This is a genomic window from Pseudomonas congelans (genome assembly GCF_900103225.1).
Taxonomy (GTDB): Bacteria; Pseudomonadota; Gammaproteobacteria; order Pseudomonadales; family Pseudomonadaceae; genus Aquipseudomonas; species Aquipseudomonas congelans.
The window spans coordinates 294,411-350,771 of sequence record NZ_FNJH01000005.1 but is presented as its reverse complement, the minus strand read 5'-3'; the positions used below and the strand labels follow the sequence as shown (position 1 = coordinate 350,771).

At 58.2% G+C, this 56,361-nt stretch carries 55 protein-coding genes, 2 tRNA genes, 1 other RNA gene and 2 pseudogenes (2 of these 60 running past the window's edge); 41 read left to right on the top strand and 19 right to left on the bottom strand.

The window, feature by feature from the left end; genetic code table 11:
• The 5 genes from BLR20_RS18955 to BLR20_RS18940 all read left to right on the top strand — a co-directional run.
• On the top strand, nt 1-215 hold the 3' portion of the coding sequence (locus tag BLR20_RS18955) for a hypothetical protein (protein WP_054992759.1). 49 nt of this gene lie to the left of the window's left edge; only the last 215 of its 264 coding nucleotides appear in the window; its start codon lies off the left edge, out of view; its stop codon occupies nt 213-215.
• A 244-nt stretch (nt 216-459) separates the two neighbouring features.
• Complete coding sequence (locus tag BLR20_RS18950; RefSeq protein ID WP_074594937.1) at nt 460-873, top strand: hypothetical protein; 414 nt, start codon at nt 460-462, stop codon at nt 871-873.
• Nucleotides 874-962: 89 nt separating this feature from the next.
• Nucleotides 963-1,283, top strand: a complete 321-nt coding sequence (locus tag BLR20_RS27330; RefSeq protein ID WP_143010006.1) for a hypothetical protein — start codon at nt 963-965, stop codon at nt 1,281-1,283.
• 238 nt (nt 1,284-1,521) lie between these two features.
• Entirely contained in the window at nt 1,522-1,893 is a 372-nt protein-coding gene (locus tag BLR20_RS18945) for a DUF3450 domain-containing protein (RefSeq protein ID WP_054992757.1), read from the top strand.
• On the top strand, nt 1,893-2,186 hold the full coding sequence (locus tag BLR20_RS18940) for a hypothetical protein (RefSeq protein WP_054992756.1): 294 nt from the start codon (nt 1,893-1,895) through the stop codon (nt 2,184-2,186). The genes BLR20_RS18945 and BLR20_RS18940 overlap by 1 nt, the downstream gene beginning before the upstream one ends.
• A 138-nt stretch (nt 2,187-2,324) precedes the next feature.
• Here the strand turns inward: BLR20_RS18940 and BLR20_RS18935 are convergent, their stop codons facing one another.
• Entirely contained in the window at nt 2,325-2,660 is a 336-nt protein-coding gene (locus BLR20_RS18935) for a hypothetical protein (RefSeq protein WP_054992755.1), read from the bottom strand.
• A gap of 217 nt (nt 2,661-2,877) precedes the next feature.
• On the opposite strand from BLR20_RS18935, the pseudogene BLR20_RS18930 reads away from it, so the two are divergent.
• A pseudogene (locus BLR20_RS18930) lies at nt 2,878-3,384 on the top strand (HK97 family phage prohead protease); the annotation flags it as partial.
• Nucleotides 3,381-4,420: pseudogene (locus BLR20_RS18925) on the top strand (SGNH/GDSL hydrolase family protein). The pseudogenes BLR20_RS18930 and BLR20_RS18925, both read left to right, overlap by 4 nt.
• Nucleotides 4,421-4,479: 59 nt before the next feature.
• Here BLR20_RS18925 and BLR20_RS18915 read toward each other — a convergent pair.
• The 6 genes from BLR20_RS18915 to smpB form a co-directional block, all read right to left on the bottom strand.
• On the bottom strand, nt 4,480-4,941 hold the full coding sequence (locus BLR20_RS18915) for a hypothetical protein (RefSeq protein ID WP_032615124.1): 462 nt from the start codon (nt 4,939-4,941) through the stop codon (nt 4,480-4,482).
• On the bottom strand, nt 4,919-5,308 hold the full coding sequence (locus BLR20_RS18910; RefSeq protein WP_032615126.1) for a polymorphic toxin type 44 domain-containing protein: 390 nt from the start codon (nt 5,306-5,308) through the stop codon (nt 4,919-4,921). The genes BLR20_RS18915 and BLR20_RS18910 overlap by 23 nt, the downstream gene beginning before the upstream one ends.
• Before the next feature lie 29 nt (nt 5,309-5,337).
• On the bottom strand, nt 5,338-5,838 hold the full coding sequence (locus BLR20_RS18905) for an Hcp family type VI secretion system effector (RefSeq protein ID WP_003364181.1): 501 nt from the start codon (nt 5,836-5,838) through the stop codon (nt 5,338-5,340).
• 262 nt (nt 5,839-6,100) lie between these two features.
• Nucleotides 6,101-6,492, bottom strand: a transfer-messenger RNA (tmRNA) gene (ssrA, locus tag BLR20_RS18900).
• Nucleotides 6,493-6,602: 110 nt separating this feature from the next.
• Nucleotides 6,603-6,887 (bottom strand): hypothetical protein, encoded by a 285-nt coding sequence (locus tag BLR20_RS18895; RefSeq protein WP_010427721.1) that lies wholly within the window; start codon nt 6,885-6,887, stop codon nt 6,603-6,605.
• A gap of 308 nt (nt 6,888-7,195) precedes the next feature.
• Entirely contained in the window at nt 7,196-7,678 is a 483-nt protein-coding gene (smpB, locus tag BLR20_RS18890; RefSeq protein WP_003313649.1) for an SsrA-binding protein SmpB, read from the bottom strand.
• A 113-nt stretch (nt 7,679-7,791) separates the two neighbouring features.
• Here smpB and BLR20_RS18885 point away from each other — a divergent pair, with 113 nt between their 5' ends.
• From BLR20_RS18885 to BLR20_RS18875, 3 genes are read left to right on the top strand one after another with little or no spacing between them, the layout of a single operon-like run.
• A complete protein-coding gene (locus BLR20_RS18885) occupies nt 7,792-9,195 on the top strand; it encodes a sodium-dependent transporter (protein WP_054992786.1) in 1,404 nt (467 codons plus the stop codon).
• Between the two features lie 7 nt (nt 9,196-9,202).
• Nucleotides 9,203-9,637 (top strand): type II toxin-antitoxin system RatA family toxin, encoded by a 435-nt coding sequence (locus tag BLR20_RS18880; RefSeq protein ID WP_003400153.1) that lies wholly within the window; start codon nt 9,203-9,205, stop codon nt 9,635-9,637.
• Complete coding sequence (locus BLR20_RS18875) at nt 9,630-9,944, top strand: RnfH family protein (protein ID WP_054992754.1); 315 nt, start codon at nt 9,630-9,632, stop codon at nt 9,942-9,944. Before BLR20_RS18880 ends, BLR20_RS18875 begins: the two co-directional genes overlap by 8 nt.
• A 74-nt stretch (nt 9,945-10,018) precedes the next feature.
• On the opposite strand, the gene BLR20_RS18870 is transcribed toward BLR20_RS18875, so the two are convergent.
• Nucleotides 10,019-10,540: an outer membrane protein assembly factor BamE gene (locus BLR20_RS18870; protein ID WP_010427727.1), complete on the bottom strand. Its 522-nt coding sequence runs from the start codon at nt 10,538-10,540 to the stop codon at nt 10,019-10,021.
• Nucleotides 10,541-10,638: 98 nt separating this feature from the next.
• On the opposite strand from BLR20_RS18870, the gene fur reads away from it, so the two are divergent.
• The gene (gene fur, locus BLR20_RS18865) at nt 10,639-11,046 is read left to right on the top strand and encodes a ferric iron uptake transcriptional regulator (RefSeq protein WP_003313643.1); all 408 of its coding nucleotides are present in this window, start codon (nt 10,639-10,641) and stop codon (nt 11,044-11,046) included.
• Nucleotides 11,047-11,090: 44 nt separating this feature from the next.
• Here fur and recN read toward each other — a convergent pair whose 3' ends face one another.
• The gene (recN, locus tag BLR20_RS18860; protein ID WP_003340554.1) at nt 11,091-12,764 is read right to left on the bottom strand and encodes a DNA repair protein RecN; all 1,674 of its coding nucleotides are present in this window, start codon (nt 12,762-12,764) and stop codon (nt 11,091-11,093) included.
• Between the two features lie 270 nt (nt 12,765-13,034).
• On the opposite strand from recN, the gene grpE reads away from it, so the two are divergent.
• From grpE to greA, 7 genes are all read left to right on the top strand, one after another.
• The gene (gene grpE, locus BLR20_RS18855) at nt 13,035-13,598 is read left to right on the top strand and encodes a nucleotide exchange factor GrpE (RefSeq protein WP_010427732.1); all 564 of its coding nucleotides are present in this window, start codon (nt 13,035-13,037) and stop codon (nt 13,596-13,598) included.
• A 112-nt stretch (nt 13,599-13,710) separates the two neighbouring features.
• Nucleotides 13,711-15,627, top strand: a complete 1,917-nt coding sequence (gene dnaK / locus BLR20_RS18850) for a molecular chaperone DnaK (protein WP_054992580.1) — start codon at nt 13,711-13,713, stop codon at nt 15,625-15,627.
• A 327-nt stretch (nt 15,628-15,954) separates the two neighbouring features.
• Entirely contained in the window at nt 15,955-17,097 is a 1,143-nt protein-coding gene (dnaJ, locus tag BLR20_RS18845) for a molecular chaperone DnaJ (RefSeq protein WP_003395180.1), read from the top strand.
• A gap of 21 nt (nt 17,098-17,118) precedes the next feature.
• A complete protein-coding gene (gene dapB / locus BLR20_RS18840) occupies nt 17,119-17,922 on the top strand; it encodes a 4-hydroxy-tetrahydrodipicolinate reductase (RefSeq protein WP_010427735.1) in 804 nt (267 codons plus the stop codon).
• Between the two features lie 215 nt (nt 17,923-18,137).
• Nucleotides 18,138-19,274, top strand: a complete 1,137-nt coding sequence (carA, locus tag BLR20_RS18835; protein WP_032615134.1) for a glutamine-hydrolyzing carbamoyl-phosphate synthase small subunit — start codon at nt 18,138-18,140, stop codon at nt 19,272-19,274.
• A gap of 136 nt (nt 19,275-19,410) precedes the next feature.
• Nucleotides 19,411-22,632, top strand: a complete 3,222-nt coding sequence (gene carB, locus BLR20_RS18830; protein WP_010427738.1) for a carbamoyl-phosphate synthase large subunit — start codon at nt 19,411-19,413, stop codon at nt 22,630-22,632.
• Nucleotides 22,629-23,105: a transcription elongation factor GreA gene (gene greA, locus BLR20_RS18825; RefSeq protein ID WP_010427740.1), complete on the top strand. Its 477-nt coding sequence runs from the start codon at nt 22,629-22,631 to the stop codon at nt 23,103-23,105. The genes carB and greA overlap by 4 nt, the downstream gene beginning before the upstream one ends.
• 79 nt (nt 23,106-23,184) lie before the next feature.
• Here greA and BLR20_RS18820 read toward each other — a convergent pair whose 3' ends face one another.
• On the bottom strand, nt 23,185-23,496 hold the full coding sequence (locus tag BLR20_RS18820) for a YhbY family RNA-binding protein (protein WP_003340569.1): 312 nt from the start codon (nt 23,494-23,496) through the stop codon (nt 23,185-23,187).
• A 103-nt stretch (nt 23,497-23,599) separates the two neighbouring features.
• Between BLR20_RS18820 and rlmE the strand changes: the two genes are divergently transcribed.
• The 16 genes from rlmE (at nt 23,600) to BLR20_RS18735 (ending at nt 39,612) form a co-directional block, all read left to right on the top strand.
• Entirely contained in the window at nt 23,600-24,250 is a 651-nt protein-coding gene (gene rlmE, locus BLR20_RS18815) for a 23S rRNA (uridine(2552)-2'-O)-methyltransferase RlmE (protein WP_003313635.1), read from the top strand.
• Nucleotides 24,251-24,443: 193 nt separating this feature from the next.
• Nucleotides 24,444-26,348: an ATP-dependent zinc metalloprotease FtsH gene (gene ftsH / locus BLR20_RS18810; RefSeq protein ID WP_003313633.1), complete on the top strand. Its 1,905-nt coding sequence runs from the start codon at nt 24,444-24,446 to the stop codon at nt 26,346-26,348.
• An 8-nt stretch (nt 26,349-26,356) separates the two neighbouring features.
• Nucleotides 26,357-27,208: a dihydropteroate synthase gene (folP, locus tag BLR20_RS18805; RefSeq protein WP_054992579.1), complete on the top strand. Its 852-nt coding sequence runs from the start codon at nt 26,357-26,359 to the stop codon at nt 27,206-27,208.
• Between the two features lie 16 nt (nt 27,209-27,224).
• Nucleotides 27,225-28,568: a phosphoglucosamine mutase gene (gene glmM, locus BLR20_RS18800; RefSeq protein WP_024683451.1), complete on the top strand. Its 1,344-nt coding sequence runs from the start codon at nt 27,225-27,227 to the stop codon at nt 28,566-28,568.
• 66 nt (nt 28,569-28,634) lie between these two features.
• A complete protein-coding gene (gene tpiA, locus BLR20_RS18795; protein ID WP_054992578.1) occupies nt 28,635-29,390 on the top strand; it encodes a triose-phosphate isomerase in 756 nt (251 codons plus the stop codon).
• 4 nt (nt 29,391-29,394) lie between these two features.
• Complete coding sequence (gene secG, locus BLR20_RS18790; RefSeq protein ID WP_003313628.1) at nt 29,395-29,775, top strand: preprotein translocase subunit SecG; 381 nt, start codon at nt 29,395-29,397, stop codon at nt 29,773-29,775.
• A gap of 46 nt (nt 29,776-29,821) precedes the next feature.
• Nucleotides 29,822-29,907 (top strand) — tRNA-Leu (locus BLR20_RS18785).
• A 95-nt stretch (nt 29,908-30,002) separates the two neighbouring features.
• Nucleotides 30,003-30,079, top strand: a tRNA-Met gene (locus BLR20_RS18780).
• 130 nt (nt 30,080-30,209) lie between these two features.
• The gene (gene rimP, locus BLR20_RS18775; RefSeq protein ID WP_002555126.1) at nt 30,210-30,668 is read left to right on the top strand and encodes a ribosome maturation factor RimP; all 459 of its coding nucleotides are present in this window, start codon (nt 30,210-30,212) and stop codon (nt 30,666-30,668) included.
• A gap of 59 nt (nt 30,669-30,727) precedes the next feature.
• Nucleotides 30,728-32,209, top strand: coding sequence for a transcription termination factor NusA (nusA, locus tag BLR20_RS18770; protein ID WP_003340582.1), 1,482 nt, complete (start codon nt 30,728-30,730; stop codon nt 32,207-32,209).
• 27 nt (nt 32,210-32,236) lie between these two features.
• The gene (infB, locus tag BLR20_RS18765; RefSeq protein WP_010427755.1) at nt 32,237-34,762 is read left to right on the top strand and encodes a translation initiation factor IF-2; all 2,526 of its coding nucleotides are present in this window, start codon (nt 32,237-32,239) and stop codon (nt 34,760-34,762) included.
• A gap of 159 nt (nt 34,763-34,921) precedes the next feature.
• Nucleotides 34,922-35,338, top strand: a complete 417-nt coding sequence (gene rbfA, locus BLR20_RS18760) for a 30S ribosome-binding factor RbfA (protein WP_010427757.1) — start codon at nt 34,922-34,924, stop codon at nt 35,336-35,338.
• Nucleotides 35,339-35,341: 3 nt separating this feature from the next.
• Nucleotides 35,342-36,259: a tRNA pseudouridine(55) synthase TruB gene (gene truB / locus BLR20_RS18755; RefSeq protein ID WP_003400189.1), complete on the top strand. Its 918-nt coding sequence runs from the start codon at nt 35,342-35,344 to the stop codon at nt 36,257-36,259.
• A 159-nt stretch (nt 36,260-36,418) separates the two neighbouring features.
• Entirely contained in the window at nt 36,419-36,688 is a 270-nt protein-coding gene (gene rpsO, locus BLR20_RS18750; RefSeq protein ID WP_002555121.1) for a 30S ribosomal protein S15, read from the top strand.
• A gap of 175 nt (nt 36,689-36,863) precedes the next feature.
• On the top strand, nt 36,864-38,969 hold the full coding sequence (gene pnp / locus BLR20_RS18740; protein ID WP_010427759.1) for a polyribonucleotide nucleotidyltransferase: 2,106 nt from the start codon (nt 36,864-36,866) through the stop codon (nt 38,967-38,969).
• A gap of 289 nt (nt 38,970-39,258) precedes the next feature.
• Nucleotides 39,259-39,612: a BON domain-containing protein gene (locus BLR20_RS18735; RefSeq protein WP_002555119.1), complete on the top strand. Its 354-nt coding sequence runs from the start codon at nt 39,259-39,261 to the stop codon at nt 39,610-39,612.
• A gap of 147 nt (nt 39,613-39,759) precedes the next feature.
• On the opposite strand, the gene BLR20_RS18730 is transcribed toward BLR20_RS18735, so the two are convergent.
• The 3 genes from BLR20_RS18730 to BLR20_RS18720 all read right to left on the bottom strand — a co-directional run bounded on the left by BLR20_RS18730 (nt 39,760) and on the right by BLR20_RS18720 (nt 44,219).
• On the bottom strand, nt 39,760-40,089 hold the full coding sequence (locus BLR20_RS18730; RefSeq protein ID WP_032615272.1) for a DUF2845 domain-containing protein: 330 nt from the start codon (nt 40,087-40,089) through the stop codon (nt 39,760-39,762).
• Nucleotides 40,090-40,094: 5 nt separating this feature from the next.
• Entirely contained in the window at nt 40,095-43,079 is a 2,985-nt protein-coding gene (locus tag BLR20_RS18725; RefSeq protein WP_054992577.1) for a DUF748 domain-containing protein, read from the bottom strand.
• Nucleotides 43,080-43,202: 123 nt separating this feature from the next.
• Nucleotides 43,203-44,219: a class I SAM-dependent rRNA methyltransferase gene (locus tag BLR20_RS18720; RefSeq protein ID WP_032615143.1), complete on the bottom strand. Its 1,017-nt coding sequence runs from the start codon at nt 44,217-44,219 to the stop codon at nt 43,203-43,205.
• Between the two features lie 157 nt (nt 44,220-44,376).
• On the opposite strand from BLR20_RS18720, the gene BLR20_RS18715 reads away from it, so the two are divergent.
• Both BLR20_RS18715 and BLR20_RS18710 read left to right on the top strand, forming a co-directional pair.
• Nucleotides 44,377-45,960, top strand: coding sequence for an alkaline phosphatase D family protein (locus tag BLR20_RS18715; protein WP_054992581.1), 1,584 nt, complete (start codon nt 44,377-44,379; stop codon nt 45,958-45,960).
• A gap of 107 nt (nt 45,961-46,067) precedes the next feature.
• Complete coding sequence (locus BLR20_RS18710) at nt 46,068-47,009, top strand: AEC family transporter (RefSeq protein ID WP_010427768.1); 942 nt, start codon at nt 46,068-46,070, stop codon at nt 47,007-47,009.
• On the opposite strand, the gene BLR20_RS18705 is transcribed toward BLR20_RS18710, so the two are convergent.
• From BLR20_RS18705 to gatC, 6 genes are all read right to left on the bottom strand, one after another.
• The gene (locus tag BLR20_RS18705) at nt 47,006-47,389 is read right to left on the bottom strand and encodes a carboxymuconolactone decarboxylase family protein (protein WP_003340604.1); all 384 of its coding nucleotides are present in this window, start codon (nt 47,387-47,389) and stop codon (nt 47,006-47,008) included. The two genes, BLR20_RS18710 and BLR20_RS18705, sit on opposite strands and share 4 nt — an antisense overlap.
• 33 nt (nt 47,390-47,422) lie before the next feature.
• A complete protein-coding gene (locus tag BLR20_RS18700) occupies nt 47,423-48,454 on the bottom strand; it encodes a calcium/sodium antiporter (RefSeq protein ID WP_032615145.1) in 1,032 nt (343 codons plus the stop codon).
• 78 nt (nt 48,455-48,532) lie between these two features.
• Entirely contained in the window at nt 48,533-48,901 is a 369-nt protein-coding gene (locus BLR20_RS18695; protein ID WP_002555111.1) for a septal ring lytic transglycosylase RlpA family protein, read from the bottom strand.
• Nucleotides 48,902-49,284: 383 nt separating this feature from the next.
• The gene (gene gatB, locus BLR20_RS18685; RefSeq protein ID WP_032615147.1) at nt 49,285-50,730 is read right to left on the bottom strand and encodes an Asp-tRNA(Asn)/Glu-tRNA(Gln) amidotransferase subunit GatB; all 1,446 of its coding nucleotides are present in this window, start codon (nt 50,728-50,730) and stop codon (nt 49,285-49,287) included.
• A 10-nt stretch (nt 50,731-50,740) separates the two neighbouring features.
• A complete protein-coding gene (gene gatA / locus BLR20_RS18680; RefSeq protein WP_003395221.1) occupies nt 50,741-52,192 on the bottom strand; it encodes an Asp-tRNA(Asn)/Glu-tRNA(Gln) amidotransferase subunit GatA in 1,452 nt (483 codons plus the stop codon).
• Between the two features lie 14 nt (nt 52,193-52,206).
• Entirely contained in the window at nt 52,207-52,494 is a 288-nt protein-coding gene (gene gatC / locus BLR20_RS18675) for an Asp-tRNA(Asn)/Glu-tRNA(Gln) amidotransferase subunit GatC (protein WP_002555109.1), read from the bottom strand.
• Between the two features lie 205 nt (nt 52,495-52,699).
• On the opposite strand from gatC, the gene mreB reads away from it, so the two are divergent.
• The 5 genes from mreB to rng form a co-directional block, all read left to right on the top strand.
• Entirely contained in the window at nt 52,700-53,737 is a 1,038-nt protein-coding gene (gene mreB / locus BLR20_RS18670; protein ID WP_002555108.1) for a rod shape-determining protein MreB, read from the top strand.
• Between the two features lie 231 nt (nt 53,738-53,968).
• Complete coding sequence (gene mreC / locus BLR20_RS18665; protein ID WP_032615149.1) at nt 53,969-55,036, top strand: rod shape-determining protein MreC; 1,068 nt, start codon at nt 53,969-53,971, stop codon at nt 55,034-55,036.
• Nucleotides 55,029-55,520, top strand: coding sequence for a rod shape-determining protein MreD (gene mreD, locus BLR20_RS18660; RefSeq protein ID WP_003364106.1), 492 nt, complete (start codon nt 55,029-55,031; stop codon nt 55,518-55,520). Before mreC ends, mreD begins: the two co-directional genes overlap by 8 nt.
• Before the next feature lie 67 nt (nt 55,521-55,587).
• The gene (locus BLR20_RS18655) at nt 55,588-56,190 is read left to right on the top strand and encodes a Maf family protein (RefSeq protein ID WP_054992576.1); all 603 of its coding nucleotides are present in this window, start codon (nt 55,588-55,590) and stop codon (nt 56,188-56,190) included.
• A protein-coding gene (gene rng, locus BLR20_RS18650; protein ID WP_054992575.1) for a ribonuclease G crosses the window boundary here: on the top strand, nt 56,187-56,361 show its 5' end (the start). The gene runs 1,283 nt beyond the window's last position; 175 of the gene's 1,458 nt are visible here — the first part of the coding sequence; it begins with the start codon at nt 56,187-56,189; its stop codon lies off the right edge, out of view. Before BLR20_RS18655 ends, rng begins: the two co-directional genes overlap by 4 nt.

Here is a 56,361-nt window from a genome sequence, read left to right as displayed (position 1 = left end):
CCGCGCTACGCCGCCATCTGGTGCCTCGGCTCCAAGATGTGGAGCTTGAAGCCCTGACCAGCCCTGCGTTGGACAGGTTGCTGATGTGGCCGCTGCAGGAGCGGTACGAGTTGTCTTTCGTGCGCTCGGTGTACGGCGTGCTGGCCGTAGCTTTCCGTCAGGCAACCCGGTTGGCGCTGCTGGGCTCCAATCCGATGGAGGCTCGGTATTCATAAGTGCCTGGAGGCGATGCAAGAGGGAGCAGTGGTCCATGTAACGGAGATTTTGGACCGCGAACAGCTGCTGGGTGATGGCGCTTGACAATCATGGGCAAATGGTTGAGATTGCCACCAATCATATTATCTCTGCGCGTTAACGAGATCGAAAGAAAAGCCCGGCCACTGAGTCGGGCTTTTTCTTATTTGTGGGGTATACCGGCAGCTGCTCCGGATTAACTTTTTGACAGGGATGATGGTTAATATGAGAACTGATCTCGGTGAGCTTATTTTGAAGTTTGCTAATGCTGCTGAAGAGGAAAGGGTGTACCCGCACACTACTGAGCCATCGGATAAATATCCGAGTTTCGCCATAAGGGTTCAGCTTTCTAATGCTGCTTCATATGACGACCTTCACGAAATCATGGAAAAACACGGATTCCACAGAGCCATTCGAGATCGTAATGGGACGCTGAAGGATCTTCCAACCGCAATGTACAGCTATATTGCGAAGACGGAGTACCTGTCCTGTGAGACGGTCTGCGATAAAGCCAAGGATGCTGTTAACGAACACCTTGATTCCACCAATCAAAAAGACGCTGGGGTTGAGCTTTTCGTTTCAAACTTGACCGGCGCGTGGTTCGTTCTGAATGAAGCCAAGGAAGAAGGCAACGACTGACATATAGATCACCCCAAGCCCAGCCTTACCGCTGGGTTTTTTGTTCATATGGTAAGATTCTTCGTAAATTCTCATAAGGTGGAGCCTCGATGCCAAATTATTCAATCCTTGATCCTGCGCCTGATGCTGTAGGTGAAAAAAAGATATGGCCGATTCTTAGAAATGGTTATGCGACAGGTCGTTCTGGCAAGTCCAAGCCTGATGCCATTTCTATTGCCGCAAGCATGGAGCTTGAGGAACTGGAGCACTATTTGCTTGGGAAAGAGAAAGAATCGCGACGGACATACAACCAATCAGTGTCACGTCTTCAGCCCTACATTGATTCACTTCGGAAGCAGCAAATTAATAAAGTGTTGCAGCCTCGCCCCACTCGAATGTCTGAAGAGCTGGATGAATCTCTCAAAAAGTAGAGAGTGCTCCTAGAACCCCTTTTTGCGGGAAAACTCCTATAACAATTAACTAGACGCCTGGCTTACGCCGGGCTTTTTTGTGTCGCCAAGGAAAGCCGCTACCCAAGTGGAAGCTTTCCTGGATGTACCAGTTACCGCAATCCCTCGGAACCTCTGATCATCAAGTTCAGCGAGGGCCTTATTCGGCACCATGCTCCTTTGACCGTTTCCCTACGGTCTTTTTTATTCAGAGGTAACGATGGACCCAACCGACCTTGGCCCAGGCACAGCTACCTGGCTGGACGGTACGGGCACAATCCTGCTGGGTGGCTTCCTGTGGTTGAGGAAATTCCTCTCCCAGGATGCGACCGACCGCGCCATGGACAACGCCGATATCGGCACCGTCCGCAGGCTGAACGAACTGCTCGACTCGGAGCGCATTGCGCGCAAAGAAGCCGAAGCCCGAGCCGACCAGTGCGCCAAAGAACGTAACGAGCTGGCCGCTGCTGTTGGCCGTATGGAGGGGAAGATTGAAGGCCTGACCGGCCAGGTTGCCCAGCTCACTGACAAGGTGACCAGCCAAAGCGCTGAGATAGCCCTTCTGCGTTCACAGCTTGGAGGTATCAACTGATGGAAAGATGCGTAAGAGACTTCATCGCCCGGCGGTGGTGGCGTCGCCTCGAAGTGTGGGTGATTGCCTCGCTGCTGGTAACTGGCTCGTTCGCGCTGGGCTTCGGTGCTTCGCAGTGGTCGCTTGCCAGTTGGTATAGCGCCCAGGTCGCCGAAGTGCGCCGGGGTTACGACGAGGCCACGGTGCAGCGCGACATGCGCTTGAACAAGCTGGCCAAGTCTGCGTCCGAAGCAGCTGTGAAGGTTGAGGGTGCTGCGGTGAAGGCAGAGGCCGCAGCGGGTACGGCGACATAAGCCGCCAAGACTGCTGGTACCGCCACCGACAAGGTCACCGAGGTGCTTGAGCGGCAGACGCAGTAAACGTCCCACGATTTGGTCAAAGCCACTGTTTGTAGCGCCAGATGAAAATGACATTGAAGGCTGATTTTTTTCTCAGGAGACGCCACCTGCCTCTCGCGGCGGCTTAGCGCAAGCGGCGGTTATCATGGCTATGCACATCGCGCCGTACACTGTCAGATTGATGAAATGCAGGATGAGCATTACAACTTCCTGCCGGGTTATTGGACCTTCACCAACCCAAAATATGATGATGCATACGGCCGATAAGATAGCTACTGACATGATGACTAGCCCCAACATGACTCTTCCCGCTGAGCCAAGCAGACGCGTAAGTAATTTTTTGGCTTGGTCTTTAGCTTCAGGCGTAGAGTTCAGGTAGGTCATGTAAGCGCCAAAGCAGGCTACCAAAAAACTGAATACGGCCATCATATTGATTCCTTTCGGTGTACCAAGGGTTAGTGACAATGGCGTGTCTCCATCAAAACCTGCCATTCGCCAGGGCTAAACGCATTATCACGTCATACGACGCGAAAAATCGAAGGGTTTCCTATGTATTCCCGACCACAAGCCATTCCCGATGATCCTCCTTGAGTACGCCCTTGATCACGCAGGAGCACTTACGTTTGCCCGGTCGATCACTGATTAGGCAGCGCCGGGAGGGCGCTTGAAGCTGGCGCTGTTTCACGACCTGACTCGCTTGGTTGGGTCTGCCGAGTTCACCCAGGACGCCCACTGCCTGTTCCTGAAAGGCAGGATCAACCTTGCCGTCAGCTATGCCCGTGATGCCTACGAGCTGATGAAGGAGGGCACGCTGGACAGCATGTCCATTGGCTTCAACACGCTGCTGTCGAGTTACGAAGAGCGTGCAGGCCGGCAGATTCGCATCATCAAGGAGGCTGAGCTTTGGGAAGCCTCAATCGTACCGTTCGGCATGAATCCCGAGGCGACCATTACCGACGTGAAGTCGGATATAAGACTTTTTGAAAAGGCCCTGCGTGAACGCATGGGCCTTTCGCAAAAGGAGGCGGCTGCGGTCGCCTCGCTCGGCTATACCGCCGTCCACCGTGATGGTGGTGCAGCGGACACGGTGATCGTGGATGAGCTGAAAGCAATCTCCCAACTGTTCAATACCCAATTGGGAGTTCAGCCATGACCGCTGACGTAAAAGAAATTCGCGAATCCCTCGAAAAGCAGCTCAAAGAGGGCTTCGGTAGCCTGCAAGTGAAGTACGACGCCGTTCCTGGCGAGTTGGAAAAAGGCAACGCTGTGGCTGGAGATCTGAAAAAGCAGATCGACAATCAGAAAGGCGAGCTGGAGCGCATCATCGAGCAGGTGCAAATTCTCGAAGAGAATGGCATCAAACTGCGCGGCCAAGCGCTGGCCGATGCGATCGCCTACAAAGACTGGGTGTTGAGCTAGGTCAGCCAGTTCGTGCCGGTCGTGAACATCTGGGACGGCTTCACCGAGGCAATGACCGTTGAAGGCCTGCACCCGAATCTCCTGGGTGCCGAGTTCATCAGTTCGCGGGTGGTGCCGATCATCACCGCCAACTTCGAATTTCCCGGCATTCCGCTGCCCACGGACGCTGGCGACGTTTACTCGGCCATCCGCCCGTTCGGTTGCCTCAATGCCAACCCTCTGCTGGCTGGCGCTGGCGGCGCGCTACCGGCTGGCGTGAACGCTGTGGTCGGGGCTGTACTGGCGGACGGCTACAAGGCCGTTGGCTCTGGCCTGACCGGTATCACCACGCGCTGGTTCAAGGAGCCTGCCGCCTATGGCGAGGCGCAGTGCATCGAGCTGCGTGGCAACATGGCGGCGGCGGGCGGCTACATCTACATGCAACCCACGGCCAACGTGGTACAGACCAAGCTGGCGGCCGGCGACGTTATCGAAATGGTGTCGGCGGTAGAAATCATGGGTTCGTCGCGCGGCATCCTGGCTTGGGAGGCTGAGTTGACTATCACCAAGACGGTCAGCGGTGCTTCGTCCACGTTTTACTATCGGTCGATGGACAAGTACCAAAAGCCGTTCACCATGCCGGCCAGCTTTTCTGGGGAGCTGGAAACGCAGCGCGGCACGATTGACCTGACTGAAACCGTGATCACTTCGCGCATGGCCTATACTTGGCCGCTGGGGTGCCACAGAGCTCGATAGTCAAGGTCGCGCAGTTCGGAATGCGAAAGATTTAATGGACTAGGCCAGGCGCGACTTATCAATATAACCAGCTCTTCAGGTAGTACTTTATCCATCAGTTCCTTGGTGTGGTATCTTCTTGCGTTAGCGTAATCCTATAGCTTCTAAGGTCGTCGCCTTCACTGACATACTCCTTGCTAAAGTAACGGTAGACAGCGCCCTTTACCGTAATTCCTACGCCATTGGGTGTGTCATGGATTGCGACGTTTTCTAAAGAGCTATCCGTGATCAGAAATTCGCTTTCCTTATTAAGTTTATGCAGTACTTCTGAATCATCGCCTTCAAGCGGTTTGCTGATAAAAAAGCGTAGTGTGTCCACGTCAGTAGCCATGGCGCCGTAACGTGTAATATACAGCCAATCACCCTGAGGAAGCGCCCGCTTCAACACTACTTCATCCGCGTCACTACCGAAATCAAAAAGATCGCCAAGAAATGCCTTCGCTATTAAAAAGACTACAAGTATCCAAAACGAATTCTTGTAAGTAAATCTAAAGTTAGTATCCTTTGGATTTTGCATACAAGATCCCCATTTTTATCCATTTCTGATCTTTGGGGTCATCCCCGTATGGAGGCAGCCAGAACCAATGGCCCCACTTATGCTTTCGTGTTTTGGCTTCTCCTTGTGCGAACCCAGCGGCTCTCAGTAGAAGCTGCTCAGTTAATTGGCCGGCTGTCCCCACAGCGCCGTAATGAAAATTGCCGAAGTCCTCCCACTCAGGATGTTTCTGCTTGTAGTCCCACGGGCCCTTGTTACGGACTTTGTAGTAAAACCAACTCATGAAAGCACCCGTGCTAGGATCTTTTTTCCACTGATCGTTCGCGAGCTTCATGTGGACGTCTACATTGACTCCGGGAGGAATGACTGCTGGTATTTCGTAATTCATCGCCTGTCCCTGCGAAATCTAATGGGTGGTTATGAAAATATCTTGTTGCTGATAGCATCCCAGCCGCCAGCAATTTGTCCAGCGCTTTGCCCTGTTTTTCGACTTTGCTTGGAGTAAATAAGTTGAATTCTTCCATAGTTCAGAGCGATAAGTTCGCTTGGGAAGCTGTTGTCTTGGTCGCCATTGCCCGTTAATGAAAAAGAACTGATAATAACTTCTTCAAGTTTTATCTCCAGGTATTTGACTTTTGGATCGCCTGCACGGAAAAGATGCACAGATACCTGCTTGAAGTGCTTACCACTGCAGCAAGCCTCATGAAGCTTTGGGGTAGCATTATCAACAGCCTTACGAACGAGCATGTCGCTCATGTAAGCCCTGCCCGAGGTTGCGCCGCCGGCTGACGTGGAGGTGGCTGAGGCCGTCTGACTAGCCGAAAGGTCGAAGTCTTGCAGCTCGATCCAGTTTTCATAGCCTTCTGAGAGAGTCTCGCCGGGAATTCCTTCGATCTGCAGATATGCTTCTAATGACATTTTCAATTCCTTTTAATACGATCCTGAGCTTTTGATAATACATGGAAGCATTTTTGATGTGAATCGCTCAGTCGGTGGGGCAGGACGCGCATTGTGCAGAGAGGCTGGACAAAAAATTGTCAGTAGAAAACCAGGCCCGCCGCCAGCCCTTGTGGGCAGTCAAGGCTGTCATAAAGCTGGCATTACTGAGCCAATACGGCCCAAAAAGGCACAAAAAAAGCACTTGCGATAAACGCTAAGTGCTTGATTTGTAACGCTTGTTTGGTGGAGCCGGGGGGATTTGAACCCCCGTCCGCCAGTACTCCGCTGTCGGTACTACATGCTTAGCCGTGTCTATTAAGTTAACCCTCAGCGACCCGACGGGCAGGGTGCTTTGGGCGAGTTGTGTAAGTTTTAGTCGCTTCGTCCACAACGTACTAGGCGACGATCCTGTTCTATATGACAATCATTTCGGGTTTACAGGCATCCCCTGATGATTGCTGGAGCCGAAGCTACCAGAAGGAAGGCTAGCACCGCTTACGCGGCGAGAGCGTATTCCCCGTAGGTTTCGTCATTGGCAACTATAGAAAGTTGCAACAGTGGATTTACGAGTTCTGTTACCAACTCGGCATGCACCTAAAGTTTCATCACCGGCGTCGAATCCAAATCGGCCCCGAGACTGCTTTCGCAATCGCTGGGGCGGAGTGTACGCCAATTGGCGTGGCACGTCGACCCGTCTGCTGCAATCGAGCAGGCCAGCCAGGGTGGCTGGCCTGCTGGAAGGTTTACTTGGTGCCTTCGCTGCCCGAACCGGTGTTTTTCAGGGCAGTGATGGTCTTGGTGGTGATCTCGACGCATTTTTTCTCGTCGTTCTGCGCCTGGGCCGCTTTGGCGTTCTTCACAGTCTTCTCGAGCATGGTCTTGTTTTCTGGGCTCAAGTTGGTGCTGGACGAAGTGTTAGCGTTTTCGATGGTCTTGATGTTCGCTGCGCACAGATCATCGGCGGCAAAAACCGGCGAAGCCAACAGGGCGGCGCTGAGGAACAATCCAGTGAGGGCGGTACGCTTCATGTGTCTCTCCTTGTAACCTGTGGACTCGGTATGGCCGGTGTTTGAGGCCGTCGCCCGAGGGGTTTGAAAGCCCGTTTAACAGTTGGGCCTAAAGGATTGACTGTGGTGTAACGCAGGCGTTCTATTTTATTTTCGGAATACTGCGAAATAGCCATATTGCGCATTCAAGCACCAAAATGAGGCGATCTTCGCTTTGAGGTATCGAACGGGTTGAGGCGGGGGAGTGGAGAGGTGTGTGCGGGTAAAGGGGTCGATATGAAGTGCCAAATGTCCGGGTCAGGACATCTGGCACACGCCAGCGCCGGGAACTAGTCTTCCTTGCCCTTGGAGCGCACGGCACGCTGCAGTTCACGGTCCGAATCGCGTTCGCGTTCGGTGTGACGCTTGTCGTATTCCTTCTTGCCTTTACCCAGCGCAATTTCGCACTTGACCAGGTGCTCCTTCCAGTAAACGGAAAGGGCGACGCAGGCATAGCCTTTCTGCTGAACCGAGCTGGTGAGCTTTTCGAGCTCGCGCTTGTTCAACAGCAGTTTGCGGGTGCGTGTCGGGTCAGCGATGACGTGTGTGCTGGCAGTCTTGAGAGGCGTGATGTGGCAACCCATCAGCCAGGCCTCGCCATCCTTGAGCAGCACATAACTGTCGACCAGCTGTACCTTGGTGGCACGCAGGCTTTTTACTTCCCAGCCAGACAGGACCAAACCGGCCTCGAACTTGTGTTCGATGAAGTAATCGTGACGCGCTTTCTTATTTTGCGCGATGGTCCCTGTAGGGTGTTTCTTGAGCTTAGCCATAGGGGGCGCATTATAGGCAGTTGCATCAATGTCGGCTACGGGAAAGCGCGTGCTTGAGCACAAAGGTTGAATCCCGGACAATGCGCGATCTTTTTTGGCTGGGCGTTTCGATAATGTCGACGGACAAGGTTTCGGTCCACGGTAGCTGGGCAAGTCGCTGGGTGTTCATCCTGGCTGCTACCGGCTCTGCTGTGGGGCTGGGCAGTATCTGGAAATTTCCGTACATGGTCGGTGCCTATGGCGGCGGTGCATTTGTACTGGTTTTTCTGGCGTGCATCGCGCTGATCGGTATTCCGGTCATGATCGCCGAGACGCTGATTGGCCGTCGTTCCCGGCTCAGTCCTGCGAATGCGCTCAAGACGCTGGCGCAGGAAGCCGGGCATTCGCCGCGCTGGTCCTGGGGTGCGTTTGCCGGGATGATCACGGCGCTGCTGATTCTCTCCTTTTATAGTGTGGTGGGCGGCTGGTCGCTGGATTACATCATCGACATGGGGCGCGGCGACTTTCAAGGTGTGTCGCCGGATCAGGTCGGTGCGTATTTCGGTGCGGTGATTGCCGACCCATGGCGTCTGACTCTGTGGCACACCATTTTCATGCTGCTGTCGGCGGTGGTGATCGGCAAGGGTGTCGAGGCCGGGCTGGAGAAAAGCCTGCGCATCATGATGCCGATGCTGTTCCTGCTGATGCTCGCGCTGTTGGGCTATAGCCTGACCACCGGGCATTTCATGGAAGGCGTGCATTTCATGTTCGACTTCAATCCCGAGAAAGTGCTGGATGGCTTGCTGCCCGCGATGGGCCATGCGTTCTTCTCTCTGAGCGTCGGTGTGGGCTCGATCATGGTCTATGGCGCGTACATGACCAAAGGTGCGTCGATCAGCAGCACCGTCGTCGGCATCGCGTTGCTCGATACCTTCGTTTCGCTGTTGGCCGGCCTTGCGCTGTTCCCGATCGTGTTCGCTGCAGGCCTGAACCCCAGCGAGGGGCCGGGGCTGATGTTCGTCACGCTGCCGTATGCGTTCGGCAACGTCGCGTTCGGCCAATTGATGGGCATCGTGTTCTTCGTGCTGGTGGCCGTTGCGGCCTGGAGTTCGGCGATTTCGTTGCTGGAGCCGATGGTTGCTTATCTGGTCGAGCGCACCCGTATTCGCCGCGCCTGGGTGACGTTCTGGCTGGCCTTTACCTGCTGGTTTGTGGGCCTGGGCACGGTGTTCTCGTTCAATATCTGGCAAAAAGCCAAGTTTTTCGTGAACGATGGAGGCGCATTCCACCTCTATCAATGGGGCGCATCGACTGGCCTGGACTTCTTCGGAGTCATTGATTTCTTCACTTCGCGGATCATGTTGCCGCTGGGTGGGTTGTGTTTTGTAGTATTCGCTGGTTGGGTGATGGGCCGTGAGACGGTGCGCGACGAATTGTCGATTCGCAGTCCGCTGCTCTTCAACCTGACGTACTTTTTGATGCGCTACGTGGCGCCGCTCGGCATTCTTGTGGTGTTTGCCGCTCAGCTCTGGAAATGACGCTCACATGACTACGCATATACAACGCTCTGCTTTACTGCCGTACCCGGCCGGGTTCCTTTATGATCTGGTCAATGATGTGGCTCGTTATCCCGAGTTCCTGCCGTGGTGTTCATCCGCTACCGTGGTTGAAGCCAGTGAGGCGCAGATGCGCGCCAGCCTGGAGATCGCCAAGGGCGGTCTGAGCCAGAAGTTCATGACGCGCAACACGCTGGTTCCCGGCGAGTCGATCGTGATGGACCTGGTCGAAGGGCCGTTCGAACAGTTTCACGGTGTATGGACGTTCAAGCCGCTGGGCGAGAAAGCCTGCAAGATCAGTCTGGATCTGTCCTTCGATTATGCCGGCACCATCGTTCGCGCCACGCTGGGGCCTTTGTTCAATCAGGCGGCCAACACGCTGGTGGACGCGTTCTGCCAGCGAGCGAAAGAGCTGCATGGCTGACGCATTGATTCAGATAGAGGTGGTCTACGCCTCTGTACAGCGCCAGGTGTTGAAGACGGTCGATGTCCCGTTAGGGTCTTCGGTACGTCAGGCGCTGGCGCTTAGCGCCATGGACAAGGAATTTCCTGAGCTTGACCTGGGCCAGTGCGCTGTCGGTATCTTCGGCAAGGTGGTGGCTGATCCTGCTGTGCGGGTGCTGGAAGCGGGTGAGCGGATAGAAATCTATCGTCCGCTGGTGGCCGATCCCATGGAGATCAGGCGTCTGCGTGCCGCGAAGGCGCGTGAGAAAAGAACGCCTATCGGCTGAATCGGGCTGAACGCAGGCTGAATGGAAGACACAAAAAAGCCCGGCATGCCGGGCTTTTTGTTGGGCGCTTTGGACTACCGGGAGTTGGTGTCCAGCGGCTCCTGGGTCGGGACTGGTACGGTCTCGACGCTGTCCACGTCCTTCTGGATTGTATCCAGCAACGAACCTGGCTTGGCCGGTTCTTCAGGCTGCTGCACTGGCTGGTTCTCTGCCGGGACAGTGGTGTCGCTGCCCTTCCCGAGAATGGCTTCATCGCGGCTGACGCCGGGCATGAAGTCGCCAGACAGGCTTACGAGCTGGTCATTGCCGTTGAATATAAGGCTGACACGCTCCTGCTGGCGTTCACCGCCACCTGGCTGCAGGCTGTACAGGTAATCCCACCGATCGGCGTGGAAAGTGTCGGTCAGCAGGGGGTTGCCCATGATAAACCGTACTTGCCGCCGGGTCATTCCGGGGCGTAACTGGTCTATCATGTCCTGCGTGACGACATTACCCTGCTGGATGTCGATTTTGTAAACCCCGGGGAATGAACAACCGGCGAGTGCGAGCAGTCCCACGAAGGTGAAACTGGTTAGCAAGAGCTTGGTGTTTTGCATCGGTGGGCGACTTCCACTATCTTGGCTGGGACAACGTAAACTCCGATCATACCTGCATTAAGAGAAGCTGCGAAGCAGCGTCTGCGAGAAAGCTGACCATGGTTGAAAATAACGAACTACGTAAAGTAGGACTCAAGGTAACCTTACCGCGGGTCAAAATACTGCAAATGCTCGATTCTGCAGAGCAACGCCACATGAGTGCCGAGGATGTCTACAAGGCTCTTATGGAGGCCAGCGAGGACGTCGGTCTGGCCACGGTTTACCGTGTTCTGACTCAGTTCGAGTCCGCTGGACTGGTGGTGCGCCACAATTTCGACGGCGGTCATGCTGTGTTCGAGCTGGCTGATGGCGGCCACCACGACCACATGGTCAACGTGGAATCGGGTGAGGTGATCGAATTCTTCGACGAAGAAATCGAGAAGCTTCAGAAAGCCATCGTCGAAAGACACGGCTTTGACCTGGTGGACCACAATCTGGTGCTCTACGTCCGCAACAAGAAGGCGTAATCAGCAACAGGGGCGACCGCGGTCGCCTTTGTGCTTTCTATGGCTCAGCTTTTAGCCGTAACGACCATCTTCTTGGCGTGTGCCAGAGATTCCTTGGTCAAGTCGATGCCGCCCAGCATGCGGGCGACTTCTTCTATACGTTCAGTCTTGCTGAGCTTGGACACGGCTGTGCGCGTGGCGTCGTTGTCCCGCACCTTGTGCACGAACAGGTGCTGATGACCCTGCGCTGCGACCTGCGGCAGGTGAGTGACGGTCATGACCTGACCGCGCTCGCCCAGGCGACGCAGCAGCTGTCCCACGATCTCGGCGGTCGGTCCGCCAATCCCCACATCCACTTCATCGAATACCAGCGTCGGTACCCGCGAGGTTTGTGCGGTGATAACCTGGATCGCCAGGCTGATGCGCGACAGCTCGCCACCCGACGCGACTTTCGCCAGCGCTTTCAGCGGTTGGCCGGGGTTGGCGCTGACCAGTAGCTCTACCTGCTCCAGGCCGTGAGGCGAGGGTTCTACGCTGGCGTTGGCTTTGAGGTCGATCTGGAAACGGCCGCCGGGCATGCCCAGACGATGAATTTCCTGTTCTACAGCGCTGGCCAGTTTCGTCGCCGAATTGTGGCGCAGGTCGCTCAGCTCGCGGGCTTTATCCTGATAATGCCGGGCGAATGCCTGCACTTCATGCTCAAGCCGTTCGATGGATTCGTCGTTGGCATTCAGCGTTTCTATTTCATCCAGCAGCTTTTGTTGCAGCGTCGCCACTTCGCCTGGCTGGATGCGGTGTTTGCGCGCCAGTGTATAAATGGCGTCGAGACGTTCTTCAAGCTGTTGCAGTCTGGCCGGATCGGCATCGAAGTGATCCAGAAAACGGTTCAGTTCGCCTACCGCTTCTTCTACCTGTATCTGCGCGCTGGACAGCAGCCCTGTGGCCTCGCTCAGGGCGGACGGCGAATGGTCGACGCTGCCAAGACGATGCAGGCTGGCGGTCAGGGCGTTGAGCACGTTGCCCGAATCGCTTTCGCTGCACTGCTCGACCACTTGTCGGCAAATGCTCAGCAGGCTTTCGGCGTTGGTCAGGTCCTTGTGTTCCTGTTCGAGCTGTTCAAGCTCGTTTTCACCCAGGCTCAGGCTTTCCAGTTCTTCGAGCTGATAGCTCAGCAACTGATGCCGTGCGCGTTGCTCGTCACCCGAGTTGGAGAGGCGCTCGAGCTCCTGCCGCGTCTGCCGCCAGCGTTGTGCGGCGAGATGGACCTGGCGGGCCAGATCGGTCGCACCTGCGTATTCGTCGAGCAGGCGCCGATGCGTATCGGTCTTGAGCAGCGACTGGTGCTCATGCTGGCTGTGAATATCGATGAGCAGTTCGCCCAGCGCCTTCAGGTCGCCCTGAGGACAGGGCGAGCCATTGATATAGGAGCGTGACCGACCTTCGGCCGTGATGACCCGGCGCAGGATGCAGGGGCCGTCGTTGTCCAGGTCGCGCTCTTTGAGCCAGGTCTGTGCCTCGGGAATGTCGCCCAGGTCGAACGTGGCCAGGATGTCGGCCTTGTCGGCACCCGGCCTGACCACGCCGCTGTCGGCACGGTCACCCAGGGTCAGGCCCAGGGCGTCGAGCATGATCGACTTGCCAGCGCCGGTTTCGCCGGTGATGACGCTCATGCCTCGATCCAGTTCAAGGTCAAGGTGTTCGACAATGGCGTAGTTGTGTACGGAAAGGTGCACCAGCATTGAGCGGCTCCCGGGCTGTTTGTCTGGTTATTTATACAGTGTTTTATTTGTGGCTGACAATGCCCTTGCTTAGCTCGATTTGATCGGTCCGCAGTGGTTTTTAGTCGCTCTTGTGTCAATTCGCCATTTTCTGTCGCGCCTGAATCCGGATTATTTGTCAGGGAATGCGTATCTCGATCGCACGAAACCCTTGAAGCCGGAAAATCCGATCCCATATAGGTGGGCAGAAGCGCGAATCGGGATCGCGGACGTTTTTAGAGGAGAAGATGTATGGCTGACGAACAGAATCTGGATGCGCAGGCTCAGGATCAGGCTGCCGATGCGGGCGCGGGTGATGAACTGACAACCCGCGTGCAGGTGCTCGAAGAGCAACTGGCTGCTGCGCAGGACCAATCCCTTCGCGTGGCTGCGGATCTGCAGAATGTCCGCCGCCGTGCCGAACAGGATGTTGAAAAGGCGCACAAGTTTGCGCTGGAAAAATTTGCCGGTGATCTGTTGCCGATCATTGACAGTCTGGAGCGAGGCCTTGATCTGTCCAGTCCGGACGATGAAAGCATTCGCCCGATGCGTGAAGGCATCGAGCTGACCTTGAAGATGTTCCAGGACACCCTCAAGCGTTATCAGCTGGAGGCCATCGATCCGCACGGCCAACCGTTCAGTGCCGACCAGCACCAGGCGATGGCCATGCAGGAAAGTGCCGACGTTGAGCCCAACACGGTGCTCAAGGTATTTCAGAAGGGTTATCAGCTTAATGGTCGCCTGTTGCGCCCGGCCATGGTCGTGGTCAGCAAGGCACCATCGCCTGCAACGCCGTCAATCAACGAGCAGGCTTGAAATCAGCTGTAAGGCCCCCATTTAAAGGTCAAGCGTTTAAAGAGCTACCGCACGGTGTCAACGCACTGGCGGCAACCAAATCCAAGTTTTGCAAGTTTCGGGAGAGTCAAAGATGGGCAGAATTATCGGTATCGACCTGGGGACTACCAACTCCTGCGTCTCCATTCTGGAAAACGGTAACGTCAAGGTTATCGAGAACGCCGAAGGTACTCGTACTACGCCTTCGATCATCGCTTATGCAAATGATGGCGAGATCCTGGTCGGTCAGTCCGCCAAGCGTCAGGCGGTCACCAATCCGCATAACACTCTGTACGCGGTAAAGCGTCTGATCGGTCGCAAGTTCGAAGAGGATGTCGTTCAGAAAGACATCCAGATGGTCCCTTACAAGATCGTCAAGGCTGACAACGGTGATGCCTGGGTTGAAGTGAATGGCCAGAAAATGGCGCCTCCTCAGATTTCCGCTGAAATCCTGAAGAAAATGAAAAAGACCGCCGAAGACTACCTCGGTGAAGCGGTTACCGAAGCGGTCATCACCGTTCCGGCCTACTTCAACGACAGTCAGCGTCAGGCAACCAAGGATGCTGGCCGTATCGCCGGTCTGGACGTCAAGCGCATCATCAACGAACCAACCGCAGCCGCGCTGGCTTACGGTATGGACAAGGCCAAGGGCGACCACACTGTCATCGTTTATGACCTGGGTGGCGGTACCTTCGACGTCTCGGTTATCGAGATCGCTGAAGTCGATGGCGAGCACCAGTTCGAAGTGTTGGCAACCAACGGCGATACGTTCCTGGGTGGTGAAGACTTCGACATTCGTCTGATCGACTACTTCGTCGACGAATTCAAGAAAGAAAGCGGCATGAACCTCAAGGGTGATCCGCTGGCCATGCAGCGCCTGAAAGAAGCTGCCGAAAAAGCCAAGATCGAGCTGTCTTCCAGCACCCAGACCGAAGTCAACCTGCCGTACATCACTGCAGATGCAACCGGTCCGAAGCACCTGGTAGTGAAGATCTCTCGCTCCAAGCTGGAATCGCTGGTTGAAGACCTGGTTCAGCGCACCATCGCTCCATGCGAAATGGCACTGAAAGATGCTGGCATCGACAGAAGCAAGATCAACGACGTGATTCTGGTCGGTGGTCAGACGCGTATGCCGCTGGTGCAGAAGCTGGTGACCGAGTTCTTCGGCAAAGAAGCACGTAAAGACGTCAACCCTGACGAAGCCGTTGCCATGGGTGCTGCCATTCAGGGCGCAGTATTGGCCGGTGATGTCAAAGACGTTCTGCTGCTGGACGTCAGCCCGCTGACCCTGGGTATCGAAACCATGGGCGGCGTGATGACTGCGCTGATCGAGAAAAACACCACGATTCCTACCAAGAAATCCCAGGTGTTCTCGACTGCCGATGACAACCAGAGCGCGGTAACCATCCACGTCCTGCAGGGTGAGCGTAAGCAAGCCGGTCAGAACAAGTCCTTGGGCAAGTTCGACCTGGCCGAGATTCCACCTGCTCCACGTGGCGTGCCACAGATCGAAGTGACCTTCGACATCGACGCAAACGGCATCCTGCACGTTGGCGCGAAAGACAAGGCCACCGGCAAGCAGCAGTCCATCGTGATCAAGGCCAACTCCGGCCTGTCCGAGGAAGAAATTCAGCAGATGGTTCGTGACGCTGAAGTCAACTCCGAAGAAGATCGCAAGTTCGAAGAGCTGGCCTCTGCCCGTAACCAGGGTGATGCGCTGGTCCACTCGACTCGCAAGATGATCGCTGACGCGGGTGACAAGGTCACTGCTGAAGAGAAGACTGCGGTAGAAGCTGCACTGGTTGCTCTGGAAGCCGCTATCAAGGGCGACGACAAGGCTGCCATTGAAGCCAAGGTCGAAGAGCTGTCGAAGGTTTCCGCGCCAATCGCTCAGAAGATGTACGCCGAGCAGGCTGAAAACCCGGACGCTGCGGCCAAGCCAGCTGAAGAAACTGCCAAGGCTGACGATGTTGTCGACGCCGAGTTTGAAGAAGTAAAAGACCACAAGTAAGCGCAGGCTCACTTGAAAGCCGGTTGACCTCTTTCGAGCGCTGACTGGTAGGATGTCGCCGCGCGGGAGCTTGCTCCCGCGTTGGCGTGTCTGGAACAAGCAAAAATTTCGGCGTGCGGAGTTACTCCGCAAGCCACGTGGCAAGATCGCGACGCTCCTGCGTGGCGAATCATTCTGCCGCTTTCTCGGCCGGATACATCTGGCTGCTGAACGAAGACCAGGATCGTTGAATCGACGTGAGTTGGGTCCGGGCCTGTATGGGGCTCAACGAGTTTGGTGTGGCTCAGGAGAGCCTTCGCCGAACGTCCTCAAGAGTGCGGAAGAATTATGGCAAAGCGTGATTATTACGAAGTGTTGGGAGTGGAGCGAGGCTCCAGCGAGGCGGACCTGAAGAAGGCTTATCGCCGTCTGGCGATGAAGCATCACCCTGACCGCAACCCTGATGACAAAGCATCGGAAGAGCTGTTCAAAGAGGCCAACGAAGCCTACGAAGTGCTTTCCGACGCCAGCAAGCGCGCGGCCTACGATCAGTATGGCCATGCCGGTGTCGACCCGAGCATGGGTGGCGGCGGTGGTTTTGGTGGCGGTGCCGGTGGCGCCAACTTCTCCGATATCTTCGGCGATGTGTTCAGCGACTTCTTTGGCGGCGGCCGTGCCGGTGGTGGCGGTGGTCGTGGCGGCGCTCAGCGTGGCAGCGACCTGCGCTATACGCTGGAGCTGAATCTGGAGGAGGCGGTTCGCGGTACTAACGTGAATATCCGCGTTCCGACGCTGGTCAACTGTAAACCGTGCGACGGCAGTGGTGCCAAGAAAGGTTCTTCGCCTGTCACATGCCCTACGTGCGGTGGCATTGGTCAGGTGCGCATGCAGCAGGGGTTCTTCTCTGTGCAGCAAACCTGCCCGCGCTGCCACGGCCACGGCAAGATCATTTCCGACCCATGCGACTCCTGTCATGGCGAAGGTCGCGTCGAAGAGTCCAAGACGCTTTCCGTCAAAGTGCCGCCAGGTGTCGATACCGGTGACCGCATTCGTCTGTCTGGCGAAGGCGAGGCGGGTACCCAGGGTGGCCCGACCGGCGACCTGTATGTCGTGATCAATGTGCGCGAACACGCGATTTTCCAGCGTGACGGCAAGCACCTGTTCTGCGAAGTGCCTATCAGCTTTACCGATGCAGCGCTGGGCGGCGAGCTTGAAGTGCCTACGCTCGATGGTCGCGTCAAACTGAAAATCCCCGAAGGTACCCAGACCGGCAAGCAGTTCCGCCTGCGTGGCAAGGGTGTCGCTCCGGTGCGTGGCGGTGGTGCCGGTGACTTGATGTGCCGTGTTGCAGTCGAAACCCCGGTCAACCTGAGCAAGCGCCAGCGCGAGCTGCTTGAAGAGTTCCGCACCTCGCTTGAAAACGACGAGTCCCACTCTCCGAAAGCCAGTGGCTGGTTTGAGGGTGTAAAGCGTTTCTTCGGCGATCTGTAAGGCTATCAACGGGAGCAGGGCATGCGACGTATTGCTGTAGTAGGCGCCGCCGGGCGCATGGGCAAGACCTTGATCGAGGCGGTTCAGCAGGCGCCGGGCGCCGGCTTGACCGCCGCAGTCGACCGTCCTGACAGCACGCTGGTGGGCGCTGATGCGGGCGAGCTGGCTGCGCTGGGCCGTATCGGTGTGCCGCTGTCGGGTGATCTGGCAAAGGTGGCGGACGAGTTCGATGTTCTGATCGACTTTACCCATCCTTCGGTGACGCTGAAAAACCTCGCGTTCTGTCGCAAGGCAGGCAAGGCGATGATTATCGGTACCACCGGCTTCAGCGCGGAAGAGAAGCAGCGTCTGGAAGAGGCAGGCAAAGACATTCCCATCGTGTTTGCTGCCAATTTCAGCGTCGGCGTGAATCTGTGTCTGAAGCTGCTCGACACCGCTGCGCGCGTTCTGGGTGATGAGGTAGACATCGAAATCACCGAGGCGCACCACCGGCACAAGGTTGATGCGCCGTCCGGCACCGCCTTGCGCATGGGTGAAGTGGTTGCCAATGCGCTGGGTCGCGATCTGGAAAAAGTCGCGGTCTACGGTCGTGAAGGTCAGACCGGTGCGCGTGATCGTCAGACCATCGGGTTTGCGACCATTCGTGCCGGCGACGTGGTGGGTGATCACACCGTGCTGTTCGCCGCGGACGGTGAGCGGGTCGAAATCACGCACAAGGCGTCCAGTCGCATGACCTTCGCCAAGGGTGCAGTCCGGGCCGCAATGTGGCTCGAAGGCAAGGCACCAGGGCTTTACGACATGCAGGATGTGTTGGGTCTGCATTGATTCATGCAGGACCATTCGTGGTCCTGTCGCATTTCCCCGCATTTCAGGCTCATTGGTGGTAGACCAAAAAGGGCCTTTTCTGTAAGCTACAGCTTTAGTGTGTCCACTAAAAGCGCGCAGATGATTCCATAAGAAAGCGGGGTGACGTAACTACGTCATTCCGCTTTTTTGCAGCCTGCGATCGCCCTTTCAGGTTTTATTTACGGGAGGTCTTCTTGACTAAGCCAGCCATACTCGCCCTTGCTGATGGCAGCATTTTTCGCGGCGAAGCCATTGGAGCCGACGGTCAGACCGTTGGTGAGGTGGTGTTCAACACCGCAATGACAGGCTATCAGGAAATTCTTACCGATCCTTCCTACGCCCAGCAGATCGTTACCCTGACTTACCCGCATATCGGCAACACCGGCACTACCCCTGAAGACGCAGAGTCGGATCGCGTCTGGTCCGCCGGCCTGGTCATTCGCGACCTGCCTTTGGTAGCCAGCAACTGGCGTAACAAGCTGTCCCTCGGTGATTACCTGAAAGCCAACAACGTCGTTGCCATCGCTGGCATCGACACACGTCGCCTGACCCGCATCCTGCGTGAGAAAGGCGCCCAGAACGGTTGCATCCTGGCTGGCGATAACATCAGCGAAGAGGCGGCCATCGCCGCTGCCCGCAGCTTCCCGGGCCTCAAGGGCATGGACCTGGCCAAGGAAGTCTGCACCAAGGACACGTACGAGTGGCGTTCCAGCGTCTGGGATCTGAAAACCGACAGCCATCCTGAAATCGCCGCCTCCGAGCTGCCTTATCACGTGGTCGCCTACGATTACGGCGTCAAGGTCAACATCCTGCGCATGCTGGTCGAGCGCGGTTGCCGCGTGACCGTGGTGCCGGCACAAATGCCCGCCAGTGAAGTGCTCGCCTACAAGCCGGACGGCGTTTTCCTGTCCAACGGCCCAGGTGATCCGGAGCCGTGCGATTACGCCATCAAGGCGATCAGGGAAGTGCTGGAAACCGACATTCCGGTGTTCGGCATCTGCCTCGGCCACCAGTTGCTGGCGCTGGCCGCGGGTGCCAAGACCGTGAAGATGGGCCACGGCCACCACGGTGCCAACCACCCGGTCCAGGATCTGGACACCGGTGTGGTCATGATCACCAGCCAGAACCACGGTTTTGCGGTGGATGAGGCAACCCTGCCGAGCAACGTTCGCGCCATTCACAAGTCGCTGTTCGACGGCACCCTGCAGGGTATCGAACTGACCGACAAGAGCGCATTCAGCTTCCAGGGTCACCCTGAAGCGAGCCCGGGCCCGAACGACGTCGCGCCTTTGTTCGATCGCTTTATCGAAGCCATGGCCAAGCGCCGCTGACCGGTTGCCTTGAGACTGTAATACGCAGGTGCCCAGGGCGGCCCCGGACTCAGTGTCCGGTCGCTGCCGCCCAGGCCACCTCAGACAAATGTTCAAGACGGCTTGCCGACTGACCTGCGGATTTGAGTGACAACCCATGCCAAAACGTACAGATATTAAAAGCATCCTGATTCTCGGCGCCGGCCCCATCGTGATCGGCCAGGCCTGTGAATTCGACTACTCCGGCGCCCAGGCCTGCAAGGCTCTGCGTGAGGAGGGTTACCGCGTCATCCTGGTGAACTCCAACCCGGCCACCATCATGACCGACCCGGCCATGGCGGACGCCACCTACATCGAGCCGATCAAGTGGCAGACCGTTGCCAAGATCATCGAAAAGGAACGTCCGGACGCACTGCTGCCAACCATGGGCGGCCAGACGGCTTTGAACTGCGCGCTGGATCTGGAGCGCGAAGGCGTTCTGGAGAAGTTCGGTGTCGAAATGATCGGCGCTAACGCTGACACCATCGACAAGGCTGAAGACCGTTCGCGCTTCGACAAGGCGATGAAGTCCATCGGCCTGGCGTGCCCGCGCTCCGGCATCGCGCACAGCATGGAAGAAGCCAACGCGGTTCTTGAAAAGCTTGGCTTCCCTTGCATCATCCGTCCGTCGTTCACGATGGGTGGCACCGGCGGCGGTATCGCTTACAACCGTGAAGAGTTCGAAGAAATCTGCGCCCGTGGTCTGGACCTGTCGCCAACCAAGGAACTGCTGATCGACGAATCGCTGATCGGCTGGAAAGAGTACGAGATGGAAGTTGTCCGCGACAAAAAGGACAACTGCATCATCGTCTGCTCGATCGAGAACTTCGACCCGATGGGTGTGCACACCGGTGACTCGATCACCGTGGCGCCGGCACAGACCCTCACCGACAAGGAATACCAGATCCTGCGTAATGCCTCGCTGGCAGTGCTGCGCGAGATCGGCGTTGAAACCGGTGGCTCCAACGTTCAGTTCGGCATCTGCCCGAACACCGGTCGCATGGTCGTGATCGAAATGAACCCGCGTGTATCGCGCTCCTCGGCGCTGGCCTCCAAGGCGACCGGCTTCCCGATCGCTCGCGTTGCCGCCAAGCTGGCAGTGGGCTACACCCTCGACGAGCTGTCGAACGAAATCACTGGCGGCAAGACCCCGGCATCGTTCGAGCCGTCGATCGACTACGTCGTCACCAAGCTGCCGCGCTTTGCCTTCGAGAAATTCGCCAAGGCCGATGCGCGTCTGACCACTCAGATGAAGTCGGTCGGTGAGGTCATGGCCATCGGCCGTACCTTCCAGGAATCCCTGCAGAAAGCCCTGCGCGGCCTGGAAGTTGGTGTCTGCGGTCTTGATCCGAAGCTGGACTTGAGCCACCCGGAAAGCATGAGCACGCTCAAGCGCGAGCTGACCGTGCCGGGCGCCGAGCGTATCTGGTATGTCGCCGACGCCTTCCGCGCCGGCATGACGGTCGAAGAAATCTTCGCCATGAACATGATCGACCCATGGTTCCTGGTGCAGATCGAAGACCTGATCAAGGACGAAGAGAAGATCAAGACTCTGGGTCTGTCGTCGATCGACCGCGACCTGATGTTCCGTCTCAAGCGCAAGGGTTTCTCCGACGCGCGTCTGGCCAAGCTGCTGGGCGTTACCGAGAAGAACCTGCGGACGCATCGTCACAAGCTGGAAGTGTTCCCGGTCTACAAGCGCGTCGACACCTGCGCAGCCGAGTTCGCAACCGACACCGCGTACCTGTACTCGACCTACGAGGAAGAGTGCGAAGCCAACCCGTCTACGCGTGACAAGATCATGATCCTGGGTGGTGGCCCGAACCGCATCGGTCAGGGTATCGAGTTCGACTACTGCTGCGTACACGCCGCGCTGGCACTGCGTGAAGACGGTTACGAGACCATCATGGTCAACTGCAACCCGGAAACCGTCTCCACTGACTACGACACCTCGGACCGTCTGTACTTCGAGCCTGTCACCTTGGAAGACGTGCTGGAAATCGTCCGTGTAGAGAAGCCGAAAGGTGTGATCGTCCAGTACGGTGGCCAGACGCCTCTGAAGCTGGCGCGCGCTCTTGAAGCCGCCGGTGTGCCGATCATCGGCACCAGCCCTGATGCCATCGACCGTGCCGAAGACCGCGAGCGCTTCCAGCACATGGTCGAGCGTCTGAACCTGCGTCAGCCGCCAAACGCCACTGTGCGCAGCGAAGACGAAGCAATTCGTGCCGCAGCGAAGATCGGTTATCCACTGGTGGTGCGTCCGTCCTATGTACTGGGTGGCCGTGCGATGGAAATCGTTTATCAGGAAGACGAACTCAAGCGTTACCTGCGCGAAGCGGTTCAGGTGTCCAACGACAGCCCTGTGCTGCTGGACCACTTCCTGAACTGCGCAATCGAGATGGACGTCGATGCGGTCTGTGACGGTACCGACGTGGTGATCGGCGCGATCATGCAGCACATCGAACAGGCGGGCGTTCACTCCGGTGACTCCGCGTGCTCGCTGCCGCCTTATTCGCTGCCGGCTCACATCCAGGACGAGATGCGCGAGCAGGTCAAGAAGATGGCGCTGGAGCTGGGCGTTGTCGGCCTGATGAACGTGCAGCTGGCGCTTCAGGGCGAAGACATCTACGTCATTGAGGTCAACCCGCGTGCATCGCGTACCGTGCCATTCGTTTCCAAGTGCATCGGTGTCTCCCTGGCGATGATCGCTGCCCGCGTGATGGCAGGCAAAACCCTGAAAGAGCTGAACTTCACCAAGGAAATCATTCCGAACTTCTACAGCGTGAAAGAGGCAGTGTTCCCGTTTGCCAAATTCCCTGGCGTTGACCCGATCCTCGGCCCGGAAATGAAATCGACCGGTGAAGTGATGGGCGTGGGCGATACCTTCGGCGAAGCGTTTGCCAAGGCCCAGATGGGCGCGAGCGAAGTGCTGCCGACTGGCGGTACCGCGTTCATCAGCGTGCGTGACGATGACAAGCCTCTGGTTGAAGCGGTCGCTCGTGACCTGATCAATCTCGGTTTCGAGATCGTTGCCACCGCAGGCACTGCCAAGCTGATCGAAGCGGCAGGCCTGAAAGTGCGTCGCGTCAACAAGGTGACCGAAGGCCGTCCGCATGTGGTCGACATGATCAAGAATGACGAAGTCACCCTGATCATCAACACTACCGAAGGTCGCCAGTCGATCGCGGATTCCTACTCCATCCGTCGCAACGCTCTGCAGCACAAGATTTACTGCACCACTACCATTGCAGCAGGCGAAGCGATCTGTGAAGCGCTCAAGTTCGGTCCGGAGAAGACCGTACGCCGCTTGCAGGATCTCCATGCAGGACTGAAGGCATGATCAAATACCCAATGACCGTTCAGGGCGCTCGCGCCCTGGAAGAAGAGCTGACCCACCTGACCAAGGTGGTCCGTCCCAAGTTGAGCCAGGACATCGGTACTGCGCGCGAACTGGGCGACCTCAAGGAAAACGCCGAATACCACGCTGCCCGCGAGCAGCAGGGGATGGTCGAGGCGCGTATTCGTGATATCGAAGGCCGCATGCAGAACGCTGTGGTCATCGACGTCACGACTATTCCGCACACCGGCAAGGTTATCTTCGGCACGACAGTCGAAATCGCCAACGTCGAGACTGACGAAAGCGTGGTCTATCAGATCGTGGGTGAGGACGAAGCGGACATCAAGAAAGGCAAGATTTCAGTGGGTTCGCCCATTGCCCGTGCCTTGATTGCCAAGGAAGAGGGTGATGTCGTTGTCGTGAAAACGCCTAGCGGCGTTATCGAGTACGAAATCATCGAAGTGCGTCATATCTGATGCTGACGCCCGTGTTTACGGGCGCTTTCAGCGGCAAAAAAGAGTCAGGGCACGCTTTTGGCGGCCCTGACTTCTGTTTTTATCCGTGCGCGCGGTGGACGTTGGACAGTTGCTTGTTTACCTTTGGGTTCTTGCGATAGATCAACGCCATTTTGCCGATGACCTGGACCAGGTCGGCAGAGCCGGCCTTGCACAGTTCTGCGATGGCACCGAGACGGCTTTCGCGGTCGAGGATGTTGAGCTTGATCTTGATCAGCTCATGATCGCTCAGTGCGCGTTCAAGCTCTGCAAGTACACCTTCAGTCAAACCATTGTCAGCCACGATCAATACCGGTTTCAGATGGTGGCCAATGGATTTGTATTGTTTCTTCTGCTCTGGAGTGAGCGGCATAATCTGACCTCTGCGTCTGATCTTTTAAAAGCGGCGGCCAGTTTACCCGAGCGAGTCCGGGACCGCCCAGTTAATCACGACTCGTTTATTTTTGAGGTGCCCCGTGGCCCGTTCCAAGACAAGCCATAACTGGCTCAAAGAACACTTCGACGACAAGTACGTCAAAATGGCGCAGAAGGACGGTTACCGTTCGCGTGCCAGCTACAAGCTGCTCGAGATCCAGGAAAAGGACAAACTCATCCGTCCGGGCATGACCGTTATCGACCTCGGCGCAGCGCCGGGAGGCTGGTCACAGGTGACCAGTCGTCTGATCGGCGGTCAAGGTCGTCTGATCGCTTCCGACATCCTTGAAATGGACAGCATCCCCGATGTGACCTTCATTCAGGGGGATTTCACCGAGGATGCGATTCTTGAGCAGATCCTCGAGGCAGTCGGTAATACGCAGGTAGACCTTGTGATTTCCGATATGGCCCCCAATATGAGTGGATTGAGCGCTGTAGATATGCCGCGTGCAATGTTTCTCTGCGAATTGGCGCTCGATCTTGCTGGTCGGGTACTGCGTCCCGGTGGTGATTTTCTGATCAAGGTCTTCCAGGGTGAAGGCTTCGATGTCTACCACAAGGATATTCGCAAGCTGTTCGACAAGGTGCAGATGCGCAAGCCGTCGTCGTCCCGCGACAGATCACGTGAGCAATACCTGCTGGCTCGCGGCTTTCGCGGCATTGATGGCGCGGCCAGCATCGAACGTTTTTGACAAGGCGCGATAGCTTTTTTCAAATGGCGTTACCGATGCAGCATGACTGAACATTATGTTGTCAAAGTTTCACAAAGGGTTACAGACGGTGTCTGCCGTATCTGTAGGTTCTGTAGTAAGTTAGGCCGGTGAATATCATGCGAGGCACGCTTGCTGCGTGGAGCTTGCTTCAGAGGGTAGCTAATTGAACGATATGGCAAAGAATTTGATCCTGTGGTTGATCATCGCGGCTGTCCTTGTGACGGTGATGAACAACTTCTCCAGCCCTAACGAGCCGCAGAACCTCAACTATTCCGAGTTCATCCAGCAGGTCAAGGATGGCAAGGTCGAGAAGGTTTCTGTAGACGGCTACGTCATTACGGGCAAGCGCAGCGATGGCGACACCTTCAAGACCATCCGCCCGAACATTCCGGACAATGGCCTGATCGGTGATCTGGTCAGCAACAACGTCGTGATCGAAGGCAAGCAGCCTGAGCAGCAGAGCATCTGGACCCAGTTGCTGGTGGCCAGCTTCCCGATACTGGTAATCATCGCGGTGTTCATGTTCTTCATGCGCCAGATGCAGGGCGGGGCGGGCGGCAAGGGCGGTCCGATGAGCTTCGGCAAGAGCAAGGCGCGTCTGTTGTCCGAAGATCAGGTCAAGACGACCCTGGCTGACGTTGCCGGTTGCGACGAAGCCAAGGAAGAAGTCGGCGAGCTGGTTGAATTCCTCCGCGATCCGGGCAAGTTCCAGCGCCTGGGCGGTCGGATCCCGCGCGGTGTGCTGATGGTCGGCCCTCCGGGTACCGGTAAGACGCTGATCGCCAAGGCGATTGCCGGCGAGGCTAAGGTTCCGTTCTTCACGATTTCCGGTTCCGACTTTGTCGAAATGTTCGTGGGTGTCGGTGCAAGCCGCGTTCGCGACATGTTCGAGCAAGCCAAGAAGCATGCACCGTGCATCATCTTCATCGACGAAATCGACGCGGTCGGTCGCCATCGTGGTGCCGGCATGGGCGGTGGTCATGATGAGCGTGAACAGACTCTCAACCAGTTGCTGGTCGAGATGGACGGTTTTGAAATGAATGACGGCATCATCGTCATTGCCGCAACCAACCGCCCTGACGTACTGGATCCGGCTCTGCTGCGTCCAGGTCGCTTTGACCGTCAGGTGGTTGTAGGTCTGCCGGACATTCGTGGCCGTGAGCAGATCCTCAAGGTTCACATGCGCAAGGTTCCAATGGGCGAAGACGTCAACCCGGGCGTTATCGCTCGCGGTACGCCGGGCTTCTCCGGTGCGGATCTGGCCAACCTGGTCAACGAAGCGTCGCTGTTCGCTGCTCGCTCCGGCAAGCGCGTTGTAGAGATGAAAGAGTTCGAGCTGGCCAAGGACAAGATCATGATGGGCGCCGAGCGCAAATCGATGGTCATGTCCGATAAGGAAAAGCGCAACACGGCTTACCACGAAGCGGGTCACGCTATCGTCGGGCGTCTCGTGCCAGAGCATGATCCGGTCTACAAGGTCTCCATCATCCCGCGCGGTCGTGCGCTGGGTGTGACGATGTTCCTGCCGGAAGAAGACCGTTACAGCTTGTCCAAGCGTGCGTTGATCAGCCAGATCTGCTCGCTGTACGGTGGTCGTATTGCGGAAGAGATGACCCTCGGCTTCGATGGCGTCACGACTGGCGCCTCCAATGACATCATGCGTGCCAGCCAGATTGCCCGGAACATGGTCACCAAATGGGGGCTGTCTGAAAAGCTCGGCCCGCTGATGTACTCGGAAGACGAAGATGCAGGTTACCTGGGTCGCGGCGGCAGCCAGAACTCCAGTGTTTCCGGCGATACTGCCAAGCTCATCGACTCGGAAGTGCGCAGTATCATTGACCACTGCTACGGCACCGCCAAGCAGCTGTTGACGGACAATCGCGACAAGCTGGAAGCGATGGCCGACGCGCTGATGAAGTACGAAACCATTGATGCCGACCAGATCGACGACATCATGACCGGTCGTACTCCGCGTGAGCCGCGTGACTGGGGTGGTGGTTCGGGTACTAACGGTACTCCGATAACCCCTGACCCTCGTCCGGAAACGCCGATTGGCGGCCCTGCTGCCGAGCACTAAGGCCTGACATGACATCTGCGCTGTATCCAACCCGGTTGCCTTGCGGCAACCGGGTTCTTGATTTGGCCCATACGCACGTGATGGGTATCCTCAACGCAACCCCAGACTCATTCTCCGATGGCGGCCGTTATAGCCAGCTCGATGCTGCGCTGCGTCATGCCGAGGCAATGGTGCAGGCAGGCGCGACGCTTATCGATGTCGGTGGTGAGTCAACTCGTCCGGGGGCGCGTCCTGTTTCTGCGTCGGAAGAGGTCGAGCGTGTGGCGCCGGTGGTCGAGGTTATCGCGCGCGAGCTGGATGTGATCATCTCCGTGGATACCTCCACGCCTGAGGTCATGCTGGCGGCCGCTGGCCTAGGTGCCGGGCTCATCAACGACGTTCGTTCGCTGCAGCGCCCTGGCGCGCTTGAGGCTGCCGCAAGCACGGGTTTGCCGGTATGCCTCATGCACATGCTGGGCGAGCCCGGAACCATGCAGGATGACCCGCACTACGATGATCTGGTGGGCGAGGTCTGTGCCTTCCTGGCTGAGCGTATGAAGCAGTGCGTCGCTGCGGGAATCGGTCAGCAGCAGATCATCCTTGATCCGGGCTTTGGCTTTGCCAAGACACTGGAGCACAATCTGAGCCTGTTCAAGCATATGGAAGCGCTGCATGCGCTGGGTCGACCTTTGCTGGTGGGTGTTTCGCGCAAGAGCATGATTGGCGCTGTGCTGGGCCGTACCGTTGACCAGCGTCTGTCCGGCGGGCTCGCCCTGGCGGCTTTGGCAATGGCCAAAGGGGCAAGAATTCTACGTGTGCATGATGTCGCCGAAACGGCTGACGTGGTGCGCATGATCGCAGCTGTCGAATCAGCTGAATAACAACAGTGGGGCATTCATGACTACCAGAAAATATTTCGGAACCGACGGCATTCGTGGTCGCGTAGGGCAATTTCCGATCACGCCCGAGTTCATGCTGAAACTGGGTTGGGCAGCCGGCATGGCTTTCCGCAAGATGGGCGCCTGCCGGATTCTCGTCGGCAAGGACACGCGTATCTCCGGTTACATGTTCGAGTCAGCCCTCGAGGCCGGCCTCTCCGCTGCGGGTGCCGATGTTCTCTTGCTGGGGCCGATGCCAACGCCGGCCATTGCCTACCTGACACGTACCTTCCATGCCGAGGCGGGCATCGTCATCAGTGCCTCGCATAACCCGCACTACGACAACGGCATCAAGTTCTTCTCCGGTCAGGGCACCAAACTGCCCGACGAGATCGAAATGATGATCGAAGAGCTGCTCGACGCACCGATGACCGTGGCCGAATCCGAGAACCTCGGCAAGGTCTCGCGGATCAACGATGCGGCCGGGCGTTACATCGAATTCTGCAAAAGCAGCGTGCCTACCAGCACCGACTTCGCTGGCCTCAAGGTCGTCATCGACTGCGCACACGGTGCGACCTACAAGGTGGCGCCCAACGTATTTCGTGAGCTGGGCGCGCAGGTGGTGGTGCTTTCCGCGCAGCCTGACGGGCTCAACATCAACAAGAACTGCGGTTCCACGCACATGGAAGCCCTGCAGGCAGCGGTGCTCGCAGAGCATGCCGACATGGGCATCGGTTTCGACGGTGACGGCGACCGCGTGTTGATGGTCGATCACACCGGGACCATCGTTGATGGCGACGAATTGCTCTACATCATTGCCCGTGACCTGCATGAGCGGGGTCGCCTGCAGGGCGGTGTCGTTGGCACACTGATGAGCAACCTGGGGCTTGAACTGGCTCTGGCCGAGCAGGGGATTCCCTTTGTTCGGGCCAATGTCGGTGACCGCTATGTGATCGCCGAGCTGCTCGAGCGCAACTGGCAGATTGGTGGCGAAAACTCCGGTCATATCGTCTGTTTCCAGCACGCCACCACCGGCGACGCCATTATCGCCTCACTGCAGGTCATATTGGCTCTGCGTCGCAGCGGTGTAAGCCTGGCCGAAGCGCGTCTGAAATTGCGCAAATGCCCGCAGATCCTGATCAACGTGCGCTTCGCGGGTTCGGGCGTCGACCCGGTTTCGCATCCGTCGGTACAGGAGGCCTGCGCACGCGTCACCGAGCAGATGGCCGGGCGCGGCAGGGTGCTGCTGCGCAAATCGGGTACCGAGCCACTGGTGCGTGTAATGGTCGAAGGTGAGGACGAAACGCAGGTCAGGGCGTATGCCGAAGAACTCGCAAAACTGGTTACTGAAGTTTGCGCCTGATTTCGGCTTGCCAGTGTCGGAACTGTTGGGTAACATCTGCGCCCACTTTGACCCACGAGGTGTAGCATGCGTCGCCCAATGGTAGCTGGTAACTGGAAAATGCACGGTACCCGCGCCAGCGTCGCTGAGCTGATCGAGGGTTTGTGCTCGCAGTCGTTGCCAGGCAGCGTCGACATCGCCGTAATGCCTGCCAGTCTGTTCACCTTTCAGGTGATCGACGGGCTCAAGGCGACGTCGATCATCGTCGGTGCGCAGGATGCAGCCATTCAGGCTGAGCAGGGCGCGCTGACGGGTGAAGTCGCATCGAGTCAGCTGGCTGATGCAGGTTGCAAGCTGGTACTTGTCGGGCACTCCGAGCGTCGTCAGTTGATTGGCGAACAGGATGATGTTCTGAACAAGAAGTTTGCGGCGATTCAGGCGAAAGGTCTGACACCTGTGCTTTGCATCGGTGAAACGCTGGAAGAGCGCAAGGCGGGGCAAACGCTTGAAGTGGTAGGGCGTCAGCTGGACAGTGTCATCGCCGAGTTTGGCGTCAATGCACTGGTCAGCGCTGTCATCGCCTACGAGCCGGTCTGGGCTATTGGCACCGGATTGACAGCTTCGCCTCAGGAAGCCCAGGAAGTGCATGCAGCAATCCGTGCGCAACTGGCAAAAGAGAATGCCGAAGTCGCACAAGGCGTGCGACTTCTCTATGGCGGCAGCGTGAAGGCGGCCAATGCGGTCGAGCTCTTCAGCATGCCGGATATCGATGGGGGGCTCATTGGTGGAGCTTCCCTGAATGCAGATGAGTTCGGTGCGATCTGTCGCGCCGCGGGAAACTGAAAAAATGCTGGAAACAGTCGTAATCGTTTTTCACCTGTTGGGCGCTCTGGGCGTTGTCGCTCTGGTATTGCTGCAGCAGGGTAAAGGTGCCGACGCAGGTGCGTCGTTCGGAGCAGGTGCATCAAATACTGTCTTCGGAGGTCAAGGAACCTCTACCTTTCTCAGTAAGTTTACTGCTATACTTGCGGCATGTTTTTTCATAACCAGCTTGGGGTTAGGTTACTTTGCTAAAGAGAAAGCTCAACAGCTGACTCAAGTAGGTTTGCCAGACCCAGCAGTGCTGGAAGTGAAGCAAAAGCCGGCAGCAGATGATGTACCGGTTCTCGAAGGGCAAAAGCCAGCCGCTGTTCCAGCTGACGTACCTCAAGCCCCAGAGAAGAAGTAATACAGAATTCGGCGATGTTCGTGAGGTCGCCAAAAAGAGTTGTAATGCCGAGGTGGTGGAATTGGTAGACACGCAACCTTGAGGTGGTTGTGCCCATAGGGTGTAGGGGTTCGAGTCCCCTTCTCGGTACCAATTAACAGGAGAGCCCGCACTAGCGGGCTTTCTTGTAGGTGGATGTTGGATTGACCCAGCAATGGATCGGTCGTATACTTCCGCCCCAGCTTTGTCGCGGGGTGGAGCAGTTTGGTAGCTCGTCGGGCTCATAACCCGAAGGTCGTTGGTTCAAATCCAGCCCCCGCAACCAGTTTTAGCGGAGCCCCTTTTAAGGGGCTTTTTGTTAGCTGGACAGTACATGACGTCGATGTTCAGCGGCGTTTTCAGGGATGGGCTTTTGCCCATTTTTTTATTTCTAAAGCATGCACGAGGGGGTTCAGGTGTCGAGCAAGCTAGAACAGTTGCAGGACTTGTTGGCCCCAGTGGTCGTGGCCCTTGGCTACCAATGCTGGGGAATCGATTTTAGTTCCCAGGGCAAGCATTCGGTGCTGCGCATTTATATCGACAAGGAAGGGGGTGTTCTGGTCGACGACTGTGCAATCGTCAGTCGCCAGATCAGCGGTGTATTGGACGTAGAAGATCCAATCAGCACCGAGTACACCCTCGAAGTATCTTCTCCTGGCATGGAGCGCCCGCTGTTCACTATTGAGCAGTTTGCTTCGTACGCCGGGGAACAAGTGAAAATAAAGCTGCGTTCACCTTTCGAAGGTCGACGCAACTTTCAAGGCCTTCTCCGCGGGGTGGAGGAGCAGGATGTCGTGGTGCAGGTTGAAGACCATGAATTCCTGTTGCCGATCGACATGATCGACAAGGCCAACATTATTCCCACGTTTGACTGAGACGTGCCGGTTACTGCGGATCCCGCGGATCCAATGGCTTGCGAAAGGCGAGGCGTACGATGAGCAAAGAAGTACTGCTGGTTGTTGAGTCGGTGTCCAATGAAAAGGGCGTTCCGGCAAGTGTCATTTTTGAAGCACTGGAGCTGGCTCTTGCCACTGCTACCAAGAAGCGTTTTGAAGATGAAGTAGAACTGCGTGTAGAGATCAATCGCCAGACAGGCAACTACGAGACTTTCCGTCGCTGGACAGTTGTCGAAGACGAAGATCTGGACGATCCTGCTTACGAATTGGCTGTGGATCAGGCCCAGGCGAAAAAGCCGGGTGCTGTTGCCGGCGACCTGATCGAAGAAAAAATCGATTCCATCGAATTCGGTCGTATCGCTGCGCAGACCGCCAAGCAAGTCATTGTGCAGAAAGTTCGCGAAGCCGAGCGTGCTCAGGTAGTCGATGCCTACCGCGAGCGTCTGGGTGAAATCATTTCTGGTACTGTTAAAAAGGTTACACGTGACAATGTCATCGTTGACCTGGGTAACAATGCCGAAGCCTTGCTGGCTCGTGAAGACATCATTTCCCGGGAAACTTTCCGGGTCGGTGTTCGCGTCCGTGCTCTGCTGAAGGAAATTCGCACCGAAAACCGTGGCCCTCAGCTGATCCTGTCGCGTACTGCGCCAGAGATGCTGATCGAGCTTTTCCGCATTGAAGTGCCGGAAATTGCCGAAGGTCTCATCGAGGTGATGGCTGCCTCCCGTGACCCGGGTTCTCGTGCGAAAATCGCTGTTCGCTCCAAGGATAAACGAATCGATCCGCAAGGTGCCTGTATCGGCATGCGCGGTTCGCGAGTTCAGGCTGTTTCCGGCGAGCTGGGTGGCGAGCGTGTGGATATCGTTCTTTGGGACGATAACCCGGCGCAGTTCGTGATCAATGCAATGTCCCCTGCAGAAGTAGCGGCAATCATCGTAGATGAAGACGCGCATGCAATGGATATCGCAGTGGGAGCGGACAACCTGGCCCAGGCTATTGGTCGTGGCGGTCAGAACGTGCGTCTGGCAAGTCAGTTGACTGGCTGGACCCTGAACGTAATGACCGAATCGGACATCCAGGCCAAGCAGCAAGCTGAAACCGGTGACATCCTGCGCAACTTCATCGAAGAACTCGAAGTCGATGAAGAATTGGCACAGGTGCTGGTTGATGAAGGCTTCACCAGCCTGGAAGAGATTGCCTACGTACCGTTGGAAGAAATGCTCAACATCGACGGCTTTGACGAAGACATCGTCAACGAGCTTCGCGCTCGTGCCAAGGATCGTTTGTTGACTAAAGCCATCGCTACAGAGGAAAAGCTGGCAGACGCCCATCCGGCCGAAGACCTGCTCTCGCTTGAGGGTATGGACAAGGATTTGGCGATGGAACTGGCGGTGCGCGGCGTAATTACCCGCGAAGACCTGGCCGAGCAGTCTATAGATGACCTGCTCGACATCGACGGCATTGACGATGATCGTGCCGGCAAGTTGATCATGGCCGCCCGAGCCCACTGGTTCGAGTAATTGGGCGCGGCCTGAGGAGAGAAGTGCATGACGCAAGTCACGGTGAAAGAACTGGCCAAAGTGGTCGACACACCGGTAGAGCGCCTGTTACAGCAGATGCGTGAGGCAGGTCTGCCGCACACCGCCGCCGAGCAAGTTGTGACCGATAACGAAAAACAAGCCTTGTTGACGCACCTGAAAAGCGGTCACAAGGCCAAGGTGGAAGAGCCTCGCAAGATTACCTTGCAGCGCAAGACCACCAGCACCCTGCGCGTTGCTGGCAGCAAGAGCATCAGCGTTGAAGTGCGCAAGAAGAAAGTCTTTGTGCAGCGTAGCCCGGAAGAGATCGAAGCCGAGCGCAAGCGCGAGATGGATGAGCGCCGTGCGGTAGAAAACGCCGCTCGTCAAAAGGCTGAAGAAGAAGCCAAGCGTCGCGCTGAAGAAGATGCGCGCAATCAGCCTGCTGCAAGCCAGCCAGCTTCGGCTCCGGCCGAGCCTGTTGCTGCCGCCGAGCCTGTGCGTGAAGCATCGCCAGCCGCTGCTCCGGCACCGGCCAGCGCAGCGCCTTCTGCCGATGCTCGCAAGCGTGACGAACAGCGTCGCCCTGACAAGCCTCGTGCTGACGACCGCAACGCCCGTGGCGGCGACGGGGAGCGTAAAAACGCTCCGCATCGCGCTTCGGTCAAGGAGAAGGCTCCGGCCCCTCGCGTTGCTCCTCGCACTACCGACGAAGAAAGCGACAGCTTCCGTCGTGGTGGTCGTGGCAAGGGCAAGCTGAAGAAGCGTAACGCGCATGGTTTCCAGAGCCCTACAGGCCCGGTTATCCGCGACGTTGCCATTGGCGAGACCATCACTGTCGGCGAATTGTCGGCACAGATGTCGGTCAAGGCTGCTGAAGTCATCAAGTTCATGTTCAAGATGGGCACCCCGGTGACCATCAACCAGGTACTGGATCAGGAAACTGCCCAGTTGATCGCCGAAGAGCTGGGCCACAAGGTCACGCTGGTCAGCGACAACGCCCTGGAAGATTCCCTCGCCGAATCGCTGAAGTTCGAAGGTGAGTCGTTCTCCCGTGCACCGGTTGTGACCGTAATGGGCCACGTCGACCACGGTAAGACCTCGCTGCTCGACTACATCCGTCGTGCCAAGGTTGCAGCTGGCGAAGCCGGCGGCATCACCCAGCACATCGGTGCCTACCACGTTGAAACCGAACGCGGCATGGTCACGTTCCTCGACACCCCTGGTCACGCCGCGTTTACCGCCATGCGTGCTCGCGGTGCCAAGGCAACGGATATCGTGATTCTGGTTGTAGCGGCTGACGACGGCGTGATGCCTCAGACCATCGAAGCTGTTCAGCATGCTGTTGCGGCTGGCGTTCCGTTGGTGGTTGCGGTGAACAAGATCGACAAGCCTGGTGCTGACCTCGATCGTATCCGCAGCGAGCTGTCGGTCCATGGCGTGACGTCCGAAGAGTGGGGCGGTGATACGCCTTTCGTTTCGGTCTCCGCGAAGATGGGTACTGGCGTCGACGAATTGCTGGAAGCTGTTCTGCTGCAGGCCGAAGTCCTGGAACTCAAGGCAACCCCGTCGGCCCCTGGTCGTGGTGTTGTTGTCGAGTCCCGTCTGGACAAGGGCCGTGGTCCGGTCGCTACTGTTCTGGTTCAGGACGGTACGCTGCGTCAGGGCGACATGGTTCTGGTCGGTTCGAACTTCGGCCGCATCCGCGCCATGCTCGACGAGAACGGCAAGCCGGTCAAAGAAGCAGGTCCTTCCATCCCTGTCGAGATCCTCGGCCTGGACGGTACACCGGACGCTGGCGACGAGATGAGCGTACTGTCGGACGAGAAGAAAGCCCGTGAAGTGGCTCTGTTCCGTCAAGGCAAGTTCCGCGAAGTCAAACTGGCCCGTGCTCACGCTGGCAAGCTGGAAAACATCTTCGAGAACATGGGTCAGGCAGAGAAGAAGACGCTCAACATCGTCCTCAAATCTGACGTACGCGGTTCCCTCGAAGCGTTGAACGGCGCCTTGAACGGTTTGGGTAACGACGAAGTGCAAGTGCGCGTGGTCGGTGGCGGTGTCGGTGGTATCACCGAAAGCGACGCCAACCTGGCACTGGCCTCCAACGCTGTACTGTTCGGCTTCAACGTGCGTGCCGATGCCGGCGCGCGCAAGATCGTCGAGCAGGAAGGTCTGGATATGCGTTACTACAACGTGATCTACGACATCATCGAAGACGTCAAGAAGGCCCTTACCGGCATGCTTGGCAGCGACGTCCGGGAGAATATCCTGGGTATCGCCGAAGTCCGCGATGTGTTCCGTTCGCCGAAATTCGGCGCGATCGCAGGGTGTATGGTTCTGGAAGGCACTGTCTACCGTAACCGTCCGATTCGTGTTCTGCGCGAAGACATCGTTATCTTTGAAGGCGAGCTGGAATCCCTGCGCCGCTTCAAGGACGACGCTGCCGAAGTACGTGCAGGCATGGAATGCGGTATCGGCGTCAAGAGCTACAACGACGTCAAGGTCGGTGACAAGATCGAAGTCTTCGAGAAGGTCCAAGTGGCTCGCAGCCTCTAAATTGCGAGCTTCAGGAGTCATGGTGGGAGCCTCGCATGCAAATGCTCTGCTTTCCCCATGGGCTCTAAACGCAACGCCCGGTCTGGCAATTGTCAGGCCGGGCGTTTGCCGCTTTCAGACTGTCAGGGTTTGGTCCCGGATCAGTAACAGGTAACAAGCATGGCAAAAGAATACAGCCGTACCCAACGTATCGGCGATCAGATGCAGCGCGAACTGGCGCAGCTGATCCGTCGCGAAATCAAGGACCCACGCGTGGGTCTGGTCACCATCACCGCCGTAGACGTCAGCCGTGACGTGGGTCATGCGAAGATTTTCATGACCGTCATGGGCCAGGACAGCGCGGAAGAAATCGCGCAGACCATCAAGGTGCTCAACTCCGCCGCAGGTTTCCTGCGTATGCAGCTGGCCCGCGAGATGAAGCTGCGCAGCGTGCCTCAACTGCATTTCCACTATGACGAAAGCGTCGTGCGTGGCGCGCATCTTTCGGCACTGATCGAGCGTGCCGTGGCAGAAGACGGTCAGCATCAGGAAGGCCCTGCATCGCCGGATGCAAAGCCTGAAAGTACCGAGGAATAAAGAGTGGCTCAGGTCAAGCGTATACGCCGCAATGTCAGCGGGATCATCCTGCTCGACAAGCCACTGGGTTTCACTTCCAACGCCGCTCTGCAAAAGGTTCGCTGGCTGCTCAATGCCGAGAAAGCCGGGCACACCGGCAGCCTTGATCCTCTGGCAACGGGCGTTCTGCCGTTGTGTTTTGGTGAAGCGACCAAGTTCTCTCAGTACCTGCTCGATTCGGACAAGTCCTACGAGACCCTGGCGCAACTGGGCAAGACCACTACCACTGCCGACTCTGAAGGCGAGGTTTTGCTCACGCGTCCGGTGACCGTTGGTCGCGACGATATCGAAGCGGCTCTGCCGCATTTTCGCGGACAAATCAGTCAGATACCTCCCATGTACTCGGCCCTCAAACGTGATGGTCAGCCACTTTACAAGCTGGCACGTGCAGGGGAAGTAGTGGAGCGAGAGCCCCGTTCTGTTACTATTGCGCGCCTGGAATTACTTGCTTGCGAAGGTGACACAGCACGTCTGTCCGTCGATTGCAGCAAGGGCACCTATATCCGCACGCTGGTCGAGGATATCGGTGAGAAGCTTGGTTGTGGTGCTTACGTCGCAGAGCTGCGTCGTACCCAGGCCGGGCCTTTCACGCTGGCTCAGACAGTGACGCTGGAAGAGCTCGAGCAGGTGCATGCCGACGGCGGCAATGAAGCGGTTGACCGTTTCCTGATGCCATCGGACAGCGGTCTGCTGGACTGGCCGCTGTTGAAGTTTTCGGAACACAGTTCGTTCTACTGGTTGCATGGTCAGCCAGTGCGCGCGCCGGACGCACCGAAATTCGGTATGGTTCGCGTGCAGGATCACGAAGGTCGCTTCATCGGTATCGGTGAAGTCGCCGAAGACGGGCGCATTGCGCCGCGTCGCTTGATTCGGTCAGAGTGACCGAAACCACTCCATCCGCCGGCTTGCCGGTGAATGGGGTGGAACGAGGATGGCTGTCAACAGGCACGGTCATACCTCATTTTTTAATACGAGGATCTGTCCTCGGCCTGTTGGAAACGTTTCTCCGGAAGCGCTTCCTTGCACAAAAGGATTGCCCACATGGCACTCAGCGTTGAAGAAAAAGCTCAGATCGTAACCGACTACCAGCAAGCTGTTGGTGACACTGGTTCGCCAGAAGTGCAAGTTGCACTGCTGACCGCCAACATCAACAAACTGCAAGGCCACTTCAAGGCCAACGGTAAGGACCACCACTCGCGTCGTGGTCTGATCCGTATGGTAAACCAGCGTCGCAAGCTGCTGGATTACCTGAAAGGTAAGGACGTTAGCCGTTACAGCGCCCTGATCGGTCGTCTGGGTCTGCGTCGCTAATAACGACGTTGCTAGAGGTTGGTTGTCTGTCACGATCCGTCGGGTTTTCCCGGTGGCTCTGGCAGGCTCCCAGCCTCAAGTTTTATCTGGGCTGTGGAAGGGGCCGATTCCCCACACTGCCCAAGAATTCGCAAGAAACCAGTTCCCCAAGAGCCACAAAGAAAGGTAGGAAACCGTGAACCCGGTAATCAAAAAGTTTCAGTTCGGTCAATCGACCGTAACCCTCGAGACAGGCCGTATCGCCCGTCAAGCCTCTGGTGCAGTATTGGTCACCGTTGACGACGACGTCAGCGTACTCGTGACTGTGGTCGGCGCCAAACAGGCTGACGCTGGCAAAGGCTTCTTCCCTCTGTCCGTGCACTATCAGGAAAAAACCTACGCTGCCGGCAAGATCCCTGGTGGTTTCTTCAAGCGTGAAGGCCGTCCTTCCGAGAAAGAAACCCTGACTTCGCGCCTGATCGACCGTCCGATCCGCCCGTTGTTTCCAGAAGGCTTCATGAACGAAGTGCAGGTTGTCTGCACCGTCGTCTCCACCAGCAAGAAAATCGATCCGGACATCGCTGCGATGATCGGTACTTCGGCTGCCCTGGCTATCTCCGGTATCCCGTTTGACGGTCCGGTCGGTGCTGCGCGCGTTGCTTTCCACGAAAGCACCGGCTACCTGTTGAACCCGACTTACGAGCAGCTGCAGGCTTCGAGCCTGGACATGGTCGTTGCCGGTACTTCCGAAGCCGTACTGATGGTTGAATCGGAAGCCAAAGAGCTGACCGAAGACCAGATGTTGGGCGCTGTACTGTTCGCGCATGACGAGTTCCAGGTCGTGATCAACGCCATCAAGGAACTGGCTGCCGAAGCCGCCAAGCCTACCTGGGCCTGGCAGCCGAAGCCTGAAGCGACTGAACTGCTGGGCGCTATCCGCTCCGAGTTCGGCGACGCGATCTCCCAGGCTTACACCATCACTGTCAAAGCCGACCGTTATGCACGTCTGGGCGAGCTGAAAGATCAGATCGTTGCCAAACTGGCTGTGGAAGAAGGCAGCCCGTCTGCCAGCGAAGTCAAAGCCGCTTTCGGCGAAATCGAATACCGCACCGTTCGCGAAAACATCGTTAACGGCAAGCCGCGTATCGATGGTCGCGACACTCGTACAGTTCGTCCTCTGAACATCGAAGTGGGCGTTCTGCCGAAGACTCACGGTTCGGCACTGTTCACCCGTGGCGAAACTCAGGCGCTGGTCGTTGCCACACTGGGTACTGCGCGTGACGCACAGCTGCTCGACACCCTCGAAGGCGAGAAAAAAGACCCCTTCATGCTGCACTACAACTTCCCTCCGTTCTCGGTGGGCGAGTGTGGTCGCATGGGCGGCGCAGGTCGTCGTGAAATCGGTCACGGCCGTCTGGCTCGTCGCAGCGTCCAGGCCATGCTGCCAGGCGCTGACGTGTTCCCTTACACCATCCGTGTCGTGTCGGAAATCACCGAGTCCAACGGCTCCAGCTCCATGGCTTCGGTCTGCGGCGCTTCCCTGGCTCTGATGGACGCTGGCGTGCCGATGAAGGCGCCGGTTGCCGGTATCGCCATGGGCCTGGTCAAGGAAGGCGAGAAGTTCGCCATTCTGACCGACATCCTGGGTGACGAAGACCACCTGGGCGACATGGACTTCAAGGTAGCCGGTACCTCCAAAGGTGTTACCGCGCTGCAGATGGACATCAAGATCAAGGGCATTACCGAAGAAATCATGGAGATCGCCCTGGGCCAGGCCCTGGAAGCTCGCCTGAACATCCTCGGTCAGATGAACCAGATCATCGGTCAGTCGCGTAACGAGCTGTCGGCCAACGCGCCGACCATGATCGCGATGAAGATCGACACCGACAAGATCCGTGACGTGATCGGCAAGGGTGGCGCAACCATCCGTGCCATCTGCGAAGAGACCAAGGCTTCGATCGACATCGAAGACGACGGCTCGATCAAGATCTTCGGCGAATCCAAGGAAGCGGCTGAAGCAGCACGTCAGCGCGTTCTGGGCATCACCGCAGAAGCGGAAATCGGCAAGATCTACGTCGGCAAGGTTGAGCGCATAGTCGACTTCGGCGCATTCGTCAACATCCTGCCGGGGAAGGACGGTCTGGTTCACATCTCGATGCTGAGCGATGCTCGCGTAGAGAAGGTGACCGATATCCTCAAGGAAGGTCAGGAAGTCGAAGTACTGGTACTGGACGTCGACAACCGCGGCCGTATCAAGCTGTCGATCAAGGACGTAGCCGCAGCGAAAGCGTCGGGCGTCTGATTGATCTGAGCGACATGTGAAAAAGGACTCTTCGGAGTCCTTTTTTTATGAGCGCAATTAGGGGTTTACGAATGGGGGCGTGCAAACTGCTTGGCCCAAACATGCATCTTGCAAGCCCGGGTCTTCACTAACGGGCAATCTGCACGACTCGGCAAAACAAGGAAAAACATAACTAATTGATTTTAAAGAGTATTTCTACTGCTCCGGATTTGGCACACCGCTTGCGATATAACTGCTAACCCTGCCACCACACGCTGGTGCAGATTTTGAGAAAAACAGGAGTTATCGTATGAAGAAGTTCGCTATTGCCGCTGCTACCGCTACTGCCCTGACTCTGACCATGGCCAACGCTGCTTTCGCACAGACCTCGGCTCAAGCGCCAATGGTTCTGGCCGCTAACACCACTACTCAAGAAGTCAAAGAAGATACTTCTGATACCTGGATCACCACCAAAGTCAAAGCCGACCTGCTGACTGAAAAAGGCATCCCAGGTTCGGACATCAAGGTTGAGACCAACAAAGGCGTGGTTTCCCTGTCCTCCATGGTAAAAGTTACTGAAGCTCAGAAAAACACTGCCGTCGCTATCACCAAGAAAATCAAAGGTGTTAAAGACGTATCGGCTGCTGGCCTGAAAGCCGAGTAATCGACTACTGCCCATGAACACCCGCAGTCATTGATTGATGGAAGGTTCATGCGAGGCTACAAGGATGTAGCCATTAAAGGCCCCGACTGAAGAGTCGGGGCCTTTTCTATTGGGGGCTAAAAATGAGGGAGGGGGAGGTGGGCAGGATCAGTTGCGGCGTTTGCTTTCGATGCCTACCAGACGGCCGCCTTCGAAGCGCAGGTACTGATACATGCCGTTGTCAGGACCGTATATCCACTCCTCGACCCTCACGACGTCGGACCTTCGATAATTGTTATTGAAGGTTTCCTTGGTGCCGAGCACTTCCTGGCTGACCGGCTCTCCGCACTTCTGTTGGACGTCGAACGCCCGGTCACCGGTGCTGACCAGCTGGCTGCCGCAACGCAGGGTTGAGGTGGCATGTGCCGAGGCGACAACTGACCCTGCAACGGCGGCGAGGGTCAGGTTGATCAGCAGTTTGATTCGGGTGTGTGCCAAAGGCTTCACTCGCTGTCGAGGTGGAGGGGGCTGATGACTTTACCATCCGGTTGGGCCTGGCCCAGGCGGGCGTCGACAAAGTACACGCGAGCGTCTTCGAGCTTACCCTTGTCCACCAGGTAATCCTTGATGCTGCTGGCTCTGCTCTGGCCCAGTTCGCGCAGCAGCAGCTCATTGCTGCTCCAGAACTTGAGTACAGCGGCACGCATCTGGGCTGAACGTTGCTCCTTGCCCAGACTGGCCCATTCAGCAGGCGGCTGCTGTTTCAAACGTGTCCTGTAGATACCTTCAAGCATGGGCGCTTTTTCCTCTTCCGGGACCTGTATCAAGCCGGCCCTGGCTGGAACCTTGTCGCCGCGTCGCTGGAGGATCTTGTAGTACGTGTACTGGTATTCGCGTTCCAGCCTCTGCTGGGCGATCAATGGACCGTCACTGCTGGCAGCGCTGGTGCCCTCGATCTCCAGTTTCAGGTCCGGACGCTCCTTGAGCGCTACCGAGAGCTTGTCCAGGGCATTTTGCGCCTCTGCCGACAAGTCACTGGCGCCTGGCGCGAAGCTGACGCTGCCGAGGTCCTCGGAGCTTCCACCGGCGACCAGCCCGCCGAGCATCTTGAACGGGGCTTGCGCTGTACGCAGCACCAGGTTGCGCAGGGTCTGCCAGACAATCGGCATGACGCTGAACTGCGGGTTGTTCAGGTCGCCTTCGATGGGCAGCTCCAGGGAAATACGCCCCTTGGTATCCTTGAGCAAGGCGACCGCCAGACGAATAGGCAGGTCCAGTGCATCCGGACTGTCGACCCGCTCACCCAGTTGCAGCTGCTCCACCAGCACCTTGTTCTGGGCCTTGAGCTGGCCCTTGGTGATCAGGTAGTGCAGGTCGAGATTGAGCCTGCCCTTACGGATCCGGAAGCCTGCGAACTTGCCGGAGTAGGGGGTCAAGTTGGTCAGCTCGACGCGCTTGAAGCTTGTGGTGATATCCAGACCGGCCATCGGGTCGAACGGGTTGAGGCTGCCCTTGATGGTCACCGGCGCATAGCGGTCGACCTTGCCCTCGATGTTCACGGGTGCCGGGGTAGGCTTGCGGTTGTCGATGGTGCCGATACGACCGTTGAGCTGCTGCACGGCGGTGGCGAAGTTAGGGGTCAGAGTCATGTCGGCAAAGTTTGCCGAACCCTCTTTGATATTCACTTCACCCACGTAGATCGCCAGCGGGTTTTCCTTCTTGCTTGCGGCTTGAGTTCTGGCTGCCTTTGGCTGGTTGGCGGTCTTGCCGGCAGCCGCGTCGGCTGGTTGCGGTATCAATAGATCGTCGATATTGGTGGTCCGGTCTTCATTGATCATGAAGCGCGCGTAGGGCTGATCCATATTCACTTTGGCAATCGAGAGGCCCTTGCCGTGCTGGTATTCCAACCCCTCCAGCGCCACTTGCTGCCACTTCAGGAAGTCGCGCTGTTTGAGCGTATCCAGTGTGTGCAACTGATTGACCTGCGCTTTACCGGTGACGCTGAACGCCAGTGGCTCGGTGCTTGTCAGGTCGACCGCCAGATCGCTGCCGAGCATGCCGCTGCGCAGCTCGAGACGAATGAACGGGCTGATGTAGGCCTGGGCCAGGCGCAGGTCGATGTCGCGGGTCGTCACGTTGAGCCGTGCGCTGACCGGGTTGAGGTTCACGTCGCCGGCTGCAGTGAGATTGCCCTGCTTGCCCAGTCCGGAATCCAGCTTGAGCGTGAAGGGCGCCTTGTTCAGGCTGTCGAAATTCTGCATGTCCAGATTCAGCGGGCCAACGTCCAGCGCGACGGGCTCTTGAGGCACGCGATCGGCCAGATGAACCATGTAGTTGCGCAACTGCACATCACGCAACAGGACCTGCCAGGGTTTGCTCTGCGCCACGGGTTGAGTGCCGGCTTTGGCTGAGGCCTCGGTGGCCGGCGCAGGCTCGGCGGCTTTTTCGTCCACGGCTGGCGTGTGCGGTGCTGCGGGCTTGCCCGGTTGGCTGGCGAACAGTTTTTGCCAGTCCAGTTGCCCGTCGGCTTCACGCGCGGCCCAGGTTTCCAGCTTCTGGCTGCGGATCTTGCCTACAGTAACCAGCTGTTTTGCCAGGTCGACCGATGTTTCGCTGACGTCCAGGCGTTGCAGGCGCACCAGTGGGCGACCGTCGGGAGCGTTGAGCGCGAAAGGCGCGACACTGGCCGACACGTTGGTCAACTTCAGCTCGGTTTCCTTGGACAGATTCAGTGTGTAGGCCGTGCTGAAATTCAGCACGCCGTCCTCGAGCGCCAGCGGCAAGGCATCACGCACGTAAGGCCACCACAGCTTCATCTTGCTGTCGGTGACTTTCAGCGTGCCCTCGGAGGTGATCGGGATCAGGCTGATACGGCCGACCCAGTCGATCTGCCCACCGTCCGGCCCCGCCGCGACCAGAGTCATGTCGGCATTGTCTTCAGGCAGCGTGCTGAGGTTCTTGAGCTCGAAATCCAGCGCGTCGTAGAGAAACTCGATGGGCTGGCTGGGGCGCAGGTCCTGGAAGTGCACGTAGCCGCCCGCCAGTTTGATTTCGTCGATACGCAGCGGGAACGGCTTGGTGGCGGGTTCGTCCTTTGTCGGTTCGCTGGCAGGCAGCTTGAACAGCTGTGCCAGATTGAGCTTGCCCTGTTTGTCGAACAGCAGCTCGGTGCGCGGTTTGATCAGCTCGACGCGTTGCAGATGCAGGGCCCGTGTCCACAGGCTGTTGATCTGCAGATTGGCATAAAGCTTTTCAAACGCCACCTGCTCCTTGCCCGGCGTGCCGATATTCAGGCCCCAGAGTGTCAGCTCCAGCGTGTAGGGGTTGAATTCCAGGCGTTCGAGCTTTGCCGGCACCGTGGCGTAACTGGCCAGTTGCTGGTTCGCGATCCGCAGAGCGACGCCGGGAAGAATGAAAAACCCCAGCAAACTGTAGAGCGCGATCACAGCCAGCAGGGAGCCAAGTGTGCGTTTCAATCCTCTGGACATGGGCAGCGGCGTCTCTCTCTTTTGGAAGCCCTTGGAGTATGGCATGCCTGTTCGGTTCCGAAGGCACTGCCATCGTGGCTTGTAGGAACATTCCGGTTGCGTTTTACGATATCAGGCGCCGGATCAGAGTTGCAGAATCAGCGTTTTCAACGGCGGTTGATTATCCTGAGACGGGAAGTCTGCGGCGGGACGCATCTCCTGACAGTCGCGTACCGGACGCCCGGCCTTGGTGGCACAGCGCAGTACCTGCTCACGCCAGTCCTGCATGCTGACTTTCGCCAGATTGTTGCAACAAATCAGCACGCCATCGTCTGCCGTGGTCAACAGCGCAGGTTTGAGCAGGCTTTGGTAGTCGCGCAGCAAATCAACGGTGCCGAACGCGCTCTTGGCCCAGGCGGGCGGATCGAGCAGGACCAGATCATATTGGCGCTGTTGCAGTTTCACGTAGCTGGGCAATTGCTGGCTGCGGCGTGCGGCAATCGGCAGCCCGGCCAGTTGGCGGATCGCCGGAAAGTAGTCCGACTGGATGAATTGCATGGGTGGCAGTTGCGGATTGAGCGCACCGTTCTCGCGACCCACCGCCAGATTGCCCTCTGCGAAGTCCAGATTGCACACTTCACTTGCGCCACCGGCCGCAGCACTGAGTCCGACGCCGCAGGTGTAGGCGAACAGGTTCAGCACGCTTTTGCCGGCGCTGTGCTGCTTGACCCAGCCGCGCGTGTTGCGCAGGTCCAGAAACAACAGCGGGTCCTGGCCTGCATGCCTGCCGCGGACCCGGTAATTGAGACCCCATTCGTGGCCGACATGATCGGCCAGAGCCGCTTCTTCAGCCTTGTACACGGTATCGTGACGATCCACGCGCGAGTTGCCTTGCGAACGATCGTTATAGACCAGCAGGGTGTCCAAACCCAGGCGCGTGTTGACCTGCTCATGCAGCGCCAGCAGGGCATCGCGATCCAGGCGGGTATGGAAACTCTGCACCAGCAATTGCGGGCCGTAGCGGTCGATGGTCAGCCCGCTGGCACCTTCCTGGCTGCCGTGAAACAGTCGATAGCAGTCCGTGCCCTGTCCATGCAATTGGTCGAGCAACGCCTGGCGATTGTCGAGGGCGACGCTGAGCGCCTGATTCAAGGAAGACATGCTGAGCGCCTCGGGCTGGAATAAGGCGCGGGAGTTTACCAGTTACCGGGCGCCGGAGGTTTTTGGCGTCAGCCATGAGCTTGATCTCTTGCGCTGTCATACAGCGCCAATATTCCCCTGCTACGGTGCTTTTTTACCTGTCAGCGAGGGGATAACCGTGAGCCAGTTCGATCTCAAGCGTCGCCGTGTCATCCAGGCTGTCGGAACTGTGGGTGCCGGTCTGCTGTTACCGGGTGTTGCGCCGGCGGTCATCGCTTCGGTGCAGGATCGCCCGAAGATGGTGGATGGCGTGCAGTCCGGCGATGTGTTCGGCGACAAGGCGATCGTCTGGAGCCGTAGCGACCGGCCTTCACGCATGATCGTCGAGTGGGACACGCGCAGCATGTTCACTCAGCCACGCCGCGTGGTGTCGGCGCTGGCCGATCAGCGTAGCGACTTTACCGCGCGGGTCGAGTTGAGCGGGCTGCCGGTCGATCAGGCAATTTTCTACCGGGTGTCTTTCGAGGATGCGCAGAGCGGTGTCGTCAGCGAGCCGTGGTTCGGCCATCTGCGCAGCACGCCGCAACAGCGTCGCGACATTCGCTTCGTCTGGAGCGGCGACACGGTGGGGCAGGGCTTTGGCATCAACCCCGATATCGGTGGCATGCGTATCTATGAAGCCATGCGTTTGCGCCTGCCGGACTTTTTTATCCACAGCGGTGACACCATCTACGCCGACAGCCCGGTGCCGGAGCAGCTCACCACGGAGGGCGGGCGTGTCTGGCGCAACATCACCACCGAGGCAAAGAGCAAGGTGGCGGAGACCCTCGACGAATACCGGGGTAATTACCGCTACAACCTGATGGATGAAAACCTGCGCCGCTTCAACGCCGAAGTGCCGCAGATCTGGCAGTGGGACGATCACGAGGTCACCAACAACTGGTCGCCCAGCAAACAGCTCGATGATCGCTACAAGGTCAAGGACATCGGCCTGCTGTCCTCGCGTGCCCGCCAGGCTTATCTGGAATACGCACCGCTGCGCTTGCAGGAAGCAGACAACGGCGGGCGCATTTATCGCAAGATCCCCTACGGTCCGATGCTCGACGTATTTGTCCTGGATATGCGCAGCTACCGTGCCGGCAATGATGCCAACCTGGCCGACAAACCTGGCCCGACCACTGCATTTCTGGGCCGTGAGCAACTGGACTGGCTCAAGCGCGAGCTCAACGCGTCGCGCGCGCAGTGGAAAGTGATCGCGGCGGACATGCCCATCGGCCTGGGCGTGCCGGATGGCGAGGTCAGCCCCGGCGTGCAGCGTTGGGAGGCCATTGCCAACGGCAATGACGGCCCGGCGTTGGGGCGTGAGCTGGAGGTCGCCGAATTGCTGGCGTACCTGCGTGCGCAGAAGATTCGCGATTGTGTCTGGCTGACGGCCGACGTGCATTACTGCGCCGCGCATCATTACCAGCCGGACCTGGCCGTGTTTCAGGACTTCGACCCGTTCTGGGAGTTCGTCGCCGGGCCATTGAATGCCGGCAGTTATGGTCCCAACGTGCTGGACAAGACCTTTGGTCCCGAGCTGGTGTTCCAGAAGGCGCCCCCTGCGCAGAACACCTCGCCGTTTGCGGGCTTTCAGTTCTTTGGCGAAGTGAATATCGACGGGCAGACCGGTGAAATGACCGTGGCGCTGCGCGATCTGGACGGTGTATCGGTCTTCGAGCGCAAGCTCCAGCCTGTGAAGGAAGTCAGCCGCATCGTCTGATAAACGACAATCGCTGCGGGGTGATCAGGGTTTCGGAAATTCCGTGCAACATGCTGGTCGTCGGTGGCCTATCATGAGCTACCTAACGACGGGACCGGACGCGTTGCATGCTGGCTATTTTTCTCGAAACCCTGAACATCACCGCCCCGGTGTTTGCCATGCTGTTTCTGGGCGTGTTCCTCAGGCGTATCGGCGCGATCAATGATGGTTTCATCGTTGCGGCTTCCGGGCTGGTGTTCAACGTCACCATGCCTGCGCTGCTGTTTCTGGGCATTATTCACGCCGATCTGCGCACCGCCCTGCAGCCCAAACTGCTGATTTTTTTCAGCATCGCGACGCTTCTGAGTTTTGCCTTCGCCTGGGGCTGGGCGATCTGGCGTTGCCCGCACGAAGAGCGCGGGATCTACGTCCAGGGTGCGTTTCGTGGCAATAACGGTGTCATCGGTCTGGCGCTGGCGGCCAGCATGTACGGGCCTGATGGCATTTCACTGGGTGCTATTCTCGCTGCGCTGGTCATCGTCTTCTACAACACCTTGTCGACGGTGGTATTGGCGGTTTACAGCCCGGTGATCAAGTCCGACCCCTGGAGCATCTTCAAAAGCGTGCTGGCCAACCCGCTGATCATCAGCGTGATCATAGCCTCGCCCTTCGCTTACTTCGGCATCGGCCTGCCCAAATGGCTGGAAACCTCCGGCAGCTACCTGGCACAGATGACTTTGCCGCTGGCACTGATCTGCATCGGTGGCACGCTGTCGCTGGCCTCGTTGCGCAAGAGCGGAAAACTGGCTGTCAGTGCCAGCGTCATGAAGATGATCACGCTGCCAGTGCTGTGCACGCTGGCCGCCTGGCTGGCCGGTTTTCGCGGCGCTGAACTGGGGATTCTGTTCCTGTACTTCGGCAGCCCGACGGCGGCTGCCAGCTACATCATGGCGCGCACGGCCAACGGCAATTACGAGCTGGCTGCGGCGATCATCGTCATCACCACCCTGGCCGCGGCAGTCACCACCAACGTCGGGATTTTCATCCTGCAATGGGGCGGCTGGATCTAATCCGCTTTGACGTAGCTGTCGATCACTTCCTGCGCCGCACGAAATGCGTCGATGGCTGCCGGCACGCCGGCGTACACCGCGCAGTGCAGCAGCGCTTCGCGAATTTCCTCGACCGTGCAGCCATTGTTCAGCGCGCCACGGACGTGGCCCTTCAGCTCTTGCGGGCATTTCAGGGCGGTGAGGGTGGCCAGGGTGATCAGGCTGCGGGTCTTCAACGGCAGGCCCTCGCGACTCCAGACGCTGCCCCAGGCATGCTCGTTGACGAAATCCTGCAGCGGCTGGCTGAACTCGGTGGCATTCCCCAGCGCACGGTCGACGTAGACATCGCCCATCACCTGGCGACGGATCTGTTCGCCTTCGCTGATCGTCTTGTCTGTCATGGCCTTGCTCCTTGTATCAATGCGGGTTGGAGGTCAGTGCTGGCGTCGCCAGGCGCGAATCGTGCCCCAGACAACCACAGCGCCCAGCACAGGTAACACCAGCGTGAGCATTTTGCTTTCAAGCCGTTCGGCCAGCGCCATGCCGGTGCTGATCGACAGGATATGCAGCCCGTAGGTCAGGTACAACGACAGTAGGAACAGACCTTCCAGGCGGTCTATCCGGTAACCGGAATAGAACAGCGGCACGCATAGCAGCGAGACGCCGAGCATGATCGGCAGGTCGAACACCAGTGCGTTTGGCGAGATCGTCAGCGGCACCGGGGCGACCAGTGCGGTCAGCCCCAGCACGCCCAGCAGATTGAACAGGTTGCTGCCGATCACGTTCCCCACGGCAATATCGCGCTCGCCACGAAATGCTGCGATCAGCGAGGTCATCAGTGCCGGTAATGACGTGCCGATGGCAATGATGGTCAGGCCGACGATGCGTTCGGAAAGCCCCAGGTGGATGGCAAGTACCACTGACGCGTCGACCAGCAGGTGTCCGCCAGCGGTCAACAGCAGCAGGCCAGTGGCAAGCATGAGGATGCGCGTGAAGGTACGAGGTTTTTCGGTTGTCTCTGCATGTCCGTGCCGCGGCGCATGACCGCCCTGGCGAATGATGACAATGAGGCAGAACAGCAACCCGGCAAGCAGCAGTGCGCCATCGAGTTTGCTGAATTCGCCACTCCACGACAGGCCGATAGCCAGCAGGCAGGCACCAATCATCAGCGGAATGTCGACGCGCAATACCTGGCGAGCAACGCGTAATGGAATGATCAGCGCGCACAAGCCAAGGATCACCAGCACATTGAAAATGTTGCCGCCGATGACACTGCCAACAGCGATGTCGGTGTTATCGGCAAACGCGGCTTGCAGACTGACTGCCATCTGCGGCGCGCTGGTGCCCATCGCCACGACGGTCAGGCCGACGATCAGTGGCCGGACCTTGAAAATCGCCGCCAGATGCACCGCTGCACGCACTGACAGTTCTGCCCCGATCAGCAGCAATAACAAGCCACTGAGCATCTGGATGAGTGCGGGGGCGGGCAGGGCCGATAGCTGGAGAATACGATTGTCCTTGTCAGAGGTGATCGAGGGTCGGGGTTAATCCAGGGCCTGCACGCGGACTGGCGCTGTGCCGCTGCGCAGCATACCCAGTTGTTCGGCCGCTTCGCGAGAGACATCGATCAGACGGCCGCGCGTGTGGGGGCCGCGATCGTTGATGCGTACGACTACCGACCTGTCGTTGTCCAGGTTGGTGACCTTGACGCGCGTGCCGAAGGGCAGCTGTCGATGTGCAGCGGTCAGCGCATTCTGATTGAACGGTTCGCCGCTGGCAGTGCGGTTGCCATGATGGCGTGCACCGTAATAGGCGGCGGTGCCGGTCTCATCATAACCATGGGGGTCGATGATGTGATTGGCGCATCCTGCCAGTAACGTCAGCAGGCTGCAGGCAAAAATAAGGCGGCGCATGGGGTGGGTTCCTGAGTGCCGGAGTAGTTGTGGTTGACGCTCGTGCCAAGGCTCCATGTCGGCATGCATTTCGTGACGCTCCGCGTCATAGCTTGGTGTCGCAGCGCGTACTCGACGGCGGACGCAGAGCGTCCGGAACTGAGGTTTGATCGTGCCAATGCTCCGCGTTGGCATGCTTTTCGTGACGCTCCGCGTCATAACTCGGTGTCGCAGCGCGTACTCGACGGCGGACGCAGAGCGTCCGGAACTGCATTCCCACGCAGAGCGTGAGGAACGATAGGCGCGCGCGGACACCTATCGTGCCAATGCTCCGCGTTGGCATGCTTTTCGTGACGCTCCGCGTCATAACTCGATGTCGCAGCGCGTACTCGGCATTGGAGCGATCAGCCCTCCAGCTTGGCCTTCAGCAGTGCGTTGACCTGCTGCGGGTTGGCCTTGCCTTTGGAGGCTTTCATCGCCTGGCCGACAAAGAAGCCGAACATCTTGCCGCGCTTGGCTTCGTCTGCGGCGCGGTACTGTTCGACCTGTTCCGCGTTGGCTGCCAGCATTTCATCAAGCATCGATTCGATGGCGCCGCTGTCGGTCACCTGCTTCAGGCCGCGCTTTTCGATGACTTCATCGGCGCTGCCCTCACCATTGGCCATCGCCTCGAAGACCATTTTCGCGATCTTGCCGGAAATGGTGTTGTCGGTGATGCGCTTGAGCATGCCGCCCAACTGCTCGGCACTGACCGGCGACTCGTCGATTTCCAGGCCCTGCTTGTTCAGCAGGCTGCCCAGCTCGACCATGACCCAGTTGGCTGCCAGCTTGGCGTCACCGCTGATGCTCACTACCTGTTCGAAGTAATCAGCCTGCTCGCGGCTCGAAGCCAGTACGCTGGCGTCGTAGGTCGAGAGACCGAACTGGCTCTGGAAGCGTTCACGTTTCTGCGGTGGCAATTCCGGCAAGGTGGCGCGGGTTTCATCGAGGAACGAGTCCTCGATGATCACCGGCAACAGATCCGGGTCTGGGAAGTAACGGTAGTCGTTGGCTTCCTCCTTGCTGCGCATGGCGCGGGTTTCGTTGGTGTTCGGGTCGTACAGGCGTGTCTGCTGGATAACCTTGCCGCCGTCTTCGATCAGGTCGATCTGGCGCTGAATCTCGCTGTTGATCGCCTTTTCGATGAAGCGGAACGAGTTGACGTTCTTGATCTCGCAGCGCGTGCCGAACTCGACCTGGCCCTTGGGGCGAATCGATACGTTGCAGTCGCAGCGCAGCGAGCCTTCGGCCATGTTGCCGTCACAGATGCCCAGGTAGCGGACAATCGCGTGGATCGCCTTGACGTAAGCCACGGCTTCCTTGGCGTTGCGCATGTCCGGCTCGGAAACGATCTCCAGCAGCGGCGTGCCGGCACGGTTCAGGTCGATACCGGTCATGCCCTGGAAGTCTTCGTGCAGGCTCTTGCCCGCATCCTCTTCCAGGTGCGCACGGGTGATGCCGATGCGCTTGACCGTGCCGTCTTCGAGGGGGATGTCCAGGTGGCCCTTGCCGACAATAGGCAGCTCCATCTGGCTGATCTGATAGCCCTTGGGCAGGTCCGGGTAGAAGTAGTTCTTGCGGGCAAACACGTTATGCTGGCCGATTTCGGCGTTCACAGCCAGGCCGAACTTGACGGCCATGCGCACGGCTTCCTTGTTCAGCACCGGCAATACGCCGGGCATGCCCAGGTCGACGAGGCTGGCCTGCGTGTTGGGCTCGGAGCCGAACGTGGTCGCGCTACCGGAAAAAATCTTTGATTGGGTCGAAAGCTGGGTATGAATCTCCAGCCCGATGACGACTTCCCATTGCATGTGTTTCTCCTCAGAAGCCTTCAGGTGCGCGGGTGTGCCAGTCGGTGACTTGCTGATACTGATGCGCCACATTCAAGAGACGGCCTTCCTGGAAATATGGAGCGAGCAGTTGCACGCCGACTGGCAGACCGTCGACGAAGCCCGCAGGCATGGACAAGCCGGGCAGGCCCGCCAGGTTGGCGGTGATGGTGTAGAAGTCTTCCAGGTATTCGGCAATCGGATCGTTGGTCTTGGCGCCGATTTTCCAGGCCGGGTTGGGCGTGGTCGGACCGAGAATCACGTCGACATCGGCGAACGCGCTCATGAAATCGTTCTTGATAAGGCGACGAATCTTCTGCGCCTGCAGGTAGTAGGCGTCGTAGTAGCCCGCCGACAGCGCGTAGGCGCCAACCATGATGCGACGCTGGACTTCCGGGCCGAAGCCTTCGGCGCGAGAGCGCTTGTACAGGTCGGTCAGGTCTTTCGGGTCTTCGCAGCGGTAGCCGAAACGCACACCGTCGAAGCGCGACAGGTTGGACGAGGCTTCAGCCGGGGCGATGACGTAGTAGGCCGGGATCGCGTGCTGCAGGTTCGGCAGGCTGACTTCCTTGACGATCGCGCCGAGCTTTTCCAGCTCCTTGACGCTTTCATGCACCAGCTGCGCAATGCGTGGGTCGAGGCCTGCGCTGAAATATTCTTTCGGCACACCGATACGCAGGCCCTTGAGCGAGGTATTGAGGCTGGCGGAGTAGTCTGGAACCGGTTCGTCGATGCTGGTCGAGTCCTGCGGGTCGAAGCCGGCCATGCCTTGCAGCAGCAGCGCGCAGTCTTCGGCCGTGCGTGCCATCGGGCCCGCCTGATCGAGGCTGGAGGCGTAGGCAATCATGCCCCAGCGCGATACGCGGCCGTAGGTCGGCTTGAGGCCTGTGAGGTTGGTCAGTGCCGCAGGCTGGCGAATCGAGCCGCCGGTGTCGGTGCCGGTCGCGGCAGGCAGCAGGCGTGCAGCAACGGCGGCTGCCGACCCCCCCGAAGAACCGCCAGGGACGCACTCCAGGTTCCACGGGTTCTTCACCGCACCGTAGTGGCTGGATTCGTTGGCCGACCCCATGGCGAATTCGTCCATGTTGGTCTTGCCCAGCGTCACTGTACCTGCCGATGCCAGGCGCGAAACGACCGTGGCGTCGTACGGTGCCTTGAAATTGTCGAGCATCAGCGAGCCGCAACTGGTGCGGATGCCCTGGGTGCAGAACAGGTCCTTGTGGGCCAGCGGGGCACCTAACAGCGGGCCGTTTTCACCGGCGGCGCGGCGAGCGTCTGCCGCTTGCGCCTGGGTGATGGCCAGGTCTTCGGTGAGGCTGATGAAACTGTTGAGCTGCGGATCGAGCGTCGCGATGCGCGACAGCAGGACGCGAGTCAGCTCTTCGGAAGAAAACTTTTTATCGGCGAGTCCGCGAGCGATCTCGGCCAGAGTCATTTGATGCATGCAGGCGCTTTCCCTTACTCGATGACTTTCGGAACCAGATAGAGGCCGTCTTGGACCGCTGGTGCGATGGCTTGGTAAGTGTCACGACGATTTCGCTCGGTGACGGCGTCTTCGCGCAGGCGCTGGGTGGCTTCCAGCGGGTGAGCCAGCGGCTCGATGCCAGTGGTGTCGACCGCTTGCATCTGATCGACCAGCCCAAGAATGCTGTTAAGTGCTTCGGTAGTACGCGGGATATCGGCGTCATTGAGGCCCAGTCGGGCCAGATGAGCGATCTTTTCCACGTCGGAGCGTTCAAGCGCCATGGGGTATCTCCAGTGGAATGCTTATGGATTTGCTTTGTTGCCAATTGCGGAACACTATCGCGTTATTACTGTCTCAAGCCGCTAACGTCGAGGGTGGTGTTCGGAAAACCGCCAATTTAGCATATTGGCTCCTTGCCCAAAATCCCTGTCGTTGTTAGAGTTTGCCGCACTTTTTTTACCACGCGTTCCCTAGGGTCCCTTTCCCATGTTCAAGAAACTGCGTGGCATGTTTTCCAGTGATCTATCCATCGACCTGGGCACTGCCAACACCCTTATTTACGTGCGTGAGCGCGGTATCGTTCTGAATGAACCCTCTGTCGTTGCCATTCGTACTCACGGCAACCAGAAGAGTGTCGTGGCCGTCGGTACCGAAGCCAAGCGCATGCTGGGCCGTACTCCAGGCAACATCGCAGCCATTCGTCCAATGAAAGACGGCGTTATCGCCGACTTCAGCGTCTGCGAAAAAATGTTGCAGTACTTCATCAACAAGGTTCATGAAAACAGCTTTCTGCAGCCCAGCCCTCGTGTGCTGATCTGCGTTCCGTGCAAATCCACCCAGGTTGAGCGTCGCGCCATTCGCGAGTCGGCCCTGGGGGCAGGCGCACGCGAAGTATTCCTGATCGAAGAGCCGATGGCCGCCGCAATCGGTGCCGGTCTGCCAGTGGAAGAAGCTCGCGGTTCGATGGTTGTCGACATCGGCGGCGGTACCACAGAAATCGCCCTGATCTCCCTGAACGGTGTGGTGTATGCCGAATCCGTACGTGTGGGTGGCGACCGTTTCGACGAAGCGATCATCACCTATGTGCGCCGTAACTACGGCAGCCTGATCGGCGAATCCACTGCCGAGCGCATCAAGCAGGAAATCGGTACTGCCTATCCGGGCGGTGAAGTGCGTGAAGTCGACGTCCGTGGCCGCAACCTGGCCGAAGGCGTTCCACGTGCGTTCACTCTGAACTCCAACGAAGTGCTCGAGGCACTGCAGGAGTCGCTGGCGACCATCGTTCAGGCGGTCAAGAGCGCTCTGGAGCAATCGCCTCCGGAACTGGCCTCGGACATCGCCGAGCGTGGCCTGGTCCTCACCGGTGGTGGCGCACTGTTGCGTGATCTGGACAAATTGCTGGCTCAGGAAACCGGTCTGCCGGTGATCGTCGCCGAAGACCCGCTGACCTGTGTAGCGCGTGGCGGTGGCCGTGCGCTGGAAATGATGGATAAGCACACCATGGATCTGCTCTCCAGCGAATAATTCGCCGGGGTGCCTTTCACGGAGTCTTTTGTATGCAGGTGGCGGATATGCTACCTGTATGCTTCAGGCTGACGCCGAAACAGGGTGCCTATCTCTTTCATTTGTCCGGGCCGGTTACATACCGCATGAATAATTGCCAATCGAAGTTCGATCCAACGATCGCATGCCCCGGAGGAGCGGCCTATTAAACCGCTTTTCTCAAAAGGCCCGTCGCTGGGTGTACGTCTGCTGGTGCTGGCCGTTCTGTCGGTTGCGTTGATGGTTGTCGACGCCCGCTTTACGATCCTCAAGCCCGTGCGCAGCCAGATGTCGATGGTGCTCATGCAGTCCTACTGGATCGTCGACCTGCCACAGCGTCTTTATCAAGGCGTCGCCAGTCAGTTCGGCAGCCGCACAGAGCTGATCGCCGAAAACGAAAAACTCAAGACCGAAGCCCTGCTCCTGCAAGGTCGCCTGCAAAAGCTGGCGGCACTGACCGAGCAGAACGTTCGCCTGCGCGAGTTGCTGAACTCCTCGGCGCTGGTCAACGAAAAGGTCGAGGTCGCCGAGCTGATCGGCATGGACCCGAACCCCTTCACCCACCGCATCATCATCAACAAGGGCGAACGCGACGGCGTCGTGCTCGGCCAGCCTGTGCTCGATGCGCGCGGCCTGATGGGGCAGGTGGTCGAGTTGATGCCTTACACCTCGCGCGTCTTGTTGCTGACTGACACGACCCACAGCATCCCGGTGCAGGTCAATCGCAACGGTCTGCGTGCCATCGCCAGCGGTACCGGTAACCCGGAACGTCTTGAGCTTCGGCATGTGGCAGACACCGCAGACATCAAGGAAGGCGACCTGCTGGTCAGTTCGGGCCTTGGGCAGCGCTTCCCGGCCGGTTATCCGGTGGCGACGGTCAAGGAAGTGATTCACGACTCCGGCCAGCCGTTCGCGATCGTTCGTGCGGTGCCGACCGCTGCGCTGAATCGGAGTCGCTATCTGTTGCTGGTGTTCTCCGACGGCCGCTCGCCGGAGGAGCGCGCTGCCGATGCAGCCCAGGCACAGGAATCCATCGACAAGGGCGTCGAGCCTTCCGTGATGGCGACGCTGCCGCCGCCGACTCCCGCCTTCCCGATGTGGCCGCAGGCAGTCGTTCCGGTCTTTCCGGGCAGTACGCTGACGCACAAGCCTGCAGCGCAATCGACAACGCCGGCACCGGCGGCGACACCCGCGACGCCGGCAAGGCCTGCTTCCCGGCCTGCGGCATCACAGCCACCTGCCTCAAGACCTTCCACTGCCCGGGAGCCTATCGATGGTTAGTCATGTTTCCGGGCGCAATGGCTGGGTGGTCTGGCTGACATTTGCGATCGGTCTGTTATTGAGCGTTTCGCCGCTGCCGCAATTCATGGAAATTTTCCGGCCGCTGTGGCTGGCCCTGCTGCTGACCTTCTGGGTTCTGGCACTGCCGCACAAATACGGCATGACCACCGCGTGGATACTGGGCCTGATGGAGGATGTGCTGTATGGCACATTGCTCGGTCAGAATGCCCTGATCCTCAGCCTGATTACCTTTCTGGTGATGTCCCTGCAGCAGCGCCTGCGCATGTTCCCCATGTGGCAACAGTGCCTGGTGCTATTGGTGGTATTCGGTCTGGCGCAGCTTGCGCAACTCTGGCTGAGTGCGCTGACCGGCAACCGTCAGCCTACGCTGGCGCTGGTGCTGCCCGCGTTGGTCAGCGCCCTGTTGTGGCCCTGGATCAGTTATGGCCTGCGTGGATTGCGCAAACGTTTGAAAATCAATTAAGCGCAAGGTGAGCGCGACGCCTCGCTGCGTTGTTCGCGCTCACCCGCACAGACACGGAGATGTCCTTATGCCCTCGCTTTATCTGGCTTCTGGCTCGCCGCGCCGCCGCGAACTTCTGACTCAGATCGGTGTGTCCTTTACCGTACTGAGCGCTCAGATCGATGAAACCCCCTTCGACCGTGAAACCCCGGCCGCCTATGTCGAGCGTCTTGCGCTGGGCAAGGCTCAGGCCGGGCTGTCCGTGTTGCCTGCCGAACAACAGGCCTGCGTAATGGGGGCCGACACGGCGGTTGTGCTGGATGGGCGCATTCTCGGCAAGCCGGTCGATAAAGCGGATGCGCAGGCCATGCTCATGGCCCTGTCCGGGCGCGAGCATGAAGTGCTGACGGCTGTCGCGCTCTGTGATCGGCAACGCAGCGAAACCCGTATTGTTACCAGTCGTGTGCGCTTTCGCCCGATTCAAACCCATGAAGCCCAGGCCTACTGGACCAGTGGCGAGCCCGCCGACAAGGCCGGCGGCTATGCCATCCAGGGATTGGCAGCGATTTTCGTCGATGGCCTGCAAGGCAGCTATTCTGGGGTGGTAGGTCTGCCCCTGTGCGAAACCGCAGAACTGCTCGGCCATTTCGGCATACCCTGCTGGCAATGCCTGGAAGGTGACAAGTCATGAGTGAAGAAATTCTGATCAACATTACGCCGATGGAATCGCGCGTGGCAGTGGTGGAAAACGGGGTTCTGCAAGAGGTGCACGTCGAGCGCACCCAGCGTCGCGGCATCGTCGGCAATATCTACAAAGGCAAGGTCGTGCGGGTGCTTCCCGGCATGCAGGCGGCGTTCATCG

Bases quoted from the DNA above. Each gene is read 5' to 3' on its own strand.
- BLR20_RS18950 (WP_074594937.1), top strand. From the start codon at position 460: ATGAGAACTGATCTCGGTGAGCTTATTTTGAAGTTTGCTAATGCTGCT.
- BLR20_RS27330 (WP_143010006.1), top strand. From the start codon at position 963: ATGCCAAATTATTCAATCCTTGATCCTGCGCCTGATGCTGTAGGTGAA.
- BLR20_RS18945 (WP_054992757.1), top strand. From the start codon at position 1,522: ATGGACCCAACCGACCTTGGCCCAGGCACAGCTACCTGGCTGGACGGT.
- BLR20_RS18940 (WP_054992756.1), top strand. From the start codon at position 1,893: ATGGAAAGATGCGTAAGAGACTTCATCGCCCGGCGGTGGTGGCGTCGC.
- BLR20_RS18935 (WP_054992755.1), bottom strand. From the start codon at position 2,660: ATGATGGCCGTATTCAGTTTTTTGGTAGCCTGCTTTGGCGCTTACATG.
- BLR20_RS18915 (WP_032615124.1), bottom strand. From the start codon at position 4,941: ATGCAAAATCCAAAGGATACTAACTTTAGATTTACTTACAAGAATTCG.
- BLR20_RS18910 (WP_032615126.1), bottom strand. From the start codon at position 5,308: ATGAATTACGAAATACCAGCAGTCATTCCTCCCGGAGTCAATGTAGAC.
- BLR20_RS18905 (WP_003364181.1), bottom strand. From the start codon at position 5,838: ATGTCATTAGAAGCATATCTGCAGATCGAAGGAATTCCCGGCGAGACT.
- BLR20_RS18895 (WP_010427721.1), bottom strand. From the start codon at position 6,887: ATGAAGCGTACCGCCCTCACTGGATTGTTCCTCAGCGCCGCCCTGTTG.
- smpB (WP_003313649.1), bottom strand. From the start codon at position 7,678: ATGGCTAAGCTCAAGAAACACCCTACAGGGACCATCGCGCAAAATAAG.
- BLR20_RS18885 (WP_054992786.1), top strand. From the start codon at position 7,792: ATGTCGACGGACAAGGTTTCGGTCCACGGTAGCTGGGCAAGTCGCTGG.
- BLR20_RS18880 (WP_003400153.1), top strand. From the start codon at position 9,203: ATGACTACGCATATACAACGCTCTGCTTTACTGCCGTACCCGGCCGGG.
- BLR20_RS18875 (WP_054992754.1), top strand. From the start codon at position 9,630: ATGGCTGACGCATTGATTCAGATAGAGGTGGTCTACGCCTCTGTACAG.
- BLR20_RS18870 (WP_010427727.1), bottom strand. From the start codon at position 10,540: ATGCAAAACACCAAGCTCTTGCTAACCAGTTTCACCTTCGTGGGACTG.
- fur (WP_003313643.1), top strand. From the start codon at position 10,639: ATGGTTGAAAATAACGAACTACGTAAAGTAGGACTCAAGGTAACCTTA.
- recN (WP_003340554.1), bottom strand. From the start codon at position 12,764: ATGCTGGTGCACCTTTCCGTACACAACTACGCCATTGTCGAACACCTT.
- grpE (WP_010427732.1), top strand. From the start codon at position 13,035: ATGGCTGACGAACAGAATCTGGATGCGCAGGCTCAGGATCAGGCTGCC.
- dnaK (WP_054992580.1), top strand. From the start codon at position 13,711: ATGGGCAGAATTATCGGTATCGACCTGGGGACTACCAACTCCTGCGTC.
- dnaJ (WP_003395180.1), top strand. From the start codon at position 15,955: ATGGCAAAGCGTGATTATTACGAAGTGTTGGGAGTGGAGCGAGGCTCC.
- dapB (WP_010427735.1), top strand. From the start codon at position 17,119: ATGCGACGTATTGCTGTAGTAGGCGCCGCCGGGCGCATGGGCAAGACC.
- carB (WP_010427738.1), top strand. From the start codon at position 19,411: ATGCCAAAACGTACAGATATTAAAAGCATCCTGATTCTCGGCGCCGGC.
- greA (WP_010427740.1), top strand. From the start codon at position 22,629: ATGATCAAATACCCAATGACCGTTCAGGGCGCTCGCGCCCTGGAAGAA.
- BLR20_RS18820 (WP_003340569.1), bottom strand. From the start codon at position 23,496: ATGCCGCTCACTCCAGAGCAGAAGAAACAATACAAATCCATTGGCCAC.
- ftsH (WP_003313633.1), top strand. From the start codon at position 24,444: ATGGCAAAGAATTTGATCCTGTGGTTGATCATCGCGGCTGTCCTTGTG.
- folP (WP_054992579.1), top strand. From the start codon at position 26,357: ATGACATCTGCGCTGTATCCAACCCGGTTGCCTTGCGGCAACCGGGTT.
- glmM (WP_024683451.1), top strand. From the start codon at position 27,225: ATGACTACCAGAAAATATTTCGGAACCGACGGCATTCGTGGTCGCGTA.
- tpiA (WP_054992578.1), top strand. From the start codon at position 28,635: ATGCGTCGCCCAATGGTAGCTGGTAACTGGAAAATGCACGGTACCCGC.
- secG (WP_003313628.1), top strand. From the start codon at position 29,395: ATGCTGGAAACAGTCGTAATCGTTTTTCACCTGTTGGGCGCTCTGGGC.
- nusA (WP_003340582.1), top strand. From the start codon at position 30,728: ATGAGCAAAGAAGTACTGCTGGTTGTTGAGTCGGTGTCCAATGAAAAG.
- infB (WP_010427755.1), top strand. From the start codon at position 32,237: ATGACGCAAGTCACGGTGAAAGAACTGGCCAAAGTGGTCGACACACCG.
- rbfA (WP_010427757.1), top strand. From the start codon at position 34,922: ATGGCAAAAGAATACAGCCGTACCCAACGTATCGGCGATCAGATGCAG.
- rpsO (WP_002555121.1), top strand. From the start codon at position 36,419: ATGGCACTCAGCGTTGAAGAAAAAGCTCAGATCGTAACCGACTACCAG.
- BLR20_RS18735 (WP_002555119.1), top strand. From the start codon at position 39,259: ATGAAGAAGTTCGCTATTGCCGCTGCTACCGCTACTGCCCTGACTCTG.
- BLR20_RS18725 (WP_054992577.1), bottom strand. From the start codon at position 43,079: ATGTCCAGAGGATTGAAACGCACACTTGGCTCCCTGCTGGCTGTGATC.
- BLR20_RS18720 (WP_032615143.1), bottom strand. From the start codon at position 44,219: ATGTCTTCCTTGAATCAGGCGCTCAGCGTCGCCCTCGACAATCGCCAG.
- BLR20_RS18710 (WP_010427768.1), top strand. From the start codon at position 46,068: ATGCTGGCTATTTTTCTCGAAACCCTGAACATCACCGCCCCGGTGTTT.
- BLR20_RS18705 (WP_003340604.1), bottom strand. From the start codon at position 47,389: ATGACAGACAAGACGATCAGCGAAGGCGAACAGATCCGTCGCCAGGTG.
- BLR20_RS18700 (WP_032615145.1), bottom strand. From the start codon at position 48,454: ATGCTCAGTGGCTTGTTATTGCTGCTGATCGGGGCAGAACTGTCAGTG.
- BLR20_RS18695 (WP_002555111.1), bottom strand. From the start codon at position 48,901: ATGCGCCGCCTTATTTTTGCCTGCAGCCTGCTGACGTTACTGGCAGGA.
- gatB (WP_032615147.1), bottom strand. From the start codon at position 50,730: ATGCAATGGGAAGTCGTCATCGGGCTGGAGATTCATACCCAGCTTTCG.
- gatA (WP_003395221.1), bottom strand. From the start codon at position 52,192: ATGCATCAAATGACTCTGGCCGAGATCGCTCGCGGACTCGCCGATAAA.
- gatC (WP_002555109.1), bottom strand. From the start codon at position 52,494: ATGGCGCTTGAACGCTCCGACGTGGAAAAGATCGCTCATCTGGCCCGA.
- mreB (WP_002555108.1), top strand. From the start codon at position 52,700: ATGTTCAAGAAACTGCGTGGCATGTTTTCCAGTGATCTATCCATCGAC.
- mreD (WP_003364106.1), top strand. From the start codon at position 55,029: ATGGTTAGTCATGTTTCCGGGCGCAATGGCTGGGTGGTCTGGCTGACA.
- BLR20_RS18655 (WP_054992576.1), top strand. From the start codon at position 55,588: ATGCCCTCGCTTTATCTGGCTTCTGGCTCGCCGCGCCGCCGCGAACTT.